The sequence below is a fragment of the Brasilonema bromeliae SPC951 genome, from assembly GCF_012912135.1.
Classification (GTDB): Bacteria; Cyanobacteriota; Cyanobacteriia; order Cyanobacteriales; family Nostocaceae; genus Brasilonema; species Brasilonema bromeliae.
In genome coordinates, this window is the sequence record NZ_QMEB01000001.1 from 23,560 (window position 1) to 66,606 (window position 43,047).

Consider the following 43,047-nt stretch of genomic DNA (forward strand, 5'->3'; position numbering starts at 1 on the left):
GAATTTTGAGAGAAGTTTGAGCGGAGGTTTCCTCCGTTCGCGCAGCGTCTCCGAAGGAGATTCAAATCTTCGGTGATTTTGAATTTTGAATTGTTAAGGGGCTGGATTGGGATAGCGTGTATGAACTGCATCTAACTCTGCTAAAATCTCTTGGTTGAGAATGACATTCACGCTGTCAATATTTTCTTGTAGTTGTTCTAAGGATGTCGCACCAATAATTGTGCTACTCACAAACCACCGACTCCGGACGAAAGCCAAAGCTAATTGTGTAGGCTGCAAATTATATTTTCTGGCAATTGATACATAAGCTGCTACAGCCTCATTTACATTTGGTTTGAGATAGCGTTGTCCAAAACCTTGAAATAGAGACAATCGTGTATTTTCTGGTTTTTTCTCGTCTGTGTACTTCCCAGATAACAAACCAAATCCTAAAGGACTATAAGCTAATAACCCAACATTTGTATAACGAGAAACTTCTGCTAAAGCTGAATCAAATACACGATTCAGCAAGTTATAAGCGTTTTGAATCGAGATCACTTTGGGCAATTCTAGCTGTTTGGCAATATGAACAAACTCACTCACACCCCAAGGTGTCTCATTACTCAAGCCCAGATAGCGAATTTTACCTGCTTTGATGACATCTGCAAATGCTTGTAATTGTTCGGCAATACTCACAGTTTCACGTTCCAAATCAGGTTTGTACTCTGTCTGCCCAAAGGTGGGAACATAGCGTTCTGGCCAGTGAATTTGGTACAAATCTATATAATCTGTTTGTAATCGCTTCAGACTATCATCTACCGCTTGCTTAATGTTGTTGTGGTTAATTTGGAGATTTCCTCCCCGCAACCATTTAAAAGGACGACCGGGACCTGCAATTTTTGTGGCAATGATGAGTTGGTTCCGCTGCTGTTTTTTTAACCATTCGCCAATGTAAGCTTCGGTTTTTCCTTGAGTTTCTCCACGAGGCGGTACTGGATACATTTCCGCAGTATCAATAAAATTTATCCCTTGAGCAATAGCATAATCTAACTGTTGATGCGCTTCCTCAATTGTATTCTGCTGTCCATAAGTCATGGTTCCCAGACAAATTTCAGAAACCTTGAGGTCACTCTCGCCAAGTTGGTTGTACTTCATATTCTTGAATGAATTATCTTGATTACTTTTAGCAAAAAAAACGTAACAAAACGAAACTTTAACTTAAAATACAGTAAATATACCGTTTAACCGGAGTTAATATCTCAAAAATGGATATTACCAGATATTTATTTCGGAAACAAGCTTAGATGACTAATTTTCAATTATAGATCAAATGTAGCTAAAAATACTCACTATATACAGTTTTTCTCAAAGACTGCTATCTAGTAAGATAATCAACATTAATTCAACCAGGTAACCGTATTTTTTCAATAAGGTAATTTGGTTATTGCCATAGAGTTATTTTCTCTTACCTAGTTTTGTTACTAGGAGGGGAAAGTTTTGATGATTTTTTGAGGATTTTCCAGATACAAAGCTGGAGTCATTTTGTGGTGGGCTTACTTCAGGCATGCTACGCGAAGCCCGACAGGGCGCAGGCGGCTATGCCATCATTTTTTATGAGTAGCAAGCGTACAAGATAAATTCTGACTCCTAAATTTGCTTATTTAAGTGCTCATTGCTGGCTTTGTTCTTTTAAATTGATACCTCTCTAGCGAAGTTATTACTAAGCCCTTTTGACTATTTAGCAGAAGCATTGTATCAAGTGATTCTGCCAATTTTGTCTATGAATTTAGAGCAAATTCATTCACTTTTTAGGTTGAGGAGTGTCATGTCGAAATTTCGTTGGAATTCTAGATGGATACTATTTTTGGTTTCCCTGCTAGATATGCAGATCATCTTAGTTCTTAATCCTGCCAAAAGTTGGGCAGATACACCTGAATATTCTTCATCTACCGATTCATCAATTTCATCTGCCGTGAGGAGTACTGCGATTGTCCCAAGGGGATCCGCCCAAAGGGCGAACGCTCCTGAGCAATATAAAGCGTCTGTTCTCCAAAGCAGCAATTCCGTAATGGATCGCTTTACGCTGATCTCACAAGTACCCTCATCAGTGCCCTCACTGTCACCTATTTCTGTCCCTCTTCACCCTTCACCAGGCGATGCAGGGGTAACTCCAAAGACTTCTGTCTCTGAACTATCGGATGGGAAGCGATCGCCTACTCCTGTCCCTGCTAACCCTACACTCAAGAATGATTCGTCCAAGCTACCAAACCGCGATGCAACAATAGGGCAGGTTAATTCTGTCTCCCAGCTCTCCGATGTGAAACCCACCGACTGGGCATTTGCTGCATTGCAATCGTTAGTAGAACGGTATGGTGTGATTGCGGGTTATCCTGACCAGACTTTTCGGGGTAATCGGGCAATGAGCCGTTACGAGTTTGCCGCAGGGTTGAATGCAGCACTCAATCGAATTACTGAACTGCTTGCTGCAGGAACAAGCGATTTGGTCAGAAAAGAGGACTTAGTTACCCTGCAAACACTACAAAATCAATTTGGAGCAGAACTGGCACAACTACGCGGACGAGTAGATGCGCTAGAGGTACAGAATGCGAATCTTGAACAACGTCAGTTTTCTACTACAACCAAATTAGTCGGTGAAGTTGAGACTGTTATTGGGGGAGTTCTGACGGGCAATAACGTCGTTACCAAGAGACCTGCACCTCATGTCATCACATTTCAAGACCGGGTTCGCCTAATTTTAAACACCAGTTTTAGCGGCACCGATCAACTACGGATGACACTTCAAGCTGGAAATATTGCCTCTTTAGGAGGAACAAGAACTGGAATATTTGGAACCACTGACGGGAGAACTTCTGATAATGCCAGTCCTGTTTATCCAAACAATGACGTTTATATCTCTGGACTTCGTTATCAGTTTAAACCTTTTAAAAGTACTCAAGTCAACATTTTTTCCCAGTCCGATGGAGCTTTTGAAATCGGCTTGAGTGGTCCTATCAACCCATATTTTGAAGGGTCTGCGGCTAATGCGATCTCACGATTTGCACGGCGGAATATGGTCTATGATTATGGAGATACGGGTCCCGGAATTGCAATACTCCAGCAATTCGGTAAACAGTGGCAATTAGGGTTAGCGTACACCGCAATTAATGGTGACAATCCTACACCTAACAATGGCTTATTTTCAGGCAGGTATGTAGCTCTGGGACAGTTATCATACTCCACCCCCAGTCAAGATTTTCGGGTGGCTTTAACTTACGCCAATACCTACAGCCCACCGAACACCATAGGTCAAACTGGGACAAACTTCGGTCCAGTAATCGGGAGTAACCTGGCAAACAGTACCGTGGCTGGAAGGGGAACTGTAGGTAATCTTTACGGCATACAAGCTTTGTATAAAATTAGTCCCAAGTTTGCACTTAATGGGTGGGTAGGTTATTCAGCACACCGCTATCTGGGGGTCGGAGATGGTCAGGTCTGGGACTGGGCGGTAGGACTGGCATTCCCTGATCTTTTTCAAAAAGGTAGTTTAGGCGGTCTTTTCGTCGGTATGGAACCGAAACTGACTGCCTTGAGTAAGAATGTAGATTTGGGAGCAGGTCTTGGACAAGTGGACAAGGATACGTCCCTGCACGTTGAGGCATTTTACCAATATCAACTCAACGATTATATTGCGATTACGCCAGGTTTCATCTGGATCACCGCACCAAACTCTGATGCCGACAATCCTGGTAGTGTAGTTGGTTGGCTGCGTACCACATTCAAGTTTTAACCTGAAGAGCGGTTTTCATATGAATAGACCACAAATCTTAGGGTGGGCATTGCTCACTAATAGTTAGATTTTTGTGACCTTTGGGCTCGTTATTATTGAAAGTGATGCGAGCTACTTTTTAATCTACTTTAGAAGAGCTATTAATAGTTATCACTGGTTAATCTAAGTACTTTTTATTATTGAATATCTGATGAGTATTCCTAATTACAAGAAATTTGATAAGTCTAATGACTTATCATTTTTTTGATAACACATATGATTTTGTTTTGCTATTATTGAAATAGATGAGAGGATGTTTGAAAAGGGTCTGCTTGAGCCTTAAGTGAGACTCAGGGGCGTGATCGCAAATCCCAAAACCCAGATTCTCTCGTAGTCGTTTCTCGGTAGTTAGGGTAGTGAAACACACGGTTTTAGACTTTTCAAACATCCTCTTAGGTTGCGTCCTGTTTACCAAAAAGGTAGTCACTTGTGTTTTTTTTACCTGTTCAAGTAAGCTCGATGGCAAGACTTCTTTGAGGAGTGGAAACCAGTAGTTAAATGTGTCGTTTGCAGTAGACATCTCCGAAAACTAATTACAAGTACTTCAAAACTCTTTGTAAATGTACCCCGGTTGTTCGCCCTCACATCATTTCAGAAGATATCTATTGACGTTTTTTGTAAATATTAAGAAGACTTGTAACTATGACTCATAATAATCCCGAAGACCAAATGCAGTCAAATTTGTTAGCTTTCGCCAGCGCAGGAATTTCCGTGTTGTTCGAGGTAATCAAAGATCCCTTTGATGAAATCCGAGGGCATTTGACCGGATCAATTCTTCGTTCCTGGATAACTGAGAACCGGAAAACTTCTGAACAATCTAGTGGTTGTGTCGTCTCTTACTATCCTGCCGAACAGAAAGTGGAAGCCTTTATAGTTGATGAGAAAAATGAAAGTCTCTTCACCGATAAAGGTCGGAAAATTGCTGTAGTTTTCAAAGCTAAATCTCTTGATCTAGAGTTACAGCAGTTATTTGCAAATCAAAAAATAGTTTTAATTCCTTTTGATTAGAAGGAGAACAAAAATGTTTGATCCACTAACGATCTCTCTTGCAATTGCTGCGTTGGCAGTAGCTTCAGTTGTCACTTATCTAACTGTAACAGTTATTCGTAATTATCTTCGGGAGCGTCGAACAAACCAGAATGTAAATGCTAAACCTGCTTTGATGGTGGACAGATTGAACAACGGAGACTATTCTGTTGTGACTGGCTTTTTTGACGGCAATACAAAGGTCTTAGATAGTAAAGTTTGGAACGCACAGAAATTGGATGAAGATCTCCAGAAGTTTCCTATTAGTAAACCTGTAATCATAGAGTCATGAAAGTAATAATTGAAGGGGTCGAGAACTCCTCCCAGAAGGAAAAACTTCGCGAAAATGTAGCGAAGAGGATTGCTGAGGTGTGGAATGTGTGCAGAGAAAACTCCAAGATTCGCGAAATAATCATCAACTGTAATCCTGGCTCATCAAACGCAGAACATAACAATGGTCAAGAAAAGTTGGCAACATTCGATCACCTATTACGAATGCCTAATAACAATGCCTCGATTCTTGTACTGCCCTCCAAACAGCAAGAACTTATTAATAGCCAACTTAAGCGTTGGGATTTAATTCAATTAGTTCAGAAAAAATGGGGAGTTGATAAGATTGACCCATTTCCGCGAGTGTCGCTGAACTTCGTTGGACCACCAGGAACAGGTAAAACGTTGACAGCGCACAATTTTGCGTCTAGGCTGAACAAAAAAATCATTGAGGTTTCATATGCTGACATTGTAAGTAAGTATTTTGGAGAGGCTGCTAAGAATCTTTCCGCACTTTTTGAATTTGCTAAGGCTAACGACGCTGTATTGTTTATTGATGAAGCCGAAACATTGCTGTCAAAGCGCAATGCAGCGGCGAGTGAAGGGGCTGATCATGCGGTTAACTCCATGCGTAGCCAGTTGCTATTACTTATCCAAAATACACCAATCATCTGTATTTTTGCATCAAACCTTGTAGAAGGATATGATCCGGCTTTTCTCTCTAGATTAACTAGAATCGATTTTCCACTGCCAGATGAAAATTTAAGTGAACGTATTTGGGAAACTCATCTCATACAAGAGTTACCGCTCGACTCTAGCATTACAGCAAATTATCTCGCCACAAAATTCAAGGGTTTAACAGGTCGTCAGATACGTCAAATCGTTATTGAAGCAGCTTATCGGGCTGCTAGTCGCGAACATGCTGACCAAACTTTGTGTCCTGAGGATTTTTCCTGGGCTCATGATTTAGTTTGTAGCAACGAAACGGTAAGTTATTCTGTTGCAACGGGCTTTCTTGAGAACGATAAGAAAATCGTCAATAGTAAAGTTTCGGACGCTGAGAGATTAGATTGGGAATGACTGTATCAGTTCTCTTTTATCTCACCATTCGATTCGTGCTTACTTGCCTGACACTTTACCACCAGGAACTCTAGAAACGCTAGTCGCAGCGGCGCAGTCAGCGTCTACTTCCTCGAATCTCCAGACGTGGAGTGTAGTAGCGGTAGAAGATGCAAACCGCAAGCAAAAGCTATCACAATTAGCTAGTAATCAAGCGCATATTCGATCTTGTCCGCTATTTCTAGTGTGGTTGGCAGATTTAGCCAGACTCACCCACATCGCTGAAAGTCGCGGATTACCCCATGAGGGTTTAGATTATCTGGAAATGTTCCTGATGGCGGCGATTGATGCAGCGTTGGCGGCTCAAAATGCGGTGGTAGCGGCGGAGTCTCTTGGTTTGGGAACGGTGTATATTGGTGCGTTGCGTAACCATCCAGAAAGTGTTGCGGAGGTTTTGGACTTACCACCCCATGTGTTTGCAGTTTTTGGATTATGTGTCGGTTATGCTGACAGCACTGTAGAGACAGCGATTAAACCACGCTTACCTCAGCGGGCTGTTTTGCACAGAGAAACTTATAAATTAACAGAACAGGATGAGTCAATTACTTTTTATAACCAGGTGATGAAAGCCTTCTACAATTCCCAGCAAATGAATGTTCCTGGTGATTGGACAGAACATTCTGCCAAACGAGTGGCGTTTGCTGAGTCTTTATCAGGACGCGATCGCTTGCGGGAAGCTTTAAAAAACTTGGGGTTTGAATTGCGATAACAGCGTTTATCCAGACAAGCGCGAAATGCCAACATCAATCGTAGTTTGGCATTTTTTTATAAAAAGACACTTGCCTTTTTCGGCTGAGTGTGTGAGACTACTAGAAACAAAATACTGTTTGCTTACCTATTAACCGTACTTTAAAAGCAAACATCAATCAATAGACAATTACTGGGCAGGTATCCCATGTAAGTGTCTTCTGTGAAAGAGTTTTGAGATTATAGACACTTAATCAAAAAAGGAGCGAAAACAATGTCAATAAGAAAGTGTTGTTGTGACCTTGGCTGATGACATTCTTTTTCGGATGGTTCACTCAAGTAAGTAGTCTTGATGAACGCATGTAGCGGATCAAAGCCAGAATGACTGCATTGAACAGACCATATAAATGTATTTTAGCTGGTATTTCTTTTCTGATACGAGGTTTCTCTAGCCAATAGAGGCAGTTCTGATACAGGGTCAAAAAAGGGAGGTTTTGCGATGAAATCTGAAACACGTGGAATGCATTTAAAACTCGAAGGGCTACGAAAGTCCTTTGGGAAGAAAACAGTTTTGCAAGATATTGACTTAGATATTCAGCCAGGGGAATTTGTCGCCATTGTCGGTCGGAGTGGATGTGGTAAAAGTACAATGCTGCGTCTGGTTGCTGGACTAGATAGTCCGAGTGGAGGTAGCGTGTTGTTAGATGACAAATATTCACATCATCGCATTAACCCAAGTATCCGGATGATGTTCCAAGATGCGCGGTTACTACCTTGGGATCGGGTATTAGCAAATGTGGAGTTAGGCTTAGTAGGTTTGAACTCGAAAGTGTATGCACGGCAAACGGCTTTGCAAGTCTTGCGTGCTGTCGGGCTGGAAGACAGAGCGAATGAATGGCCCGCCGTCCTTTCTGGTGGACAACGCCAACGGGTGGCATTAGCAAGAGCGTTGGCAAGTCAACCTGCTTTGTTACTGCTTGATGAACCCCTGGGAGCGTTGGATGCACTAACGCGGATTGAAATGCAGCAGTTACTTGAGAACTTATGGCAAGAGCAAGGATTTACTGCATTGCTGATTACCCATGATGTGGAAGAAGCCGTTGTGCTAGCAGACCGAGTGATATTGATTGAAAACGGTCAGATTGGCTTAGATTTAGAGATTAATCTTCCACGTCCACGAGTTAGGGGAGATGCGGTACTTGCTCTGACAGTGGAGAAGATTTTACGGCGGGTGATGGGTAAGCAAGAGCAGGAGGTTGCAGCAGGGAGATTCACTCAGGGCGATGCGGAAGCCGTCGCCAATGGCGTTAAGCATAGCTCTGCCGTAGGCAATCGCCTCCATGAGTTGGAACCACAACATTCATCTTTCTTGAATTCACCTACTACAGAAATTCCAAAACATTTGGAGAAAGTTTCGTAACTATCTCGCTTAGAACTTGCAGTTATACGCGAGATAGAAAGCTAATGCAAAATGTGGCTCAAGAAATATTAATTGACAACTACCAACTCATCAAAAATCAAAAAAGGGGAAAATCTACCAATGGTGCAACTATTAGTTAAAGAATCAAAAGATTGGATAGGAATTGCATCCTCTCTTTTACAAGAACTCTCCAGCACCGCAGTCGAACGTGATCTCAAAGCAGGAATTCCAGATTTAGAAATACAAAGACTTCGTGAAAGTGGTTTACTTCCCCTAGTCGTACCAAAAGCCTATGGTGGTGCTGACGGAACTTGGATAGAAGCTTTAAAAGTTGTCCAAGAACTATCTCAAGCTGATGGTTCCATTGGGCAATTGTACGGCAATCATCTCAATTTAACTGCTTTGGGTCATGTTTCTGGAACCCCAGAACAAAAAGAGAGATATTATCGAGAAACTGCCCAGAATAACTTGTTTTGGGCAAACGCTATCAACACGCGAGATACAAGATTGAAAATTAGCCCAGAAGGTGAAGATTTCCGCGTTAATGGCGTTAAAAGCTTTGGTACTGGTATTGCTTCCGCCGATTTACGGGTATTCTCTGCCGTGCAAGATGGTGTAGAATTTCCTTTATTATTTGTCATTCCCAAAGACCGATCTGGTGTAGTTTCTAATCAGGATTGGGATAATATTGGGCAACGACGAACCGACAGCAACACGTTTACATTTCACAATGTTTTAGTGAAAAAAGATGAAATTTTGGGATATCCTCATCCTCCTGATAGTGCTTTTAGTACATTTCTGGGAATTATCGCTCAACTGACTAAAACTTATGTGTATTTAGGAATTGCCCAAGGAGCATTTACAGCCGCCAAACAATACACTACAACTATTACTAAACCTTGGATTACATCAGGGGTAGACAGTGCAACAAAAGACCCCTACATTCAGCATCACTATGGTGAATTGTGGACAGAACTGCAAGCTGCTATACTGTTAGCTGACCAAACCGCTGTGAAAGTACAACAAGCTTGGGAAAAGGATGTTAAGCTGACTACTGAAGAAAGAGGAGAAGTGGCGATCGCTGTTTTCTCTGCCAAAGCTTTTGCCACCAAAGCCGGATTAAATATCACGAACCGCATTTTTGAAGTCATGGGTACTCGGTCAACTGGTACCAAATATGGCTTTGACCGTTATTGGCGAGATTTACGTACCTTCACACTTCACGACCCCATAGACTATAAATTCAAAGATATCGGAAATTGGGTACTTAACCAAGAATTCCCTCTTATAACCCAATACTCCTAATACTATTTTTGAACCAGAGATTTTGGATTTTGGATGTTGAAAGTAGTATCAACATAAGATTTTAAAAGTTTAGTTTTTTTCCTGAGAAATTTTCATGATAAAATCAAAATGATATAAATCAATACGATTCAGTTAAGACAATCGAATTTAGCGTTAACTTCTGTAGAGACGCACTCATATAAAAGTCTTTACACGCCTAAAATTTTCACGCCCCAATCCTTAACTGAATTGTATTATGATACAAATCATAAGTGTTGCCTTGGTTCTCCTCTGAATCTGAGATGGCAAATTCCTAAGGTGGGTATTACCCACCTTATTACCTCAATAATTAAGAAGATTAATACATTAATACTTGCCATTCAGGCGATGGCGATCGCCAGTCAAAGACTTAGTAATTGTTTTTGAATATATTTGCTACACACCTCTGAATTATCAACAATCAGATACAAACAAGTAAGTTTCTAAACATCCAGTTATTTGTCATTTTTGTAATCATCTACTAATGCAAGCCTTAAAAGATAAGTTTGAATCATGGAAACGCGGACGAATCACTCGTCGTACCGCATTATTTGCCCTTGGCTACAGCTTAGTATTATCTAGTACACTTTTTAGTTGGGGCACGCCACAGAATAATACTCAACAACAGGCAACTTCATCTACACCTGATGCAGCTAACGCAGCTACTAAACTTATATCTACTAGTGCTAATAAAGTAGTAAGAATTGTTCGTTCTAAACAACTTACTGCACTGGCAGTTTTAGAAAAGCAAGGCAATCTCGAAAAAAGATTACAATCTCTGGGATATAAAGTAGAATGGCCTGAATTCGCTGCTGGACCACAACAATTAGAAGCCCTAAATGCAAACGGGCTTGACATTGCCTTAACCGCTGAATCACCGCCTGTATTTGCCCAAGCAGCCGGAACTCCTCTTGTTTACTTGGCTGCTAATTCCGCTGATGGTAAATCAATTTCGCTTTTAGTTCCTACCAACTCTAAAGTCAAAAGTGTCAAGGATTTGAAAGGTAAAAAAGTTGCTTTTCAAAAAGCATCTATCGGTCATTACCTTCTACTCAGGGCGTTAGAAAAAGAAGGATTAAAACTCACTGATGTACAATCAGTTTATCTACCACCAGCTGATGCGAGTGCAGCATTCAGTCAAGGTAAAGTGGATGCTTGGTTTATCTGGGAACCATTTGTTACTAGAAATGAGCAAAATAAAATCGGTCGTGTTTTGATAGATGGTAGTAATGGTTTACGGGATACGAATAATTTTTTCTCAACAACACGCAAATTTTATCAAGAAAATCCCGAAGTCATTAAAGTGTTTTTAGACGAACTACAAAAAGCACAAGTTTGGTCAAAAGAACACCCGAAAGAAATAGCCCAACTACTTGCACCTGTGACACAACTTGATGTACCAACTCTGGAGAAAATGCACAAAAAGTATGATTTTTCATTGGTACCAATTACCAATAAAATTATTACAAAACAACAGGAAGTAGCAGATAAATGGTATAGTTTAAAACTCATACCCAAAAAGGTGAATGTCAGAGACGGGTTTTTATCACCTGAAGAATATGCCAAAATCACACCTAAAGAAGTCCTAGCTAAACAGTAGCTATCTCTAGGAAGTCAAATATAAAAAATATTGGACAATTGATACCTACATTGGCTATCTCTATTCTACAGCTTTCTGTCTCCCTTCTTTTGTTGGAGAAAACCGCCATAAATTTGAGGCTGATTTAAAAGAATCCCTTCTACAGGTAGAGCCTTCAGGAACATTTACAGAAGAGTTACCCATTACTGTCATTGCAACTTGGAAAAGTTAGTTTATCAAAAAACATTCTACTAGCTTAGTCAAACTTTATTAACAAAGACAACATTATCCTATGAAAATTATCTCTTCCACTCATAATAATTTTCCATCAAGGCAGACAATGAAAAAATATAAATTCAAATCACACTTTTTAAAAAATCGCAAAATTCAGTCTTTGATTCCTTGGTTAGTACCTCTGTCGATAATTATTTTGTGGCAGTTCTTCTCTTCTATAGGCTTAATTCCAATCCGGATTTTACCTTCGCCTTTAAGTGTTGTCGGTGCTGCTATTAATTTAGCAAAGACAGGCGAACTATTTAGAAATATCGGCATTAGTGCCACAAGGGCAATTTCCGGATTTCTACTTGGTGGAAGTATTGGGTTTCTCTTGGGTTTACTCAATGGAATCTCTCCCACTGCGGAAAAGTTATTAGATACTTCTATTCAAATGCTACGTAATATTCCTAATTTAGCATTAATACCTTTGGTGATTTTGTGGTTTGGCATTGGCGATGAAGCCAGATTATTTCTTGTCTCTTTGGGTGTCATGTTTCCCATTTATTTAAATACTTTTCATGGAATTCGTAGTGTTGATCCAGGATTAATTGAGATGGGAAAAGTTTATGGTTTAAGTACCTGGGGTTTATTCTGGCGAATTATTCTTCCTGGGGCATTGTCCTCTATTTTGGTGGGTGTCCGTTTTTCTTTGGGTATCATGTGGTTGACACTGATTGTTGCTGAGACAATAGCCGCTGATTCTGGTATTGGTTACATGGCAATGAACGCCAGAGAATTTATGCAAACAGATGTTGTTGTATTGAGCATTTTGCTATACGCCTTGTTCGGTAAATTAGCAGATGTTATCGCCAGAGCCTTGGAAAATTACTGGTTGCAATGGAATCCCAATTATTCTAGATCTTAGATATATCGATTTACAGTAATTTAAATGATTCAAGGAATTAGTCATATTACATTCATCGTCAGGGACTTGGAGAAGATGACGAAATTCCTTGTATCTATATTTCATGCCAAGGAGATTTATTCTAGCGGTGAGCAAACTTTCTCCATCTCCAAGGAAAAATTCTTCCTTATAAACGGCTTATGGATTGCCATCATGGAAGGAGAGTCAATGCCCGAGAAAACTTATAACCATGTGGCTTTTAAAATAACCGAAGAGGACTACGAATTCTATGCTGCTAGAGTTAGGAGTCTTGGGGTAGATGTTAAGGAAGGTCGAACTCGTGTAGAAGGAGAAGGACGTTCCTTATATTTTTACGACTACGACAATCATTTGTTTGAGTTACATACAGGAACTTTGAATCAACGATTGCAAACGTATCAAGACCTGAGTATATAGCAATCCTATATGAGTTGTGTTGGCATAGCCTGCGCGTAGCGCATAAATTGCTGGAGTCCAGAAACCCGGTTTCTGGCAGAAACCGGGTTTCTAATTTTTCACAAATGATTTATGACTCACCCTACAGTCTACTTTTGATAAATCAATCATCCTACAACACTTTACACTGACCATGATGCCGCAACAGATGGTCACAGAGCACCAACGCTACCATCGCCTCAACCATTGGCACTGCACGCGGTAACACACAAGGATCATGGCGTCCTTTTCCTGCTAGAGTTGTTTCTTCACCCTCATTGGTAACTGTCTTCTGTTCTTTTCTAATCGTTGCCGTTGGCTTAAATGCAACACGCAAGATGATATTTTCACCGTTGGAAATACCGCCTTGAATTCCACCAGAACGGTTGGTTACAGTGCGAGTTTCTCCATTTTCATCTACATAAAACTCGTCGTTATGCTCAATACCAGTGAGTAGTGTCCCCGCAAAACCGGAACCAATTTCAAAGCCTTTACTAGCTGGGAGAGACATCACACCTTTAGCTATATCCGCTTCCAACTTATCAAAAACTGGCTCACCCAAACCTTTCGGCACGTTTCGCGCTACGCATTCCACCACGCCACCAATAGAATTACCTTGTCTGCCAGTTTGTTCAATCAATTCAATCATCCGTTCTGCACATTCCGCATCGGGACAGCGGACGATGTTGCTTTCAACTTGTTCTAAAGTAACAGTGTTGGGATCAACACCGCCTTCTAAATCTTTGATACGTTTGACGTAACCAATAACTTCGACATTGGCGACTTGACGGAGGATTTTTTTGGCGATCGCCCCCGCCGCAACTCGTCCTATAGTCTCCCGCGCCGATGATCTCCCGCCACCCTGCCAGTTACGAATACCATATTTCGCGTCATATGTCGCATCCGCATGAGAGGGGCGATATTTAACCGCCATCTCATCATAATCCTGAGAGCGGGTGTCTTTATTCCGTACCAGAATAGAAATTGGCGTTCCCAGGGTTTTCCCTTCAAAAACCCCAGAGAGAATTTCGCAAGTGTCCGTTTCCTTGCGAGGCGTCGTAATCTTACTTTGTCCGGGACGCCTTCTATCTAGTTCTACTTGAATTTCCTCAGCAGAAATTTCTAATTGCGGAGGACAACCATCAATGACAACCCCCACACCGCCGCCGTGGGATTCGCCGAAAGTGGTGATGCGAAACAGATGCCCAAAAGTGTTGCCCATAATATTGAGGAAGTATCGTCAAGCGCCGTATTCTACCTATAGCATTTTCTCATCACAAAGCGAAAAACCAGATGACTGTGATTTACCTATTTCTTTGACTTTTTTTTGCTTACTTAGCTCCCGTTTTTAGGCTACGGTGTACACAAGTCCTTAAATTACTAACTCATTCCTGTAAAACCTCACCCTGCCCTGTCGGGCATCCCTCTCCTTATTAAGGAGAGGGAAAGGTTTTTACGCCAGTCAGCCCCCATATGCCAAATTCTCATTCCCAAAAAATTACCTACAGCCCTGCTTACACAGTCGTTCCGACTTACGAGTGCTTCAATCGCTGTGCTTATTGTAACTTTCGCACAGAACCGGGTAAGAGCGAATGGCTAACAATTTCACAAGCTGAAAAACTTTTCAAACAACTTCACAACCAAGATGTTTGTGAAATCTTGATACTGAGTGGCGAGGTGCATCCTCTTTCCCCACGGCGTCAGGCGTGGTTTCAGCGGATTTATGATTTGTGTGAATTAGCTTTGGCTATGGGATTTTTACCACACACGAATGCTGGACCATTGAGTTTTGAGGAAATGCAACAATTAAAGAAAGTTAATGTTTCAATGGGGTTAATGTTGGAACAGTTAACGCCAGAGTTGTTGAATACAGTGCATAAACATGCGCCGAGTAAGACACCAGAAGTGCGTTTACAACAATTACAGTGGGCGGGAGAATTAAAAATAGCTTTTACCACTGGCTTACTGTTAGGAATTGGGGAAACAGAACAAGATTGGTGGAAAACATTAGAAGCTATAGCTGAAATTCATCAACGTTACCATCATATTCAAGAAGTTATTCTGCAACCCCACAGTCCAGGACATCAGCAAACTTTTGATGCACCACCTTTTAACCCTCATCAATTGCCAAAAGTTATTTCTCAGGCACGTCAAATATTACCACCAGATATTAGCATCCAAATTCCGCCGAATTTAATCAAAGATGACGAATGGTTACTCGCTTGTTTAGAAGCAGGTGCGAGAGATTTAGGGGGAATTGGACCAAAAGATGAAGTGAATCCTGATTATCCGCATCTTCCGGAGCAGGAATTGAGAGAAATATTACACCCTGCTGGCTGGGAGTTAGTACCAAGATTGCCCGTTTATCCACAGTATGATCATTGGTTGTCAGTCCAATTGCAGACTAATATTAAGCGATGGCGAACCTTTTTTCGACAATTGACCGTCCTCTGATAAAAATTGCAATATTTTTTACCACTTATGCTTGACACTCAAGAATTACTCACTAACCTCTACAACGCCTTTAACCCATTTGAACCCTTACCCGCAGGTGATCCAAAGTACGTTGATTGTCAGGATGTACGCGGTGATGTGGATATTTTACAAGAGTTCGGAAATCGCATACAACGAGCAGATAGAAAGACTTGCCAATTGTACTCTGGACATCGGGGGGCGGGGAAGTCTACAGAACTACTGAGATTAAAGCAATATCTGGAAAATCGCAAATTCTATGTTGTTTATTTTGCGGCTGATGAAGAAGATATCGACTCAGAAGATGCTCAATATACAGATATTCTCCTCGCTTGTACCCGCCGATTGCTCAAAGATTTACAGCAATTTGGTGATGCTAGTCCGGTGCTAAACTGGCTCAAAGAACGCTGGCAAGAATTGAAAGATTTGGCGCAGACTCCGATAGAGTTTGAGAACTTGAAATTAGAAGCACAAATCGCTCAATTTGCCAAGCTAACAGCAAATTTAAGAGCCGTTCCCGAATTACGCCAGCAGATTCGCCGAAAAATCGATCCCCACACTGTCACCTTAATTAAGGTGTTGAATGAATTCCTGGCAGATGCAAAAAGCAAGCTACCAAACGGCTATACTCAACTGGCGGTGATTGTCGATAACTTAGACCGGATGGTATTAGTTAAAGATGGGGAAAATACGAACCATGAAGAAATTTTTTTAGACCGCAGTGAACAACTCAAAGCTTTGGATTGCCATTTGATTTATACTGCCCCTATTTCCATGCTGTATTCTAAACGGGCAACAGACATCAGAGATATCTATGGTGAATGCTTAATTTTGCCGATGATTATGGTCAAAACTCACAAAGGAGAAGTTTATGAACCAGGACTCAAGAAAGTAAAAGAAGTGATTCGTAAGCGAGTCCGGCAAATTGAACAAGAACTCCCGTTGGAAAACGGAATTTTTGATAGTCAGCAAACTTTAGAAAGATTGTGTTTGATGAGTGGAGGTCATGTCAGAAATTTGCTATTGTTAACTCAAAACGCTATTGGACGGACTGAAGAGTTACCAATTTCTGAAAAAGCAGTGCGACGAGCAATCACTCAAGCCAGAGATGACTATCATCGGGCTGTGGAAAATCATCAATGGTGTCTGCTAGCGGAAGTCTCCCGTTCTAAACGCATCGTTAATGATGACCAGTATCGCAGTTTGATGTATAACCGCTGTCTTTTAGAATATCGCTACTTGGATGATGATGGAGAAATGCAGCGTTGGTATGATATTCACCCATTGATTCAAGGAATCTCAGAATTTAAAGAAGCTGTGGCGAAACTTCCATGAACCCAAATTTAAGTGATTGGGAAAGTGATTGGGATGATGATTTACCCCCCGAACCAGAAGAAGCTTATCAAGACTTAGTTCGCGCACTGAAGCGGAAATCAGGATTTGGCTTGTTTTTTGTGCAATGTACACCTGCCCAATCAGACCGTTTCATTGCCAAACTTCCGCAGGATATTCCCCAGAAAAAAATTGCAGCGTTGCGCTTAGTTGAACCGATTGATAACTTGTATCAGCCGGTAGCTGAGTTTGTTAAAAACAAGCAAGTTGATATTTTATTGATTAAAGGGTTGGAATATTCTTTATATAAGTATGAGCAAAGAACTTTTGGCGAAATTACAGAGGGGCAATTTAGTAATTTAACTCGTGTTCCTCCAATTTTAAATCATTTAAACCAGCAGCGAGAAAGGTTTAGAGATGATTTTCCATTTTGCTTTGTTTTTCTATTGCGGTCATTTTCGATTAACTATTTGATTCACCGCGCCCCAGATTTTTTTGATTGGCGTTCAGGGGTATTTGAATTACCAACAACACCAGAAGTGGTAGAACAAGAAACATCTCGTTTGCTGCTGGAAGGGGATTCTGAAAAATATTTTAAACTCAGCCTTGAAAAAAAGATAGAGAAAGTCCTTGAAATTCAAGACCTTCTAGCAGCAAAACATCAAACAGAGAATAGTCAGGTAATTTTACTACTTGAACTTGGAAATTTATTAGTCGCTGCTAAGGAATATGAAGCAGCCATCACATCTTACAACCAAGCTGTGAAATGTCAACTAGACTTACATGAGGCTTGGTACAACCGGGGGATTGCGCTGGATAATTTAGAACGATACGAAGAAGCAATAGCATCCTATGACCAAGCTGTGAAATTTCAACCAGACGACCACGAAGCTTGGAACAGCCGGGGCTATGCGCTGCGGAATTTAGAACAATACGAAGAAGCAATAGCATCTTACGACCAAGCACTGAAAATTAAATCAGACTACCACGAAGCTTGGTACAATCGGGGCTATGCGCAAGGGAATTTAGAACGATACGAAGAAGCAATAGCATCTTACAAGCAAGCTGTGAAATTTCAACCAGACTATCACGAAGCTTGGTACAGTCTTGCTACTGCGCTGGATGATTTAGGACGATACGAAGAAGCAATAGCATCTTACGATCAAGCACTGAAAATTAAACCAGACTACCATCAGGCTTGGTACAACCTTGTGACTGCGCTGTATGATTTAGGAAGATACGAAGAAGCGATGGCTGTTGACCGTCAAGTTTGGAACAACTGGGGTATTGCGCTGCGGGATATAGAATCCCACCAAGCAGCAATAGCATCTTATCAAGCTGTGAAAATTAAACCAGACTTACATGAGGCTTGGAACAATCGGGGTGTTGTGCTGGGGAATTTAGGACGCCACCAGGAAGCAATAGTATTCTACGACCAAGCTGTGAAAAGTAAACCAGATGATCACGAAGCTTGGAACAACCGGGGTTATGCGCTGCGGAATTTAGGACGGTACGCAGAAGCAATAGCATCTTATGACCAAGCACTGAAATTTAAACCAGATAAACATGAGGCTTGGAACAACCGAGGCATTGCCCTGCTGTCTTTGGGACGCAACGAAGAAGCAATAGCATCTTACGACCAAGCACTGAAATTTAAACCAGATAAACATGAAGCTTGGTACAACCGGGGGATTGCCCTGCGGCATTTAGGACGATACACCGAAGCGATCGCATCTTACGACCAAGCACTCAAAATTAAACCTGACAAACATGAGGCTTGGTACAACAAAGCTCGTTGTTATATCCTTCAAAGTAACATTGAACAAGCAATTGAAAACCTCGAAAAAGCAATTCATCTTAATCCTGATAAATGCCAGGATTGGGCAAAGAATGATTCCGATTTTGATAGTATTCGTGAAGATGAGCGCTTTTTGGTGTTGATTCAAGGACAGCAAACAGGCGATTAGTTAAACTCAGATTTTGCACTTCACCGGTGAGTACGCCTTGAACTCAAGTTGAGGGCTGCATAGTCAAAGTCCGTTAAAACAGACTGAAATATTATGTCTCCAGTGAGCTTTAGCTTACTTGATCTTTGAGCCAAGAAATTTATTTCTTGGTGGACGAAAACGCAGACGCAAGATTTGAGAAAAGTTATTTTAGACGTGCGATTGCGTTACAAAAATGGATTGATAATTCTTACCTTGTTTTCTACTAACTGATTGTGCTGCATATCTTCTGAGTAAATCATGGAACAGTCACTTAGTAAAGCTGTAGCTATGATAAGGCTATCCCAATAAGAGTAGTTATATTTTCCATTTATTTCCAAAGCTTTTAAAACTTGTGGTGTATCAATTGCCTGAACAGGAAAAGTGCTGATGAGATTTGAAATAATATTTATCGCGTCTATTTTGGAAGTAAAGTTTTTTCTGGTTAAAACATGGAAGAATTCACCTAAAACTTGAGTGCTCACTTGGATTAATGGCAAATCCTCCTTGATAATTCGCTCAATTTTCTGATATTTTTCTGGTGGATTTTTGGCATAAAGATAAATCCAGAGATTAGTATCCAGAAAAATTTTATCTATCATAGATTTCTTCTCGATTGAATTTATAATCGGAAGGGATTTCAAAAGAATACTTATTAACTCGTGCTAAAAATTCCTGAATTTTGGTTTCCCTAGAATCTATTGTCTCACGAGACTCGCTTTGCTCAAAAATCATAATCTGTACGGTTTTACCTTCCAGTTCAGGATTTAGCTTTTCGCTAAGAACTAATTCACCATTGGTGCAGGTTGCTTGCACAATTTTGACCATAGGACTTGCTTGGTGATTATGATTGCTTTCTTTAGTTTAACCCGAAGTTGAGCTACTTAAAACTAAACAATTGTTTGATTACCTAAATCCTTTCCCTCACCCAATTCCGAAAATTCCGCGTCATTCCCATCACTCCAATTCTTTGACTTTCCTCTAAAAATTGTGGAATTTCAATTAAAGACAATTGTGCAAAAGTAGGCGAATTATTGCACTCGACATATTCCCCTTGTTGCAGTTGGTAAATGTGCAGCACACCTTCGTCATAACGCCAAAGTTCAGGAACACCTAAAGAAGCATAAATCTGGAATCGATCCAGAGATGAGCTGGTCAAATCTACTTCTACCACTAAGTCGGGTGGCGGATCGTTATTTAAATTAATTTCTGTTTTGTTTCTCACCCGTGCTTCATTGCGGATGTAGTAGCTGCTATCGGGTTCAGCACCACGCCGCAAATCTTCGCGTTTCAAGGTTGTGGAACCTGTAGGAAGAATTTCTAAATTCAACTCTTCCCCAAGAACAAAAATCAGACGTTCTATTAATCTATTCCAATATTCATGGGGCAAGAGTGGCGTCATAATTTCCAGCGTACCTCTGTCATAAGTCAGTCGGGAGGCTCGGTCTTCTCCCATTTCTGCTAGCATGGTTTCAAAGGTCTGCCAGCTAATGTTTCTTAAAACAACCCTTGATTCTGAGGGGATGCGTGTTGTTACCATTGCTCTATCGGGTACAGGCTCATATCATACAACATAGCGTTTTATGAATTTAAAGTAATCAAGTAAAAAGCATCCTCCTTAAGTAAGAGTTTTGACACAAAAACAGTGAGATAAAATAGAGGAAGTAGGATTCGGGGGACCATATTACTGGTCATAGATGCTTATCGAGACTATCTTTGGTAATCTCCAAGGTTTAAAGTCTAGTCAGCTGAAACAAATACAGCGACTGTACCACCAGCGCATATCGGGCGATCGCATCACAACGCCTGAGTTTTCCCAGCGACTGGCAGCAATTAGCACTGAAATCAATCAGCCTGTGTGTGCTTACCTCAACCGTCGCGGACAAGTCATCCGCGTAGGGGTAGGTACACCGCGCCAAACGCAAATTCCACCTTTGGAATTACCCCGTTATGGCGCAGAACGATTGAGCGGTATTCGTTGCATCGCCACTCAGCTAAAGCCAGAACCGCCTAATGAAGCGGCGCTGACTGCTATGGCATTGCAACGATTGGATGCCTTAGTGATGCTAAACATTACCGGAACAGGATTTCAACGACGCGGTGGCGGCGCGACGGGCTATGTCAAGGAAGCTTACTTAGCTCATTTGACACCCCAAGACGCTCGCGCCCTGATCAGCAGCTCAGCAATGGAAAAAGTTTCTCATCTTCCACCTGCAGGCGGGGAGAATAAAGAGGGTAAAGAACAAAAGAACAACCTTCCATACACAAGTTGGAGCGTTTCGCCACCCATGAGTGTGGATATGCTGACAAATCAGGACTTGATGGAGTTGGTGGAAGGACTCGAAGCAGAGTTCCGGCGGGAATTTGTCGCCCAAGATGTAGACACCGATCATGATCGCGTCCTGATTGTTGGTGTTATGACTGATGATACGACAGCCCAACAATTCCAAGACACCTTGGAAGAATTGGCACGGTTGGTGGATACGGCTGGGGGAGAGGTGTTGCAGATGATGCGACAGAAGCGATCGCGCATTCATCCTCAAACAGTTGTTGGTGAAGGTAAAGTCCAAGAAATCGCCGTAGCTGCTCAAACCCTAGGAGCAAACCTCATCGTTTTCGACCGCGATCTCTCACCCACACAAGTTCGTAATTTAGAATTGCAAATTGGAGTTCGGGTAGTTGACCGCACTGAAGTGATTTTGGATATCTTTGCTCAACGCGCTCAATCTCGTGCTGGTAAATTGCAAGTTGAACTCGCACAGTTAGAATATATGCTACCACGACTGGCTGGTCGAGGTCAAGCAATGTCCAGGCTGGGGGGTGGTATTGGGACTCGTGGTCCTGGTGAAACTAAACTAGAAACAGAACGCCGTGGCATTGGGCGGCGTATTTCCAGACTACAACAAGAAGTGAATCAACTACAAGCACATCGGGAGCGGTTGCGCCAGCGGCGACAACATCAGGAGGTTCCGTCAGTGGCTATTGTTGGTTACACCAACGCTGGCAAATCTACCTTGCTCAATACTCTCACGAATGCTGAGGTTTACACAGCAGACCAGTTATTTGCCACTCTCGACCCCACCACACGCCGCTTGGTGATTCCCCATCCCGAAACGGATGAACCTCAAGAAATTCTGGTGACAGATACAGTAGGGTTTATTCACGAACTGCCCGCATCTTTAATGGATGCGTTCCGCGCCACCCTAGAGGAAGTCACAGAAGCTGATGCTTTGTTGCATTTGGTAGATTTGTCTCATCCTGCTTGGTTGAGTCATATTCGCTCTGTCAGAGAAATTCTCTCACAAATGCCCATCACTCCGGGTCCCGCGCTAGTTGTTTTTAACAAGATTGATGAAGTAGATAGCAAAAACTTAGCATTAGCGCAGGAAGAGTTTCCCCTAGCGGTGTTTATTTCCGCGAGCGAGCGTTTAGGGTTAGAAACCTTACGTCAGCGTCTCGGTCAACTGGTTGAATATGCGGCTTCTTATCATTAAATAAATTTTATTCTCTGTCAGTATAGGGGTGTGGGGTGTTAGTGCAGAATAAACGCAGCTCCTCCACCCCTAAATTCTGCCCTAAATTCTGACTGATATTAGGGGAAGCGATACCACCACATGACAAACTTAGTCATGAATAAAATTTGTGGTGTAAGTCCTACAAAGACGTATGATGAGGCATAATAAATTTTCCGCAACGCCTCCATGCGTCGAGACTCAATTTTCTACAAACTATTTCAACAATCCCCAAGCCTATTATTTGAATTATTGGCAAATCCCCCAGCCAATGCTGACAATTACCGCTTTGATTCAGTGGCTGTTAAGGAACCGAAATTTGAAATTGACGGCGTGTTTCTTCCACCTGATACCACTGATGCAGGAATTGTGTATTTCAGTGAAGTCCAATTTCAAAAAGATGAAAGACTCTACGAAAGGCTATTTGCCGAGTCATTATTGTACTTCTATCGCAATCGCGTCAGATACAGTGATTGGCAAGCTGTAGTCATCTACCCGTCGCGTAGTACTGAACAAAGCGATACTCATCCCTATCGAGCACTATTGAATAGCGAACAAGTGCATCGTGTTTACTTGGATGAATTAGGAGATATTCGCCAATTACCTCTGTTGTTAGCCCTAATGGTACTAACTACGGTAGCAGAAGACCAAGCACCAGAACAAGCCAGGTATTTGCTCACCAGAACACGTCAAGAACAGTCCCAAGCATCAAGTCGCGCCATAATAGAAATGATAACGACGATAATGGTGTACAAATTTGAACAATTAAGCCGAGCCGAGGTGGAAGTTATGCTGGGAATAACTTTAGAGCAAACGAGAGTTTATCAAGAAATTAAGGAAGAAGGACGACAAGAAGGACGACAAGAAGGACAACAGGAAGCAACAGTTAAATTGATTGTTCGACTGTTGACTAAGCGCCTTGGGCAAGAACTTTCTGAGGAAATGCAAGCAACAATTTCTCATTTACCCTTAGGAGTGCTTGAGAATCTCAGCGTTGCCCTGTTGGATTTTACCAACTTGGCGGATTTACAAGCTTGGTTAGATGCACAGTAAATCATACAACTGAGCGAATAAGGCAAAAGCGCGTTGTAAGAGCGTGCATCCCTATCGTACTTCTCCTGTTGTCAGAGGTGTCACTGGCTGACCTGTGGGTAACCGTTCTTGAAGCTCTGCAAGTCTAATATTCGGTAGATGAGGTAACACAAGCTTGGCAAAATAGTGAGATTCCTCAATCAGGGGATAGCCAGAGAAAATAAATGCTCGAATTCCCATATCCAAGTAACGATGCAGTCGTTCAAGTATCTGAGATGGATTTCCCACGAGTGCTCCTCCACACCCAGAACGCGCTCGTCCTATTCCCATCCATAAGTTCCCCTCGATGTAGTCGTCAGAGTCAGCAACTGTTCGCAGGGTATCCTGTTTCAGGACGCCTACGGAGCGAGAATCTTGTGCGCGAGATTTCAACTGTACACCGCGAGCTGCATCGAGTTGCGATATTAAAGTTTTTGCCCATAAACGCGCCTCTTCCTCGGTTTCGCGTACAATCACATGAATGCGGAGTCCAAAATCGATACGCCGTCCATATGCAGCAGCCCTCTTTGAAAGGTCCTGCATACTTTCAAATAGACCTTCTTCAGTATCGGGCCACATCAGAAAAACATCGCAGTATTGAGCACACACATCGCGAGAACCTGGTGATAGACCGCCGAAGTAAAGCAGTGGTCCGCCATGTTGCTGATACGGTTTGACTGGGTAACTCGGTAAGCTGAAGCGATAAATCTCTCCTGAATGGTGTATTTTTTCTTGCGTCCACGCCTGTTGAAGAATTTGGATCACTTCTTTACACCGTTGATAGCGATATTCAGGGTCTTCAACAAGACCAGGGAGTTCAGAATTAATGATGTTTACGGTGAGCCGTCCCTGTAAAAGATGGTCTAACGTCGAGAGATGACGTGCGAGCATAGGAGGGTGGATCTCGCCTGTGCGTATTGCGGTGAGTAAACTGATTTGTTGGAGTTGGGATGCGATCGCCCCCGCAAAAGGTAACACCTCCTGACCCAACATATAGCTTGTAGGCAGTAGAATGTTCTTATAGCCCAACGCATCTGCTGTGAGCACAATATCACGGCAATGTTCGTAGTTGCTGCGCCGAGAGGGGTCAAGCTTTCCTAAACGATCAGTGTCACCCCCGCATAGATCGGCAAACCAACCCACCTCAGATACCCTCTGATGCGTCCTAATAGTCGAAAGCCGAGGTACATCGCCTTTAAACATATTTTTTTTCTCCTAAATAACTCTGTAAGTTGTACTCGACTTTAGTCATATTTAGATAAGACGGCTCATTGCCAGCAAAACTACAGAAAAACTAGGTAATAATAATTTATCAGTAATTATCCTGAATTATCCTGAACTTATAAAGAATAATTAAAACTGCCATGAAAACTTTTGCTAATCTGCTGATATCGTAGTCAACACCTAAGTCTCGTGAGTTTTAGCTATCGACCAGCTACACTCATGTGGACGTATGAAGAAGACAGGCACGGTAAGCGTAGAGAGTAGGGGGGGTCATCTACGGCTGAGACTCCCGACGAGTGTCGCTCAAGGCGCTGCTAGGTACATCTCCACGCGACTAGAGGACAATAAAATCTGAAACTTCTGTGACTAGCCGATTCTTTTAATCTTTGCCAGTTTTACTTGGACGGCTTTTTTGTTCGTCGAACTCACGTTGATTAACCCAAATCTCCGCATCCGCCAGATTATTAACTATCGCCGTCCAAGCGTTGGACAACCCCTACAAGAAGTGCTACTGGTGGGCTTTGGAGTTGAACAAAAAACAGTTCCTTAAAATTCTCAGAAACTTGAAAAATGAATTAAGAAACGTTAATACTTCCTAAGCGCGATTGCCCAAAGGGCAGACGCCAGAGGCGTATCGCCTGCTTGCTGACTAAAGTCCTGGATGCCACAATAGTCCATGAAAATACAAAATCTCCTCCGTTATGACTATGGCGGCTTTCAGCAACAGCGATTGACTGCATTTTGATGATGTCTCAGTGATGTCAAACTGATGTAACTAATCTACACAATAAAACTTAACGATTCTTAATCTTTTTGGTTACAACGTTATATGAAGATTGAGGGTGTGCAAGGTGTAAAACCTTGGTATAAAGTTAAAAAACTCACACGATTGAGAGTTTTTCTAGCTCCTAGAGTCGATAATAACTCTCAACTCTAAATTTGTTGCTTGAAAAAGCAATTCTTAATTTACTTAATCTTTTGAGATAATCACTTCTCATTATGTTGTTCACCAGGAGATTTGCTTAATGCCTTTTGGACCAGCATCACGTTTAGGAGTTAGCCTATTTGAGGAAACCCCTCCACTTGAGTGGGTTCCAGGTCTGTCTGAAGAAGAAGCACAAACCCTCATTAAAGCCGTCTACAGGCAAGTGCTGGGTAATGCGTACGTCATGGAAAGTGAGCGGCTGACAGTGCCAGAATCACAATTCAAACGTGGTGAACTCAGTGTTCGTGAGTTCGTTCGGGCTGTAGCAAAGTCCGATCTCTACTTCTCCCGTTTTGGTGACACTCCCCGCTATCGTTTTATCGAGCTAAACTTCCGGCATTTGCTCGGTCGTGCCCCCAACAGTTACGATGAAATGAAGGCTCACAGCGCCATCCTGGATGCGGGTGATTTTGAAGCTGAAATCGACTCCTACCTTGACAGTGACGAATATCAGAACACTTTCGGTGAAAACCTCGTGCCTTACATCAGAGGCTACAAGACCGAAGCATTGAGCCACATGATAGGCTTTACCCATACCTTCCAGTTGGTGCGGGGTGCTTCCACTAGCTCTCTCAAGGCAGATTTGGCAGGTAAGTCTCCGAAACTCAACTCACTAGTCATTAATGCAACTCCAACCCCTGTGGTTCCACCTGGAACCACTTTCCGCAACCCGCCAGTCAGTTCACGTGTTCGTCTTGGTGTGGGAGCAAGCGAAGAAGGTAAAGTTTACCGCATCGAAGTCACTGGCTACCGAGCAAATGCGGTTAACCGAGTTTCCAAGTTCCGCCGCAGCAATCAGGTTTACTTGGTACCGTTCGATAAGCTTTCGGAAGAGTATCAACGGATTCACAGACAGGGCGGTGTCATCGCTAGTATCACGCCTGTATAGCAAAAATGGCGATCAGCGATTAGCAGTTTGTTGATAACACCAGACTTAGAGAATAGGTAAGCCCGTTGAGCCACGGCGATGCTCCTTTGGAGGAGCCCTATGCCCCAAATCGAAGACTTGGGGAGAGAGATTCTTTGCCGAATCCCTCTAGGCAAACAAGGGCGATTGCCCAAAGGGCAGACGCTGCTAGGCGTATCGCTCATGGGGAAAAGACGCGCTTGTACACTCGACACCCCCCTTGTTCGAGAGTTAGGGGCGCTTTCCCAAACCCCAGAATAAGGGAGCGACTTGTTCCCAAAGCTATCCTAAGCAGTTGAAACTGGAAGCCCTAACCTCTACGCAGCAATCATCGAGTGCGTACCGTAAGGCATCGCAAAGTAGGTTGGGGTACTTCAGTTGCTAATCGGTGAGTATAAAGTGAGTTTTGAATTCTGAGCAAAACAAGTGTTAGGAGTATTCGCGTAAATTATGGCAACAATAGCACCAATAGAACTCTGGTCCACCCGCGACCTGGAGGATGTACAAGCAGTCATTCGGGCAGTCTACAAGCAGGTTTTAGGCAATCCCCACGTGATGGAAAGTGAGCGCTTGGTGACTGCAGAATCACAATTGAAGGATAGCACTATCTCTGTACGGGACTTTGTCCGGGCAGTTGGTAAGTCGGATTTCTACCGCTCACGTTATTTTGAAGCGTGTGCTCCCTATCGTTTTATAGAATTGAATTTCAAGCACTTCCTCGGTCGTCCACCACAGTCACAAGCGGAGATTTCCGAGCACATCGTTCGTTGTGTGGAAAAGGGATACGACGCTGAAATCGACTCCTACATCGATAGCGAAGAGTACCAGTCAGCATTTGGCGAAAATGTTGTACCCTACAATCGCGGGGTGAAAACGGAAGTTGGGCGCAGCCAGGTTACCTATAACCGTACGTTTGCTCTGGATCGTGGTCCTTCTCAAATTAGTAGCGCTGTTAAATCCTCTCAACTGGTTTATGCAGTCGCTACCAACAGCCCGAACAAGATAAAACCAGCAGATGTTAACCTCGGTGGTTCGGGTGAAGCGAACAAAAAGAAATTCAAGATTTTAGTGCAGGGTTCCAAGTTTGATAGCCCTCGTCGGGTCAGCACCACCGAATACATTGTTCCTGGTGACCGGATGACCCCTCAAATTCAGCGGATTAACCGCACCGGCGCTAAGATTGTCAGCATCACTGAGATTGTCTAGGCATCAACCTTCAAGAATTGCACAGGCATGTTCTTTGCAATTCTTGAGAGCTTTGCTCGTGCTGTGAGATGAGTATTTGCAGGCGATACGCCTAGCAGCGTCTGCCCAAAGGGCAGACGCCCTTGTTTGCCCAAAACAATTCTTTGCCCAATCTCCCTCCCCAAATTTTCGATTTGAGGAGAGGGTACGTCAAGGAAGCATCGCCCAAAAGTGCTCAGACAAAACAGTCTTAAAACGCCATCCTCGCACAAAAATCTGCCCAAGGGGCGATGCTCCTTTGGAACTGTCTTAATAAAAGTGATCAAAAAAACCTTGAACCTCTGGTTTAATGAGTTGAAATTTCGATAAGATTATGCTAGCAACTATGTGCAATGACCAATTGAGCTGTTCCATTGGATGTCACTCATACTCATCATTCGCCATAGGAATTGAAAAATAGCTTTGAACCTATTGTCTAATCAGCTTACCGATTAAATCACGAGAATGATTTCTCAACTTTATCAAACTGAACAATAAACACTTCATTAGGAGAAATTCCCATGGCACTTTGGATTGCAGATGCAGAGTCTGTTGAACTACGCCCCAACACTTCAGAGGATGATCTACAGACGATCATTCGGGCAGTGTATCGGCAAGTGCTAGGCAATGCTCATGTTATGGAAAGTCAGCGCCTTACCAGTGCAGAATCCTTGCTGCGCAATGGTGATATTACCGTTCGAGGATTTGTGAGAGCCATTGCCCAATCCGAACTATACCGCTCGTTGTTTTTTGATACTTCATCCTCCTACCGTTTCATTGAATTGAACTTCAAGCATCTGTTAGGACGCGCTCCTGTTGATCAGACTGAGATTTCTAGACATGTTCTCATTTACAATGAGCAGGGCTACGAAGCGGAGATTAACTCCTACATTGACAGTGATGAGTATATCCAAAGTTTTGGCGAAAACGTAGTTCCTTCCTCACGCGGCAATCGTACTCAAACTGGCATTAAGAATGTCGGCTTTAATCGCACCTTCGCTCTAGATCGAGGATTTGCTGCCTATGATGCTGCTGGCAAAAACGCGAAATTGATTAGTGATGTCGGAGGTAACCTCCCAACAAAAATCAAATTCCCAGCAACTGGCTCTGGAGCTTACAGTAATACTGGCAAGCGTTTCCGGATTACTGTTACCAAGGGTAGTTCTAATCCCCGTATGAATCAGGGCAAAGTCACTTTTAAAGTTGGCTATAACCAAATGTCGCAGAAGATTCAGAACATCCAAAAGACTGGCGGCAAGATTCTCAGCATTACTGAAGTTGCTTAGACCATAATACAGTGATCAGTGAACAGTGAGACAGAGTGCTGCCTTTGGGTTTCCCTTATGCTGGCTCTCCCGTTGGGTTATCACCTTGCTCACTGATAACTGTTCGCTGCGTCTTTGGTAATTACTCCCTTCGATGCTCTAAAATTACCTCTGCCAAAGCGTTGCGTATTTTCTCTGCGCTCTGGTGCGTTTTTAAAATTGGTAATGTTTTAGGTAGAAAGGGAGTAGTTACAGAACGTTTCAAAATCACCGGCGAAGTGGCAAACAAATATCCAAAAAGTTAGTGGTTGTTCTGTTGCTCTTAAAATTCATTGCATGAAATCGATGGATATTACGCAGTTTGTTGAGCTTTCAATTGGGCGTTGGCGATCGCAACGTAGCGCCCACCATTTAGCATTTAGCCACTTTGAAGCTGTGCAATCGGTGATTGATATTATTGCACTCTCACCTGACGATCCGGATGTCATGACTCTGTGTAAGTCATACAATATTGACCAAAGCCAGATTGTGTCTCCCTTTGGGATGTCTTGGGAGGGACAGTCGGATTGGGATGAAGACGCACAGATGAAAGGGAGTAGTATACTCGTACCAGTTCCCGATCCTAATGTCCCTAATCGGGGCAAATTACTTAGAGATCAGGGATACGCTGAAACCATCGCAGCGGCTGGTGACTATCACCTGACAGAAGATGGGACATTTGTCCTGCTGACGACATATGATCGAGCAGCGGCTGAAGAGAAAATTTGGTTTGCCAATCCAAACTTGCGATTTCGCGTGTCACTCATCAAAACGAGTGGTGGAAGTGGAGTGGTGACTGCATCGTTTGCCTCAGAAATTCGTTCGTCGAGTAGTTCAGTAAACAGTTAACAGTAAACAGTGATCAACTGACAACTGATAATTGATAACTGATAATTGATAACTGATAACTGATAGATCATGACTTCAGCAAAAGCCAATGACTTAACGACGCTGGCTCAGTGGATGGCAGGCGATTTCAGCAATTACAAGCAATCCTACCACAAGCCTCAGCAATTTGCTCATATCCATATCTTTTTTCGTCCCTTACCCTTTGAGTTTTTCAATGCGATTGGTTTTTACTCAGAACAGGTTTACGATCACGACTTATGGAGTCCCTATCGTCAGGGAGTGCATCGATTAATTGACGAGGGAGAGCAAATTTATATAGAAAATTACAGTCTGAACGATCCATTGCTCTATGCAGGAGCAGCACGGGAATTAAGCATTCTCAGAACTATTACACCAGATTGTATCGAACGACGATATCACTGCTCTATGATTTTCAAACGACAGGGCGAGATGTTTCAAGGCAGTGTCGAGCCAGGGAACAAATGCTTAATCGAGCGAAAGGGCTGTTTAACGTATCTCATCAGTGATGTGGAGCTGACAGCAACAACGTGGGTTAGCCTGGATAAAGGTATGGATGTTAATACCCATCAACAAGTTTGGGGATCCACGTTTGGGGCGTTGGAGTTTGAAAAGCGGGAGAGTTTTGCACATGAACTTCCCGAGTATCGTCTTTGAAGCAACAGTTTTATGAACGCCTTAGGTGAGCAAACGGAAGCTGGGGTAAAAATAGGGATGTTACCACCGGAAGCTGAAAAAAAAATGCAATGCTGGATCCGGAGCCGACATCTGATCTGTTCCGGAAATTTTTTTGTTTTTGAATCAGTGGATTACAGTGCAGTTGAACGATTTTCAGAGTGTATTGCAGCACTGGGAGGGGCGTTATTATCCATTGAACCCATTGGCAAAATCTGGATGGGCGATCATCGTCAGGTGATTCTTTATCGGGCGAAGGCAAGTTTACATACGCCTCATCATACCTTAAAACAATACTGGCTAAAATACGGTGGTTTTCGCACAAGGTTTGATGAGCGTGTTTAGTAGAATAATGGATAAAAGAATTCAAGATCGGGAAATTATCAAAAAATTAATTACTGATTACGTCAATGAAGCTTTAACCAGAAATGACGTGGAAAAATAAATAATTTTTGATACAGAACACGACCATTATCAATTAGTGAATGTTGGTTGGCGAAATCGCCATCGGGTTTACGGTTGTGTGCTGCATTTCGATATTAAGAATGATAAGATTTGGCTTCAATATAATGGTACAGAAATTGATTTTGCAGAGGAATTAATCAAACAGGGTGTACCAAAAGAGGATGTTGTTCTTGGGTTTCATTCGCCTTTTATGCGACAGTTTACAGAATACGCAGTTGGTTAAGCAAGACAATCCATACAAACAATTCATGAGCGATGTCAATGAACGTACCGATTTTGATAGTCCCTGGAAAGAAGTTTTAGAAGCTTACTTTCCTCAAGCAATGCAATTCTTCTTTCCCGAAACTGTTGCATTGATTGATTGGGAACGTCCCTACGAGTTTCTGGATAAAGAATTTCAACAAATTGCCCGCGAAGCCGAACAAGGCAAACGATACGCTGATAAATTAGTTAAAGTTTGGCGTACCCAAGGACAAGAGCTTTGGTTATTGGTGCATGTCGAAATTCAAGCCCAACCGGAAGAAAACTTTGCAGAGCGGATGTTTACATACAGCTTTCGGATTTTTGACCGCTTCCACCAGCCTGCTGTTAGTTTAGCAATTTTGTGTGACGCTAACCGTCAATGGCGACCAAATAGCTACAGTTATAGTTATCCCGATACTCGGTTGAACTTTGAATTTGGAACTGTCAAGCTTTTGGACTACGAAAGCCGTTGGACAGAACTCGAAGTAAGTGAGAATCCTTTTGCAACCGTGGTGATGGCGCATTTGAAAACACAACAGACACGCCAACAACCCCAGGAACGCAAAACTTGGAAATTTAGCCTGATTCGCCGACTCTATGATTTAGGCTTGCAAGAGCAGGATATCCGTAACCTATATCGATTTATTGATTGGGTTATGATATTGCCAAAGGCGTTGGAAGCAGAGTTTTGGGAACAGTTCAAACAATTTGAACAGGAGCGTACTATGAGATACGTTACTACAGGTGAGCGCATTGGCTATGAGCGCGGTAAACAGGAAGGTAAACAGGAACAGACACAGACGCTCATTCTACGACTATTACAAAGACGGGTGGGAGAATTATCATTAGAAGTGCGATCGCACATCCAATCTCTCACTCTTTCTCAGCTAGAAGAACTTGGTGAAGCCTTGTTAGATTTTACCGCGATGGAGGATTTGCTCAATTGGTTGCAAGCAAATCAAAGCGAGTAGCACCTTACCATATAGGCTTCGCCACATCTTGAATCACAAAGAATGTTGTCAGGAAACATTTTTCCACGCCAGCGTATTAAGCTCAGTATATATATTGATCTCAAACCGCAAGCTGGAACAATGATAATTTGGACACCCAATCAACCACTGCAAAACGGACGCTTTATCATTCAAAAAGTCCTTGGTAGCGGTGGCTTTGGTATTACCTACAGTATCCTCGAACAGCGTACGGGTAAATTATTTGTCCTGAAAACCCTCAACCACATTCAGCAAATAAGAAAAGACTTCTCGGAACGACAGGTAAAATTTGTCCAGGAGATGACGCGGTTAGCACGATGCACTCACCCCCATATTGTGAAATTTGAGGATGTCATCCAAGAAGATGGACTGTGGGGGATGCTGATGGAATATATTGATGGCGTGGATTTAAAGACTTATGTTGATGAGGGTGGGCAATTGTCAGAGGATGAAGCCTTACGCTACATTAACCAAATTGGGCAAGCTTTAGAATATGTCCATCAACAAGGATTCTTACATCGGGATATCAAGCCTCATAATATTATCTTGCGCCGTGGCAAACAAGAAGCAGTATTGATTGATTTTGGTCTTGCCCGTCAGTTTAGCACTGGTGAAAAATCCATCAGCATGACGAGTGATGGAACCGAGGGTTATGCACCCATTGAACAGTACAGAAGAAAGGGCAATTTTGGTGCGTATACTGATGTTTATGCTTTAGCCGCAACGTTGTATTTTTTGCTGACAGCTGATGCGCTCAAAGCTGCTGACGAAGAAATAGTTTCAGATCTTCGTCGCAAGTATGAGGATGAAGAATTACCACCGCCAAAGCAATTTAACCCCGAGATTAGCCATAGAGTAAACGAGGCGATTCTCAAAGGGATGGCATTGGAACCACAAGATAGAGTGCAGACGGTGCGGAAGTGGTTATAATTGGTGATGCCCAGAAAAGTAAATCCTCCAATTCCTCAAGTATCAATCTCCAATCCACAACCGAAAATACAAAATCAACAATCAATTTATATTGCAACCCCAGTAGTAAGTTCAAAACAGTCTTCTCAAGGAATTTTGAAGTGGCTAGAAGGAATTATACCCAAAAATTCAAAATCAGATGATGAGATTAGGTTAATCACAGCGAAGATGGACTACACCCAACTGCGTGACTTACTCACAGCAGGAAATTGGAAACAAGCTGATGAAGAAACAAGGCGAGTTATGCTAGCGGTAGCGAGGAGAGAAAAAGAAGGTTGGCTTAATGGTGAAGATATTGATCACTTTCCCTGTGAAGACCTCCGCACAATTGACCAATTGTGGGTAAAATACAGCAATGGGCGCTTTGGCTTCTCTGTGCAAAAGGGCATTTATCAAAGTCTGGGTGGAACCAGAGAATACGACACGAAGATTTGGGAAGCTTTTGCCGACGCAGTCGGTTGGAGGTTGGTGTTTGGGGAGGAAGAGTGGTGGAGTGGCGATATTTTTTATGACTACAGGATCACACCCAAGGGACACCTCCCCGTTGGGGGTCTGTGGGGGTGGTTAGCACGGCACCCTGTTCTTTGTCTTCTTCTCTCACGTCGAGACTTGTAGAATTTAACATATAAGGCTTACAGATTTTTATTAAGATTTATATACGAGTCACTTTGGGTCGAAGTTTTGAGGGTTCTGGCTTTGGGGTGTTATTGATATCATATAGATAATGATTTTGCACAGCGTTGCAGGTCAATTTTCTACTAAATTTCACTATGCCTGCAAAAGATATCTTTCACAACGCAGTCAAACATGCACTTGAAAAAGATGGATGGTTGATTACAGACGATCCAATATATTTGGATTTCGGCGGAGTTGAAATTTATATTGATTTAGGTGCAGAAAAAATAATTGCAGCAGAGAGAGAAGGAGAAAAAATTGCCGTTGAAGTCAAAAGTTTTATTGGAGGTTCAGCGATTTCTCAGTTTCACACAGCTTTGGGACAATTTATTAACTATCGAACTGCCTTGAATCAAGAGCAACCAGAACGAGAATTATTTTTAGCTGTTCCCAACATCACTTATGAAACATTTTTTAAACTTGAGCTAGTTCAAATTGTTATCCAATCTCAAAACCTCAAGCTGCTGATTTACGAACCAGAACAGGAAGTGATTGAACGATGGATAAGATAGTTCAATATCGGGAAATTATCAAACGATTGATTACTGATTACGTTAATGAAGCTTCAACCAGAGATGACGTAGAAAGACAAATGATTTTTGATACGGAACATCACCATTATCAATTAGTGAATGTTGGTTGGCGAAATCGCCATCGAGTGTACGGTTGTGTGCTGCATTTCGATATTAAGAATGATAAGATTTGGCTTCAATATAATGGTACAGAAATTGATTTTGCAGAGGAATTAATCAAACAGGGTGTACCAAAAGAGGATGTTGTTCTTGGGTTTCATTCGCCTTTTATGCGACAGTTTACAGAATACGCAGTTGGTTAAGCAAGACACATCATATATCAAAATGGAGAAGCCAGAGATTTACTTTAAGAGTGCAAGGAAGTTTAAGCAGGCGTTGTTAGATGTGTTGTAACGAGTTTAAATTCCCTCACAATAGTGTGTTCCATAATTTGAACAGGAGCGCAATATGAGCTACATTATTCCAAACTACATTCCAATGAGCGAGGTTAGTAGTAATGTTGAAGTCAGTTGAAGGAGTTTTTAAAAACGGTGCGATTGAGTTATCTGAAGTACCATCCGATGTAGTAGAAAGCCGCGTCATCGTTACTTTTTTAGAAGCAAAGCCAGTTCAATTCACTCCACAAATAATGTACTTCGGTATGTTCGCTGATTCCAATCAACAATCAACCGAAGAAGATTTCAAAATAGCAGAATTTCATGGTGATTTTGGCGATGAATTAGACTGGTCTTAGATAAAAATGAAATATGTTATTGATACTCATGCTCTGATTTGGTTCCTAGAAGGTAATCCCCGCTTGGGAAGTAACGCGAAAACAATTCTTTCCAATCCTGAGAGCCAATTAATTATACCTGCTACAGCTTTAGCTGAGGCTGTTTGGATTGTAGAACGTGGACGAACATCGATTTCTTCAGCAATTGCTTTACTTTCAGCAGTCAATGCGGACACTCGTATTGTAGTATATCCATTAGACACAAACGTCATTCAACAAACTATCAATTTATCTGCTATTGCAGAAATGCACGACCGACAAATTGTTGCAACTGCGATAGTTTTGGTCAATCAAGGAGAAACTGTTGTTTTGTTAACCTGTGACCAAAATATTACCGCATCAGGATTGGTAACTATTATTTGGTAACTTCAAATAATGATTTTTTCAATTATTCTTGATTTGCTTCAGACGAACTATTACCACCTTCTTTTTGAAACTCTTCTATAACTGACTTAATTTCCTCTGCTTCAACATCTGCTTGTTCACTTTTGGAGTAGATTAGCAGGAGGATAATGCTTGTAGGTGATTCAAGCTAATAGATCAGGCGATAACCACCACTTTTACCTTTTTGGATATCACTGTTACGAACTCGTACCTTGAAAACAGTGTTTCCTGTTCCAGATATTTGATCGCCAACAAAGTCTCCTGCTTGTAGTTGTGCAATTATCGGCTGAATATCAGATCGAATGTGGCGATACTTTTTAGATAGGGTGCGTAGTCGGCGCTGGAATTCATCTGTAAAATTAACTTGAACTGAGGGTGGTTCACTCTGCATCAATTCCATCCCACAGTTCTGAAACAGGTTTAGTTTTTCCAACTTTTGCTTCTTGCAATGAAGTGCGAAGACTGTTTAACACAGATTCTTTTGGTTCATCATCTTCATCCATCTCATCTTCCACAAATAGCACAATCACTTTAACGCGGCTATGCTTTTGAACTGTCAGCGGTTCATCCAAACACAGTGTACCGTTTTCGTCAACGCTTCCCATGACTTCTTGTGCTTTCATTTTTCCTCCCAAAGTCTGTCAGCTTATCTTCTTATAATATTTTGCACCAATCTCAAGAAAGTTATTATTACTGTATATCGAGTCTAGGATGGAGCTAAGAATGACTATAATAAAAAATAAAAACCGTAAAAATACATATAAAAATTACCAATGCCTGCCAAAGTCACCCTCACAATTACTCAAGGGAAATCACCAGGACGGCAATATACTTTCGACTCTCGCACGACCTGTATAATTGGCAGAGCAAAAGACTGGAACCCGCAACTACCAGATGATGATGATCATCTTACCATTTCCCGCTATCACTGCTTATTAGATATCAACCCGCCAGATATTCGCGTGCGGGATTTTGGTAGTAGAAATGGAACTTACGTAAATGGTAAAAAAATTGGACAACGCCAATCAAAGCAAACTCCAGAAGAAGCTGCAAAGTTGGAATTAACAGAGTATGATTTGCAAGATGGAGATGAAATTAAACTGGGTAATACGGTGTTTGTCGTTGGAGTTTAAGTTGAATTAGAATCACTTAAAATTCCTCCTTTCATCCCAGGTACAGTTAATATTCATCATGTCAACCAACGCCCAACACAAGCACCATTCTTCTTAGAATTGATTAAACGCTTGTTGGGTTTAGCAGAGAAAGGTGACGAAAATCTCATAGCAATTCGTGGTTATAGCATTATCCAACTATTAGGAAAAGGTGGTTGTGGCGAAGTTTATTTAGCGCAGCATAATCAAACCAACAATTTTGTCGCCCTGAAAGTTATGTTACCTGCAGTTGCTGCAAATGACAGGGCAATACAAATGTTTCTCCGGGAGACAGAAAATACGAAAGCGTTGCGACATCCTGATGTCGTGAAATTGCTTGATTATGGTTACTCCGAGAGCATTTTCTTTTTCACAATGGAGTATTGTGAAGGTGGTACTGTTACTGACTTAATGCAGCGACAGGGAGGAAAGTTATCAATAGATATTGCTCTCCCAATTACTCTCCAAGTTTTAAACGGTTTAGAATACACCCACAACGCAGAAATTCCTAATGTCAAATTAGGTAATAGTGGATTTGGTAAAGGTAGGGGTTTGGTTCACCGCGATCTCAAACCAAGTAATATTTTTCTGGGCAATGTTGATGGTAAACTCACAGTAAAAATCGGAGACTACGGTTTATCAAAGGCGTTTGATTTGGCAGGTTTAAGCGGTGAGACCAGCGCTGCGGGAGGGTTTCCCGACAGCCAGGCGACTGGCGAACCCGGAGGGTCAAACTTTAACAGGTTATAAAGCAGGTACTCCCGTTTTGATGTGTCGCCAGCAACTCTTAAATTATAAGCGTGTTCAACCAGAAGTCGATGTGTGGGCTGCTGCTGCTTGTCTCTACTATATGCTGACAGGATTTTTTCCTCGTAATTTCACTGACAGAGACCTCTTGAAAGCAGTATTAGAAAATGACTGCGTACCTATTAGCCAGCGTGATGCAAGTATACCTCAACGACTGGCAGAGGTGATTGATTTAGCTTTGGTGGAGAAGCCAGAAATTTACTTCAAGAGTGCGACGGAGTTCAAGCAGGCGTTGTTGGATGTGTTGTGATATTAACCACTGTTCACTGTTCACTGTTCACTGTTCACTGTTCACTGTTCACTGTTCACTGTTGTCGCCTAGCATTCAAATTAATAACTTGCTCCAACCGAGATAAAGCACTCACAGCCGACTCCCGTACATAAGAATCAGCAGACTCATCATTCGTCAAACCTTTCAAGACTTCTATTGCTCGATCATCTCCCGATGCTGCGAGTGCGTTGACGACTGACACCGCCACCGCTACATTATCTGTCGTTTTCAGCGCCTCATCCAAGATATCAAAAGCAGGAGAACCAACCTCACCCAACGCCATCACAGCTGCAATATGAACCACTGGATTGGGGTCATTGATGGCAGTTTGCAATCCTTGCAAACCTTCAGTTGGAAAGGGAACATCTGGATAGTTTACCGCAATTTGTGCCAGCGCCTTTGCACAGCTACCCCGGACAGTCACATTGTTGCTGTTGAGTAATGATTTTACCAGAGATGGTACGCTATCTACACCAATGACACCTAAAGTCTTGACTGCTGCTCGACGAAGGGTGACATCTTCATCATTGAGAACACTCATCAGACGAGGAATCGTATTTTCATCACGATTTTCAGCCAACTCGAACATCGCCCGTTCTCGCAGGTGGGGGTTGGGGTGTTTCAGTTGTTCAAATAGCGAATCTACTGTCATGGGTTTATTATGTTGCTGGATGCAGGAGTGTGAGTTGCTTTGGCTCGAATCAACCAGTTTTGGTCATTTGCTGCAATTGCGTGAGCGTTGGTATCGCCGAGTTTCTCCAGAGCCATTAATGCAGCATACTTCAGATCCCAGATTTTTGTCTCCAGAACGGCTTTCAAAAGTGGAATAGCACTCGTATCGCCGAATTCACCTAGAGCGATCGCCGCCCCCGCCCGAGATTTCTGAAACTGAGGTTCGCGATTGTTCAAAGCTTCAACAAGCAAATCGTAACCCGGAGCATACTTGAGCCAACCCAAGAGTTTCATCACATGGTAATGTGCTCCGTAGTCATTGTAAGCTTCAGCGGCATAGGTTGCCATCAGGGCTTCACCAGCACTATCGGGATACGCCTCTAATATAGTCTTTGTCGCCAGATAACAACGCCCAAAATCAGTATCATAAAGTTCTCTAATCAAAAGTTCCAGTGTTGGAGTCTGCTCGTAAGCATGTACCAACTTCAAATCTCTTGGATGGTCAAAAATGACTTGCTCTAGTGAGGGTTGAATATCTGTAAAGGCGATCGCTCCCGCTGGAATACCAGCTTCTGCCAACAAACGAATCCCGCGCAGACGAAACACAAGTGATACCGGACACTGGGCAATAGTCGGAATAGCAGCGTAATACCGAGCATCGATCAAATCTTGGATACACAACCGACGCGCATACACATTCGGGTGTTGGAGCAAGGCAAGCACTTTCTCAATGGGCGAGTAGTCCCCAGTGAAGCGACAAACGGCAGAGATAGCTGCACTTGCTGTGGGTTTGTCGGTAGCATCCACAAATTTACGGATGCGTTCTACTGCTGGCGGATAATCTAACTTTGCCAGGGTATGGATAATCACTCGATAGGTTTGTCCTGGCTTTTCCAGCAATTGAGCAATTTCTTCGAGGATATCTGAGTCTTGGGTGCCAATTTCACCAATTGCCCATACCGCATTTTCCACGGTATAGCAGTCTTCATCTGCCAAGCAGGCGCGAATGGCTGACAAAGCAACCTTGGCTTGCAATTTCCCCAGCGACTCTACTGATTTCCGTCGCACGATGCGGTTATCCAGGGAGGGGTCGGTGTTTTGCACTGCCCGAATCAGCGCGTTGATTGAGCGCTCTGTCGCGAAGTTTACCAACTCGGAAGCAGCCACGTAGCGAGAGTCATCCTCCGCCAACTGGTCTAGAGGCGTATCCAAGAGGCTAATAGCTTGTTCTTCGGTTAATCCAAAAAGATTGGAAAAGCGCTTATCCATGAGTTATTAGTTAACAGTTAACAGTTAACAGTTAACAGTTATCAATTTGAAGAAGAATTCAGAATACAGAATTCAGTATTCAGAAGGAAGAAAGAAAGAATTTAGTTTTCCGACTTCCGACTCCTTCACTGATAACTGATGACTGATAACTGATAAAAAAGATGAACCTGGGGATTCTCAAACCAATACTTAACCTTTCTGGGCAAAGCACTAGATTAAGAATCCCCAGGACTGACGAACCTAAGTCCAATCAGCTATGAGAGATTATGAACCTATGAGAGGGAGTTGATTACATAGTCGAGGAGATTGTTGTACTCAACCAAAGCTTGAGCAGACATGTCGCGAGGAGCACAACCACGGTTACGAGCGAATCTCAGTGCTTCAACGTAAGGAGCGGTGGGCAGTTCTAAAGCGCGATAGACTTCACGACCACCAGCAATACCCCACTCATCCAATGGACCAGTACCGCCAACTACCAAGCTGTACTGGATGAGGCGCATGTAGTGCTTGATGTCGCGCAAGCACTTGTCTTTCTTAACTTGAGTGCCGTTAGCTTCAGCAGGTTCGTTCAGGTAAGGATACTTCTTGATAGAAGCATCGTAAGCTTCTTTAGCTACGTTGTCGAGATTGCCAGCGAGCTTTTCAGCAGCTTCCAGACGAGCACCAGCGCGTTGGATGCTACCTTGAACGGATTCTAGGTCAGAGGTGCTGGGGAAACGACCAGCCGCATCAGCAGCCGCGATGACTGTGGTCACAACTGATTTCATGTTTTGGTATCTCCAGAAATAGATATTTAAGCGTTTATTTCAATTCAGTTCGTTAAATTGCTTTGGCTATTGCTTAGCTCAAAGCAGAAATAACGCGATCAAAGTAGCTAGCTGCTTCAGCTGTTAAAGCAGAGCAATCACCTTGAGTAGAACCCATTTTGCGGAATCTCTTACCACCATATTCTTCTGTATTGGTGTCGTTGATGTGAGCCAGTGAACTAGCCTTCATGATTTGAACAGCTCTGACTGTGGAGCCGGTGGGTACGCCCAGAGCCGCATAGGTTTCTTTCAAACCATTGAGACAGCGATCATCAAGAACAGAAGCATCACCAGCCAACAAAGCGTAGGTGATATAACGCAGGACGATTTCACCATCGCGCAGACAAGCAGCCATGCGGCGGTTGGGATAGCAGTTACCACCAGCTTGGATCAAGCCTTGGTTTTCGCAAATCATCCCAGCGACAGCATCAGAAACGATACAGCTAGCATTGCTGGCGATCGCGTTGACAGCATCAAGACGCTTGTTACCTTCAGCAATAAAACCACGGAGTGCGCCAATTTCACCTGTACTTAGGGTACCAGTTTTAGCATCTGCTCCGACAACGGCTCTGGAAAATGAGTCGAGCATTGAACTCTCCTTGTTTTAAAAATTCTTACCTTGTTTTGGACAAGACATCTCTGAAGATAGAAGAAGAGGTATGCGAGCGTCTCAGTTATGAGAAATAAAGTAATAATCTGTAACAATTGCTATATTTTGAAGTCAAGTTTAAGCCAAGGAAAGTTGGCTCTTAGCCCTTTGATAGTTATCAGTTCCATCCCTTGGCTGACGTATTGTCTGAAAAGTTTAGGCAAGATATATTTTGTGATTTTGTAGAGGCGTAAGCGCCTTCATGCAGGATGCTTAGTCCTGATCTGGTTTGGTTATGGACTTTAGACTAAAAGCCCATGAACATTTGAACTACTCTATCTGGGCGATCAGGTGTTTAATCACATTCTCTTTAATCATTAACTGCCGCAGGACTTCCAAAAGCAGCCCTTGAGCCTGCTTCTCATTCAGTCCTTGCACCTGTTGTTCGTATGTTTTCAGGCTAAACTCTTGCTCTAAGCTAAGTTCTATCGGAATTTCCCTCATAATTGCCTCAAATCGCGTGAATTTAATGAGATGTGAAAGAACCAATAAAATTCAAACTGGAATTGTCATTGTCTTAAATAAATCTTTTGGCAGTGACTTTTCTAAGTATTTAGAAATTTGTCCTCTTGTTAACTAATATAACAAAAAATTGACAATATAACCACTTTGGATACTTCTCTCAGATGGCAAAAAACATCAACCAATGCGGTGAAGGTTTGATCGTATAAGCTGCCCCGCCTTGTGAAGAGTGTAGGTAATTCACTCCACATAAAGTTCAAGCCAAATTATCTAAAGTTTCGTTAAGTTTTTTAAACTTAGTCTAATGAAACTTGCATTGAGAACAGTAACGACTCACGTTGGTCATGGGATTTGCACGTTCAAACAAATCGCAGCGATGCCCCAGAGCAAGTGATAGGTGCGATTCGCCTTGCGATAGCTTCGCTTCACGCTCAACAGATAACCGCCAGAAGAATACCTAATTTAAAGTTCGCCCAAGCCAAGTGCCGCAGGCATACGCTCATGCTGAGCGCCAAGGGCGCATAGGAAGAAGATATAGGACTCCTCCAAAGATTTTTGCTCAGCTACCTACACCTCAAATAGCCTTCTTAAGAGTTCCCTGGTCCCTCCCTACGCAAGTCATTTCACCCTTCGGGTTCGCCAGATGCCTACGGAGGGAAACCCTCCTGCAGCACTGGTCTCACCAAATCAAACCAGATTCCCATAGGTCATCTTAGACAGGAAACGAAGTAGTTCTCAAAACTCCTCATCGGCGAAAAATTCAGTTTCGTCTTCTAATCTCGAATTCCTTTGCTCGGAACCAGCAAGACCCCACAGGGGTTGCAGCAATGCTACACCAACTATCCCTATACCAGCACAAAAAGCTAGCACTATACCTACTGGAATTTGAATCGACTGAAAAGTCAGAAGTTTTAAAGAGACTGGTTCAGCGTTTTGTACTGAGAGGATAGCTACTCCCAGCACCCATGAAGCTATAACTATCGATATCAGGAGATTAGCAAAAGTTTTCATGGCAGTTTTAATTATTCTTTATAACTACAGGATAATTCAGGATAATTACTGTTATGTCGTCTTGTGCTTATCTAAGAGCTTGTAGTCAGTATCTCTTGTCTCGTAAGGCTTCTTACATTGTAGCTAATAGAACGTGAGTTCGACGAACTCAAAAAATGGCAGGAGGTAGGGCAGGTAAGTCTTTTGGTTAAATATAAGCGTGATGGTTTTTGTGGTAAATAAGTATATGCAATGCTCAGTGAATAATTTTTGTGCGACAAACTTAGCAACTATTAGACCGGTAATATTAACGCCCCGATGCGTAACTTGACTAACCCACAAATTGTCAGAATTATCTGTTCATATTTCTCTTGATTAAGGCGAAATATGAACAGAGGCTACTCGAAATATCTTAACCAGACGAATGATATGCTCTACGAAAATGCGCTCGGTTGATAATTCTTTGTTTGACAGATAGTTTTACCTTTCGACCTCCACCTGCCTAATTGACACTCCCCTGCCTAAAGGCGAGGGGATTCTACATTCATCGTCAGAACTT

45 protein-coding genes and 2 pseudogenes are annotated in these 43,047 nt (G+C 42.5%); 33 read left to right on the forward strand and 14 right to left on the reverse strand.

The genetic code is table 11. The features are described from left to right. Positions 1 to 93 precede the first annotated feature (93 nt). Positions 94 to 1,134: an NADP(H)-dependent aldo-keto reductase gene (locus DP116_RS00145; RefSeq protein WP_169153233.1), complete on the reverse strand. Its 1,041-nt coding sequence runs from the start codon at positions 1,132 to 1,134 to the stop codon at positions 94 to 96. A 670-nt stretch (positions 1,135 to 1,804) separates the two neighbouring features. Here DP116_RS00145 and DP116_RS00150 point away from each other — a divergent pair. The 10 genes from DP116_RS00150 to fosX all read left to right on the forward strand — a co-directional run bounded on the left by DP116_RS00150 (position 1,805) and on the right by fosX (position 12,805). Next, positions 1,805 to 3,766, forward strand: a complete 1,962-nt coding sequence (locus DP116_RS00150; RefSeq protein ID WP_169153234.1) for an iron uptake porin — start codon at positions 1,805 to 1,807, stop codon at positions 3,764 to 3,766. A gap of 681 nt (positions 3,767 to 4,447) precedes the next feature. Next, positions 4,448 to 4,813, forward strand: coding sequence for a hypothetical protein (locus tag DP116_RS00155; RefSeq protein WP_169153235.1), 366 nt, complete (start codon positions 4,448 to 4,450; stop codon positions 4,811 to 4,813). A gap of 13 nt (positions 4,814 to 4,826) precedes the next feature. After that, complete coding sequence (locus DP116_RS00160; RefSeq protein ID WP_169153236.1) at positions 4,827 to 5,123, forward strand: hypothetical protein; 297 nt, start codon at positions 4,827 to 4,829, stop codon at positions 5,121 to 5,123. Further along, positions 5,120 to 6,181 carry an AAA family ATPase gene (locus DP116_RS00165; RefSeq protein WP_169153237.1) on the forward strand — a complete coding sequence of 354 codons (1,062 nt, stop codon included), beginning with the start codon at positions 5,120 to 5,122 and terminating at the stop codon, positions 6,179 to 6,181. Before DP116_RS00160 ends, DP116_RS00165 begins: the two co-directional genes overlap by 4 nt. Beyond that, positions 6,171 to 6,929 (forward strand): nitroreductase family protein, encoded by a 759-nt coding sequence (locus tag DP116_RS00170; protein ID WP_169153274.1) that lies wholly within the window; start codon positions 6,171 to 6,173, stop codon positions 6,927 to 6,929. Before DP116_RS00165 ends, DP116_RS00170 begins: the two co-directional genes overlap by 11 nt. A gap of 477 nt (positions 6,930 to 7,406) precedes the next feature. Continuing rightward, positions 7,407 to 8,327 (forward strand): ATP-binding cassette domain-containing protein, encoded by a 921-nt coding sequence (locus DP116_RS00175; RefSeq protein WP_169153238.1) that lies wholly within the window; start codon positions 7,407 to 7,409, stop codon positions 8,325 to 8,327. A 120-nt stretch (positions 8,328 to 8,447) separates the two neighbouring features. Beyond that, a complete protein-coding gene (locus DP116_RS00180) occupies positions 8,448 to 9,632 on the forward strand; it encodes an acyl-CoA dehydrogenase family protein (RefSeq protein WP_169153239.1) in 1,185 nt (394 codons plus the stop codon). Between the two features lie 502 nt (positions 9,633 to 10,134). Next, the gene (locus DP116_RS00185; RefSeq protein WP_169153240.1) at positions 10,135 to 11,250 is read left to right on the forward strand and encodes an aliphatic sulfonate ABC transporter substrate-binding protein; all 1,116 of its coding nucleotides are present in this window, start codon (positions 10,135 to 10,137) and stop codon (positions 11,248 to 11,250) included. Between the two features lie 319 nt (positions 11,251 to 11,569). Continuing rightward, positions 11,570 to 12,370, forward strand: a complete 801-nt coding sequence (gene ssuC, locus DP116_RS00190; RefSeq protein WP_169153241.1) for an aliphatic sulfonate ABC transporter permease SsuC — start codon at positions 11,570 to 11,572, stop codon at positions 12,368 to 12,370. A gap of 24 nt (positions 12,371 to 12,394) precedes the next feature. Further along, the gene (gene fosX / locus DP116_RS00195; protein ID WP_169153242.1) at positions 12,395 to 12,805 is read left to right on the forward strand and encodes a FosX/FosE/FosI family fosfomycin resistance hydrolase; all 411 of its coding nucleotides are present in this window, start codon (positions 12,395 to 12,397) and stop codon (positions 12,803 to 12,805) included. Between the two features lie 151 nt (positions 12,806 to 12,956). Here the strand turns inward: fosX and aroC are convergent, their stop codons facing one another. Beyond that, positions 12,957 to 14,045 carry a chorismate synthase gene (gene aroC / locus DP116_RS00200; protein WP_169153243.1) on the reverse strand — a complete coding sequence of 363 codons (1,089 nt, stop codon included), beginning with the start codon at positions 14,043 to 14,045 and terminating at the stop codon, positions 12,957 to 12,959. 251 nt (positions 14,046 to 14,296) lie between these two features. Between aroC and cofG the strand changes: the two genes are divergently transcribed. The 3 genes from cofG to DP116_RS00215 are packed head-to-tail and all read left to right on the forward strand — an operon-like array spanning position 14,297 to position 18,594. Further along, a complete protein-coding gene (cofG, locus tag DP116_RS00205) occupies positions 14,297 to 15,277 on the forward strand; it encodes a 7,8-didemethyl-8-hydroxy-5-deazariboflavin synthase subunit CofG (RefSeq protein ID WP_169153244.1) in 981 nt (326 codons plus the stop codon). Between the two features lie 27 nt (positions 15,278 to 15,304). Next, entirely contained in the window at positions 15,305 to 16,630 is a 1,326-nt protein-coding gene (locus DP116_RS00210) for a P-loop NTPase family protein (RefSeq protein WP_169153245.1), read from the forward strand. Further along, positions 16,627 to 18,594, forward strand: coding sequence for a tetratricopeptide repeat protein (locus tag DP116_RS00215; RefSeq protein ID WP_169153246.1), 1,968 nt, complete (start codon positions 16,627 to 16,629; stop codon positions 18,592 to 18,594). The genes DP116_RS00210 and DP116_RS00215 overlap by 4 nt, the downstream gene beginning before the upstream one ends. A gap of 206 nt (positions 18,595 to 18,800) precedes the next feature. Here the strand turns inward: DP116_RS00215 and DP116_RS00220 are convergent, their stop codons facing one another. From DP116_RS00220 to DP116_RS00230, 3 genes are all read right to left on the reverse strand, one after another. Next, complete coding sequence (locus DP116_RS00220; protein ID WP_169153247.1) at positions 18,801 to 19,214, reverse strand: PIN domain-containing protein; 414 nt, start codon at positions 19,212 to 19,214, stop codon at positions 18,801 to 18,803. Further along, positions 19,204 to 19,440, reverse strand: coding sequence for a hypothetical protein (locus DP116_RS00225; RefSeq protein WP_169153248.1), 237 nt, complete (start codon positions 19,438 to 19,440; stop codon positions 19,204 to 19,206). The genes DP116_RS00220 and DP116_RS00225 overlap by 11 nt, the downstream gene beginning before the upstream one ends. Before the next feature lie 82 nt (positions 19,441 to 19,522). Beyond that, a complete protein-coding gene (locus tag DP116_RS00230; RefSeq protein ID WP_169153249.1) occupies positions 19,523 to 20,152 on the reverse strand; it encodes a Uma2 family endonuclease in 630 nt (209 codons plus the stop codon). Between the two features lie 157 nt (positions 20,153 to 20,309). Here DP116_RS00230 and hflX point away from each other — a divergent pair, with 157 nt between their 5' ends. Together hflX and DP116_RS00240 are read left to right on the forward strand one after the other, a co-directional pair. Beyond that, entirely contained in the window at positions 20,310 to 22,106 is a 1,797-nt protein-coding gene (gene hflX / locus DP116_RS00235) for a GTPase HflX (RefSeq protein ID WP_169153250.1), read from the forward strand. A 207-nt stretch (positions 22,107 to 22,313) separates the two neighbouring features. Then, positions 22,314 to 23,177, forward strand: coding sequence for an Rpn family recombination-promoting nuclease/putative transposase (locus DP116_RS00240; protein WP_169153251.1), 864 nt, complete (start codon positions 22,314 to 22,316; stop codon positions 23,175 to 23,177). Positions 23,178 to 23,228: 51 nt separating this feature from the next. Here DP116_RS00240 and DP116_RS00245 read toward each other — a convergent pair whose 3' ends face one another. After that, entirely contained in the window at positions 23,229 to 24,398 is a 1,170-nt protein-coding gene (locus DP116_RS00245; RefSeq protein WP_169153252.1) for an LLM class flavin-dependent oxidoreductase, read from the reverse strand. 433 nt (positions 24,399 to 24,831) lie between these two features. On the opposite strand from DP116_RS00245, the gene DP116_RS00250 reads away from it, so the two are divergent. The 15 genes and pseudogenes from DP116_RS00250 to DP116_RS00330 all read left to right on the forward strand — a co-directional run bounded on the left by DP116_RS00250 (position 24,832) and on the right by DP116_RS00330 (position 35,393). Next, positions 24,832 to 24,969, forward strand: a complete 138-nt coding sequence (locus DP116_RS00250; RefSeq protein WP_211172991.1) for a hypothetical protein — start codon at positions 24,832 to 24,834, stop codon at positions 24,967 to 24,969. Positions 24,970 to 25,444: 475 nt separating this feature from the next. Continuing rightward, entirely contained in the window at positions 25,445 to 26,293 is an 849-nt protein-coding gene (locus DP116_RS00260) for a phycobilisome linker polypeptide (protein ID WP_169153254.1), read from the forward strand. A 99-nt stretch (positions 26,294 to 26,392) separates the two neighbouring features. Then, complete coding sequence (locus tag DP116_RS00265; RefSeq protein ID WP_169153255.1) at positions 26,393 to 26,572, forward strand: hypothetical protein; 180 nt, start codon at positions 26,393 to 26,395, stop codon at positions 26,570 to 26,572. Between the two features lie 189 nt (positions 26,573 to 26,761). Then, a complete protein-coding gene (locus DP116_RS00270) occupies positions 26,762 to 27,517 on the forward strand; it encodes a phycobilisome rod-core linker polypeptide (RefSeq protein WP_169153256.1) in 756 nt (251 codons plus the stop codon). Positions 27,518 to 28,056: 539 nt separating this feature from the next. Next, complete coding sequence (locus tag DP116_RS00275; protein ID WP_169153257.1) at positions 28,057 to 28,821, forward strand: phycobilisome rod-core linker polypeptide; 765 nt, start codon at positions 28,057 to 28,059, stop codon at positions 28,819 to 28,821. A gap of 315 nt (positions 28,822 to 29,136) precedes the next feature. Next, complete coding sequence (locus DP116_RS00280) at positions 29,137 to 29,688, forward strand: phycobiliprotein lyase (RefSeq protein ID WP_246275418.1); 552 nt, start codon at positions 29,137 to 29,139, stop codon at positions 29,686 to 29,688. A 69-nt stretch (positions 29,689 to 29,757) separates the two neighbouring features. After that, a complete protein-coding gene (locus tag DP116_RS00285; protein WP_169153259.1) occupies positions 29,758 to 30,363 on the forward strand; it encodes a chromophore lyase CpcT/CpeT in 606 nt (201 codons plus the stop codon). Positions 30,364 to 30,375: 12 nt separating this feature from the next. After that, complete coding sequence (locus tag DP116_RS00290; protein WP_048868635.1) at positions 30,376 to 30,726, forward strand: hypothetical protein; 351 nt, start codon at positions 30,376 to 30,378, stop codon at positions 30,724 to 30,726. Positions 30,727 to 30,733: 7 nt separating this feature from the next. Then, a pseudogene (locus tag DP116_RS00295) lies at positions 30,734 to 31,069 on the forward strand (XisI protein). A gap of 25 nt (positions 31,070 to 31,094) precedes the next feature. Then, complete coding sequence (locus DP116_RS00300; RefSeq protein WP_169153260.1) at positions 31,095 to 32,060, forward strand: DUF4351 domain-containing protein; 966 nt, start codon at positions 31,095 to 31,097, stop codon at positions 32,058 to 32,060. 120 nt (positions 32,061 to 32,180) lie between these two features. Beyond that, positions 32,181 to 33,662: pseudogene (locus tag DP116_RS30075) on the forward strand (protein kinase domain-containing protein). 155 nt (positions 33,663 to 33,817) lie between these two features. Next, on the forward strand, positions 33,818 to 34,234 hold the full coding sequence (locus tag DP116_RS00315) for a XisH family protein (RefSeq protein WP_169153263.1): 417 nt from the start codon (positions 33,818 to 33,820) through the stop codon (positions 34,232 to 34,234). After that, positions 34,222 to 34,557, forward strand: coding sequence for a XisI protein (locus tag DP116_RS00320; RefSeq protein ID WP_169153264.1), 336 nt, complete (start codon positions 34,222 to 34,224; stop codon positions 34,555 to 34,557). Before DP116_RS00315 ends, DP116_RS00320 begins: the two co-directional genes overlap by 13 nt. 194 nt (positions 34,558 to 34,751) lie before the next feature. Next, complete coding sequence (locus tag DP116_RS00325) at positions 34,752 to 34,988, forward strand: hypothetical protein (RefSeq protein WP_169153265.1); 237 nt, start codon at positions 34,752 to 34,754, stop codon at positions 34,986 to 34,988. 6 nt (positions 34,989 to 34,994) lie between these two features. Next, on the forward strand, positions 34,995 to 35,393 hold the full coding sequence (locus tag DP116_RS00330; protein WP_169153266.1) for a type II toxin-antitoxin system VapC family toxin: 399 nt from the start codon (positions 34,995 to 34,997) through the stop codon (positions 35,391 to 35,393). Positions 35,394 to 35,559: 166 nt separating this feature from the next. On the opposite strand, the gene DP116_RS30080 is transcribed toward DP116_RS00330, so the two are convergent. After that, positions 35,560 to 35,802 (reverse strand): type II toxin-antitoxin system RelE family toxin, encoded by a 243-nt coding sequence (locus DP116_RS30080; RefSeq protein ID WP_339381514.1) that lies wholly within the window; start codon positions 35,800 to 35,802, stop codon positions 35,560 to 35,562. Further along, the gene (locus DP116_RS00340) at positions 35,792 to 36,034 is read right to left on the reverse strand and encodes a type II toxin-antitoxin system RelN family antitoxin (protein ID WP_169153267.1); all 243 of its coding nucleotides are present in this window, start codon (positions 36,032 to 36,034) and stop codon (positions 35,792 to 35,794) included. Before DP116_RS00340 ends, DP116_RS30080 begins: the two co-directional genes overlap by 11 nt. Positions 36,035 to 36,184: 150 nt before the next feature. Between DP116_RS00340 and DP116_RS28845 the strand changes: the two genes are divergently transcribed. The 3 genes from DP116_RS28845 (at position 36,185) to DP116_RS28855 (ending at position 37,619) form a co-directional block, all read left to right on the forward strand. Beyond that, positions 36,185 to 36,544, forward strand: a complete 360-nt coding sequence (locus DP116_RS28845; RefSeq protein WP_246275419.1) for an FHA domain-containing protein — start codon at positions 36,185 to 36,187, stop codon at positions 36,542 to 36,544. A gap of 99 nt (positions 36,545 to 36,643) precedes the next feature. Beyond that, positions 36,644 to 37,312, forward strand: coding sequence for a serine/threonine-protein kinase (locus DP116_RS28850; RefSeq protein WP_246275420.1), 669 nt, complete (start codon positions 36,644 to 36,646; stop codon positions 37,310 to 37,312). Positions 37,313 to 37,331: 19 nt separating this feature from the next. Beyond that, positions 37,332 to 37,619, forward strand: coding sequence for a hypothetical protein (locus DP116_RS28855; RefSeq protein WP_246275421.1), 288 nt, complete (start codon positions 37,332 to 37,334; stop codon positions 37,617 to 37,619). 55 nt (positions 37,620 to 37,674) lie between these two features. Here DP116_RS28855 and DP116_RS00350 read toward each other — a convergent pair whose 3' ends face one another. The 6 genes from DP116_RS00350 to DP116_RS00375 all read right to left on the reverse strand — a co-directional run bounded on the left by DP116_RS00350 (position 37,675) and on the right by DP116_RS00375 (position 42,509). Beyond that, positions 37,675 to 38,292, reverse strand: a complete 618-nt coding sequence (locus DP116_RS00350) for a HEAT repeat domain-containing protein (protein WP_169153268.1) — start codon at positions 38,290 to 38,292, stop codon at positions 37,675 to 37,677. After that, a complete protein-coding gene (cpeY, locus tag DP116_RS00355; RefSeq protein ID WP_169153269.1) occupies positions 38,289 to 39,581 on the reverse strand; it encodes a C-phycoerythrin alpha-cysteine-82 phycoerythrobilin lyase CpeY in 1,293 nt (430 codons plus the stop codon). The genes DP116_RS00350 and cpeY overlap by 4 nt, the downstream gene beginning before the upstream one ends. A gap of 272 nt (positions 39,582 to 39,853) precedes the next feature. Then, positions 39,854 to 40,348 (reverse strand): C-phycoerythrin subunit alpha, encoded by a 495-nt coding sequence (cpeA, locus tag DP116_RS00360; protein ID WP_169153270.1) that lies wholly within the window; start codon positions 40,346 to 40,348, stop codon positions 39,854 to 39,856. Between the two features lie 73 nt (positions 40,349 to 40,421). Then, positions 40,422 to 40,976, reverse strand: a complete 555-nt coding sequence (gene cpeB / locus DP116_RS00365) for a phycoerythrin subunit beta (RefSeq protein WP_169153271.1) — start codon at positions 40,974 to 40,976, stop codon at positions 40,422 to 40,424. A gap of 330 nt (positions 40,977 to 41,306) precedes the next feature. Then, the gene (locus DP116_RS00370; RefSeq protein ID WP_063772984.1) at positions 41,307 to 41,480 is read right to left on the reverse strand and encodes an NblA/ycf18 family protein; all 174 of its coding nucleotides are present in this window, start codon (positions 41,478 to 41,480) and stop codon (positions 41,307 to 41,309) included. A gap of 753 nt (positions 41,481 to 42,233) precedes the next feature. Then, positions 42,234 to 42,509, reverse strand: a complete 276-nt coding sequence (locus tag DP116_RS00375; protein ID WP_169153272.1) for a lipopolysaccharide assembly protein LapA domain-containing protein — start codon at positions 42,507 to 42,509, stop codon at positions 42,234 to 42,236. Between the last annotated feature and the right edge of the window lie 538 nt (positions 42,510 to 43,047).

Bases quoted from the DNA above. Each gene is read 5' to 3' on its own strand.
- DP116_RS00145 (WP_169153233.1), bottom strand. From the start codon at position 1,134: ATGAAGTACAACCAACTTGGCGAGAGTGACCTCAAGGTTTCTGAAATT.
- DP116_RS00150 (WP_169153234.1), top strand. From the start codon at position 1,805: ATGTCGAAATTTCGTTGGAATTCTAGATGGATACTATTTTTGGTTTCC.
- DP116_RS00155 (WP_169153235.1), top strand. From the start codon at position 4,448: ATGACTCATAATAATCCCGAAGACCAAATGCAGTCAAATTTGTTAGCT.
- DP116_RS00160 (WP_169153236.1), top strand. From the start codon at position 4,827: ATGTTTGATCCACTAACGATCTCTCTTGCAATTGCTGCGTTGGCAGTA.
- DP116_RS00165 (WP_169153237.1), top strand. From the start codon at position 5,120: ATGAAAGTAATAATTGAAGGGGTCGAGAACTCCTCCCAGAAGGAAAAA.
- DP116_RS00175 (WP_169153238.1), top strand. From the start codon at position 7,407: ATGAAATCTGAAACACGTGGAATGCATTTAAAACTCGAAGGGCTACGA.
- DP116_RS00180 (WP_169153239.1), top strand. From the start codon at position 8,448: ATGGTGCAACTATTAGTTAAAGAATCAAAAGATTGGATAGGAATTGCA.
- DP116_RS00185 (WP_169153240.1), top strand. From the start codon at position 10,135: ATGCAAGCCTTAAAAGATAAGTTTGAATCATGGAAACGCGGACGAATC.
- ssuC (WP_169153241.1), top strand. From the start codon at position 11,570: ATGAAAAAATATAAATTCAAATCACACTTTTTAAAAAATCGCAAAATT.
- fosX (WP_169153242.1), top strand. From the start codon at position 12,395: ATGATTCAAGGAATTAGTCATATTACATTCATCGTCAGGGACTTGGAG.
- aroC (WP_169153243.1), bottom strand. From the start codon at position 14,045: ATGGGCAACACTTTTGGGCATCTGTTTCGCATCACCACTTTCGGCGAA.
- cofG (WP_169153244.1), top strand. From the start codon at position 14,297: ATGCCAAATTCTCATTCCCAAAAAATTACCTACAGCCCTGCTTACACA.
- DP116_RS00210 (WP_169153245.1), top strand. From the start codon at position 15,305: ATGCTTGACACTCAAGAATTACTCACTAACCTCTACAACGCCTTTAAC.
- DP116_RS00215 (WP_169153246.1), top strand. From the start codon at position 16,627: ATGAACCCAAATTTAAGTGATTGGGAAAGTGATTGGGATGATGATTTA.
- DP116_RS00220 (WP_169153247.1), bottom strand. From the start codon at position 19,214: ATGATAGATAAAATTTTTCTGGATACTAATCTCTGGATTTATCTTTAT.
- DP116_RS00225 (WP_169153248.1), bottom strand. From the start codon at position 19,440: ATGGTCAAAATTGTGCAAGCAACCTGCACCAATGGTGAATTAGTTCTT.
- DP116_RS00230 (WP_169153249.1), bottom strand. From the start codon at position 20,152: ATGGTAACAACACGCATCCCCTCAGAATCAAGGGTTGTTTTAAGAAAC.
- hflX (WP_169153250.1), top strand. From the start codon at position 20,310: ATGCTTATCGAGACTATCTTTGGTAATCTCCAAGGTTTAAAGTCTAGT.
- DP116_RS00240 (WP_169153251.1), top strand. From the start codon at position 22,314: ATGCGTCGAGACTCAATTTTCTACAAACTATTTCAACAATCCCCAAGC.
- DP116_RS00245 (WP_169153252.1), bottom strand. From the start codon at position 24,398: ATGTTTAAAGGCGATGTACCTCGGCTTTCGACTATTAGGACGCATCAG.
- DP116_RS00260 (WP_169153254.1), top strand. From the start codon at position 25,445: ATGCCTTTTGGACCAGCATCACGTTTAGGAGTTAGCCTATTTGAGGAA.
- DP116_RS00265 (WP_169153255.1), top strand. From the start codon at position 26,393: ATGCCCCAAATCGAAGACTTGGGGAGAGAGATTCTTTGCCGAATCCCT.
- DP116_RS00270 (WP_169153256.1), top strand. From the start codon at position 26,762: ATGGCAACAATAGCACCAATAGAACTCTGGTCCACCCGCGACCTGGAG.
- DP116_RS00275 (WP_169153257.1), top strand. From the start codon at position 28,057: ATGGCACTTTGGATTGCAGATGCAGAGTCTGTTGAACTACGCCCCAAC.
- DP116_RS00280 (WP_246275418.1), top strand. From the start codon at position 29,137: ATGAAATCGATGGATATTACGCAGTTTGTTGAGCTTTCAATTGGGCGT.
- DP116_RS00285 (WP_169153259.1), top strand. From the start codon at position 29,758: ATGACTTCAGCAAAAGCCAATGACTTAACGACGCTGGCTCAGTGGATG.
- DP116_RS00290 (WP_048868635.1), top strand. From the start codon at position 30,376: ATGAACGCCTTAGGTGAGCAAACGGAAGCTGGGGTAAAAATAGGGATG.
- DP116_RS00300 (WP_169153260.1), top strand. From the start codon at position 31,095: ATGAGCGATGTCAATGAACGTACCGATTTTGATAGTCCCTGGAAAGAA.
- DP116_RS00315 (WP_169153263.1), top strand. From the start codon at position 33,818: ATGCCTGCAAAAGATATCTTTCACAACGCAGTCAAACATGCACTTGAA.
- DP116_RS00320 (WP_169153264.1), top strand. From the start codon at position 34,222: ATGGATAAGATAGTTCAATATCGGGAAATTATCAAACGATTGATTACT.
- DP116_RS00325 (WP_169153265.1), top strand. From the start codon at position 34,752: ATGTTGAAGTCAGTTGAAGGAGTTTTTAAAAACGGTGCGATTGAGTTA.
- DP116_RS00330 (WP_169153266.1), top strand. From the start codon at position 34,995: ATGAAATATGTTATTGATACTCATGCTCTGATTTGGTTCCTAGAAGGT.
- DP116_RS30080 (WP_339381514.1), bottom strand. From the start codon at position 35,802: ATGCAGAGTGAACCACCCTCAGTTCAAGTTAATTTTACAGATGAATTC.
- DP116_RS00340 (WP_169153267.1), bottom strand. From the start codon at position 36,034: ATGAAAGCACAAGAAGTCATGGGAAGCGTTGACGAAAACGGTACACTG.
- DP116_RS28845 (WP_246275419.1), top strand. From the start codon at position 36,185: ATGCCTGCCAAAGTCACCCTCACAATTACTCAAGGGAAATCACCAGGA.
- DP116_RS28855 (WP_246275421.1), top strand. From the start codon at position 37,332: ATGTGTCGCCAGCAACTCTTAAATTATAAGCGTGTTCAACCAGAAGTC.
- DP116_RS00350 (WP_169153268.1), bottom strand. From the start codon at position 38,292: ATGACAGTAGATTCGCTATTTGAACAACTGAAACACCCCAACCCCCAC.
- cpeY (WP_169153269.1), bottom strand. From the start codon at position 39,581: ATGGATAAGCGCTTTTCCAATCTTTTTGGATTAACCGAAGAACAAGCT.
- cpeA (WP_169153270.1), bottom strand. From the start codon at position 40,348: ATGAAATCAGTTGTGACCACAGTCATCGCGGCTGCTGATGCGGCTGGT.
- cpeB (WP_169153271.1), bottom strand. From the start codon at position 40,976: ATGCTCGACTCATTTTCCAGAGCCGTTGTCGGAGCAGATGCTAAAACT.
- DP116_RS00370 (WP_063772984.1), bottom strand. From the start codon at position 41,480: ATGAGGGAAATTCCGATAGAACTTAGCTTAGAGCAAGAGTTTAGCCTG.
- DP116_RS00375 (WP_169153272.1), bottom strand. From the start codon at position 42,509: ATGAAAACTTTTGCTAATCTCCTGATATCGATAGTTATAGCTTCATGG.